Raw genomic sequence first — 56,238 nt, 5'->3', positions numbered from 1 at the left:
TGTCGACTGGCCTGAGCACCACCAACAGCAACGTGACGTCTCTGTCCACGTCGACCTCGACGGCAGTGGGCTCGCTGTCGACCGGCTTGAGCACGACCAATAGCAATGTGACGTCGCTGTCCACGTCGACTTCGACGGCCGTAGGTTCGCTGTCAACGGGCGTGAGCACGGCACAAAGCGGCGTGGACTCGTTGTCGACTGGCCTGAGCACGACGAACAGCAACGTGACTTCGCTGTCCACGTCGACTTCGACGGCAGTAGGTTCGCTGTCGACGGGTGTCAGCACGGCGCAAAGCGGTGTGGATTCTCTGTCGACGGGTCTGAGCACCACCAACAGCAACCTGACGTCGCTGTCCACGTCGACCTCGACCGCAGTAGGTTCGCTGTCAACGGGCGTAAGCACGGCACAAAGCGGCGTGGACTCCCTGTCCGCCGGCCTGAGCACCACTAACAGCAACCTGACTTCGCTCTCGACTTCCACGTCGACGGCAGTAGGTTCCCTGTCAACGGGTATCAGCACGGCACAAAGCGGCGTTGACTCTCTGTCGACCGGCCTGAGCACCACCAACAGCAACATGACATCGCTGTCCACGTCGACGTCGACCGCAGTGGGTTCGCTGTCGACCGGCCTGAGCACCACCAACAGCAACGTGGCCTCGCTGTCGACGGGCTTGGCCAACTCGGTGCAGTATGACGACGCTAGTCATGGGTCCGTGACCTTGGGCGGTGCGGGCGCCACGGCACCGGTGGCGTTGAAGAACGTCGCCGATGGCGTCAATGCCACCGATGCGGTGAACTTCGGTCAACTGAGCTCATTGTCGACTTCCACGGCGGCAGGCATCAGTTCGCTGTCAACAGGCGTCAGCACGGCACAGAGCGGCGTGGATTCGCTGTCGACTGGCCTGAGCACCACCAACAGCAACGTGACGGCGCTGTCCACGTCCACGTCGACAGCCGTTGGCTCGCTGTCGACCGGCCTGAGCACCACCAACAGCAACGTGGCCTCGCTGTCCACGTCGACCTCTACCGCAGTGGGTTCACTGTCAACGGGCCTGAGCACGACCAACAGCAACGTGGCCTCGCTCTCTACGTCGACCTCCACCGCAGTGGGCTCGCTGTCGACGGGGGTAAGCACGGCGCAGAGCGGCGTCGAGTCCTTGTCCACGGGATTGAGCACCACGAACACCAGCGTGGCGTCGCTGTCCACGGGACTGAACACGACGAACAACAATCTGACGGTGCTGTCGACCGGGCTGAGCACCCTGGTGACTCAGGGTGTCAAGACCAAGTACTTCCACACAAACTCCGACCAGGCCGATTCCCAGGCAACGGGCAAGGGATCTGTCGCGGTGGGCGGCAATGCCGTCGCGTCGGGAGAAGGAGCCATCGCGATCGGTGAAAACGCCCGTGCCACGGGCGCCAACTCGGTTGCGCTGGGGGCCAACTCGGAGGCTACGCGAGACAACAGCGTGTCGGTGGGGTCGGCAGGGCGGGAGCGCCAGGTTACCAATGTCGCGGCGGGTACGTATGGCACGGATGCCGTGAATCTGAATCAGTTGAACGCAGGGATTCAACAGGCCAACAACTATACGGACCAGCGTTTCAACCAGATCGAGAAGTCTGTCAACACTACCGCCCGTCAGGCCTTCGCGGGTATTGCAGGAGCCACGGCCCTTGCAATGCTGCCGGAGCCGGATCAGAACAAGACGTTGGCCCTGGGGCTTGCCATTGCGAACTTCAAGGGGCAGTCCGCGGTTGCGATCGGTACGACCGCGCGGGTGACCGAGAACATCAAGTTCAAGGCGGGTGTGGGCGTCAGCTCGAACGGAACCACGGTGGGCGTAGGTACGGCAATTCAGTGGTAAGCATGGCGGGTGCCGCGGTCGGGGTGATTCCGCCCGGATCGCGGCTTGTTGCAACGGTAGATTTGCATCGGAACGTTCTCATGGCACGACCCGGTGCCGAAAAATAGTATGGCGCAGGCAAGATGGATTCACCGGGGGAAAGCCATGACGCTGCAGCAACTGCATGTCTTTCTGAATGTGGTGGCGCAAGGCAGCATTCACGGTGCGGCTCGCGCGCTGGGGGTCACCCAGCCCGCGATCACCGCCAGCGTGCGCGAGTTGGAAAAATCACTGGGCGTGCCACTGCTATTGCGATCGGTAAAGGGCGTGAAGCTGACGACCTATGGGGCGGTGTTCTACCGTCGCGCGAAATCGATCGCCGCGGACATGAAGCGTGCCGAGGACGAGCTTCTGGAGATGCGGGGCGACCAGGCGGGAAGTATCGCGGTTGCCACCTCCGAGTTTGCCGCGAGTTCCATGTTGCCCAAGGTCTTCAGCAGATTTCGGCGAGCTGGTCACGGCACCTTGTTGTCCTTCCACCAAAGTAGTTTCTCGTCTGCTTTGGGCCAACTGTTTGAGAATGCCATCGACGTCGCCGTCGTCCATGCGCCGCAGCGCATGGAGTTTCCGGATTTCGTGACCGCCAGGCCGCTGTTCTCGATGCCATTGATCGCAGTGGCTAGGGCGTCCCATCCCAAGATCCAGGCGCGCAGTGTCGAGGCGGTGATTGACGAGGAATGGCTGCTGCCTTGTGAGACCGGTGACGATGCCGACCGGACGTTCACGCACTATTTCGATTCCGCCGAATTGCATGCGCCTGCCAGGGTCTCCCGTTGCCAGTCGCTCTCGGCGACGATTCTTTTGCTAAAGGCGGCGGACCTGATTGCTCCGGTTCTGTATCCGACTTTCAAACTGGATATGGAAACGCGCGGCATCGTGACAATGCCAATCGAGAAAGAGGCCAGTGTCATGTCGATGTATCTACTGACACGGCGTGACCGTCATCTGTCGGATGACGGCGAGGCGTTGCTTGCCATGTTCGAACAGGTTGCGAGGGAAGTGCCATTCGTCGGGCATGACGTCTGACGTTGTTGCCAGCAATCTTAGCGATTGTTTGCAGTCGCGCGAAACACGGAAGATAGACTCGAATTGTGCAGTTTCCTCGCACGTGCAAGGTTTGTCTCCCCGTTTCGCCAGGCTACATCTCAGCGGGTGTGCCTGGCGTTTTTTTTCCCGCGAATGCCACGCTTCACCGACTGTTTCCGGAGTGCGCGCCGTATTTGCATTTGTTCGATTTCAGACCGGCCGATGCGCCGACAATGAGATCGTCCATAGGTAACGGGCGCGACCGATACCCAGGCACGGAATCCCCCAGCGGAAACGAAGAAGGCAGGCGAAGATGGTCATGACGGCACACGCAAGACAGGACATGAATGCTCTGAAGTTGACAACCGCCGGTGTGTTGAATGCCATCCGCGCGAAGGATATCTATGCCGTCTACCAGCCGCAGTTCGAAGCGGCGACGGGCAGGCTATCCGGTCTGGAGGTTCTGGCTCGATGGAACGTCGGCGCGAAGCGGCATATCCCGCCCAGTCAGTTCATCCCGTACATAGAGAGCAGCACGTTCGAGTGCGAACTGATCTTCTCGCTGGTGGAGGAGGTTGGGGTGCTGCTTCGACGTCACCCTGCGTACAGCGGGACAGTGTCCATCAATGCCAGTCTGCACGCGTTGGCGGGTCACGACTTCTTTCCGTCATTGGAGCGCGTGCTGCACGCCAATAATGTGCCGATGCGGCGTGTGCTGGTGGAGATTACGGAGAACACCACCGTCAACGACGCCGAAGCGTTGCGGATTCAGGCGCATATCTGTCGCCTGCGGGAGGCCGGGCTGACGTTTTCATTGGATGACTTCGGCACCGGCTTTGCTGGCATGCAGGCGCTGGATCTCTTCGAGTGTCGTCAGGTGAAGATTGCCAAGCCATTCCTGCATCGTGCCCGCACCTCTCAGCGTTCCCGCCGCATCCTCGCCAGCATGGTCGACGTTATTCATGCCGCGGGTGCGTCGGTTGTGATGGAAGGACTCGAATCCGATGAGGATCTCGATTTATCGCGGGCCGTCGGCGCGGATCAGCTTCAGGGGTATCTCCTGGGGGCGCCGCAATCGGCGGACTCGGTTGCCGGTACATATTTTGGCGATGCCCGATGCCAGCACGTCGCAGGCAGATTGCCACTGATGTGAAACATCGCACCATCTGGCGTTCCGGCGTGGCGCTGTGGATGCTCGTAGCATCGACCGCACAGGCTCACGGTCCGGTCTATCCCGATGCCATCGCGCCGCCGCCCTGGAAAGCGCCGTTCATGCAGGTTTTTGTCCGCGCGGACCAGGACAGCGATGGCCGGCTCTCGATGTCTGAAGTCGGCGCGCGCGCGCCGCGGCTTAGCGCGGTGTTCGAGAGTATCGACCTCGATGGAAATGGATACCTCGACTATCCGGAGTACCTGGCGTATTTGCGTGATAGATACCGTGGCATTTCACCCGTGCATTCCATGCACCGGGAAGTAGTCCGGTAAGACCCGAAGTCGCTTGAACAATGCATAAGAAGGGGCCGACTCCCGGCCGTTCAGTGTCACATACACAACAGGCGACCCGCGTTTTTACATTTGTTCGATTTTGCGATCCGCGACATGCTGACAATGCCTGACGCTTGGCGGGATTGCAGTCCCAGCTAGGCCATCTGCCTTGGTGGCATTGCTACGCAGAACATAGGTCGCAGTCGTGAACAGTCCGTCGGAATATCGCAAGCGAGTCGTCTCGATCGAAGACGACGACAGTTATGCGGCGTTGATCGCTGCTGCATTTGTGGGTTGGGGGCATGAATGCGTGAACTATCGCGATGGCCGCACCTTTCTTGAAAGATTGCCCGACGAGGTATTCGACCTGCTGCTGGTGGATTGGGAGCTTCCAGACATGACCGGCGATGTGGTGATTGCGCGGATACGCACGCTGCTGGGTAAAACACCCCGCGTAATGGTCATTTCCAGCCGCATCGAACAGGACGTCATCGCGGCCGCGTTGGAAGCCGGTGCCGATGACTACATCAGCAAGCCGATTCGCATTCCAGAACTGTTGGCGCGCGCCGGTGCACTAATGCGCCGCAAGCAGGAAAGAATGCTGTGCGCGGGTGGCGTGATCGAATGCGGCCGATATCGGCTCAATCCGATGGAACGTGTGGCGTCCCTTGACGATATACCGGTGAGCCTGTCTCCTCGTGAGTTCGATCTGGCATTGCTGCTGTTTCGCAATGCCGGTTGCCTGCTATCCCGCGAAATTGTCATGCAAGCCGTATGGGGAAAGGCGGGCGACGCGGGATCTCGAACGCTGGATATGCACATGTCTCGGGTGCGAACGAAACTGGCGCTGCGTGCCGAGAACGGCGTGAGACTCAGGTCGATCTACGCACATGGTGTGCGCCTGGAACCCCTTCATACCGGTGCGGGACATGGCAACTGAAACCGTACGGCGACGGATATGGGCGGCCGCCTGCGTGGTGGCCGGCGTGCTGGCCTGTGGCCTGGCTCATGCCGGCCCGGCAGGGGCGCAGGGCGATGCAATGGCTTACACGGTGGAAGCTGGCGATACGCTTCTGTCGATCGCCACCCGCTATATGGACAGACCGGAATCCTGGCATGTTCTCCAACGGATCAACCGCGTGCCGGACCCCTATCGCCTTGTGCCGGGTTCGAAGATCCTGATCCCGTTCAGCCGGATTCCCGAGACCGCGGGTGCCGCCGTGGTGGTTCACACAATCGGCGACGTGCGCGCAGCCGGCAAGCCCGTCGAAGTTGGCACGCGCCTGGTGGACGCGGACCGGATCGAGACCGGTGCGGGCGCGTCGGTCACCGTTGAGCTGGCCGATCGGACCCGGATCACCTTGCCGCCGCAAACGGTGGTGCAGGTGCAGCGGGTGCGCAGTTTCGCACGGGCACCGCTGATCGACGCGGTTTTCAGTGTGGAGAAAGGCGCGGCGGCTGCCCGGGTGGCGCCCACCGGATCAGGCGTGGGCCGTTTCGAGATTCGTACACCGTTGATGGTCACTGGCGTGCGGGGTACCCGCTATCGCGTCAGTGCCGACGCCACAAGCGCGCGGAGCGAAGTTCTGGAAGGCCACGTCGCAGTGGGCGCGGGTGTGCTATCCACCGCGGCTGCGACAGTCGATGCCGGATACGGCGTCGGCGCCGGACTGCGCGGCGTCTTGTCGAAACCCGTTCGCCTGCTCGGTGCGCCGGCGCTCGAAGCGGTGCCGGCATTGGTGCTGGGCAATAGCATCCGTTTGTCGTGGTCGCCTGTTGCCGGCGCAGTCCGCTATCTGTTGACGGTTTCCCGGGACGCCGATCTGACTGAAATTCTCTGGATGGGGAGCACCGCCGCGCTGCAGGAATCCATCGGGGAGTTGCCAGAAGGCCACGTCTATCTTTCCGTATCCGCCATCGCCGGCACGGGACTGGTGGGCCTTGCAAGCACGGCACCGCTACAGGTCAGAATCAATCCCCCGGCACCCTTGTTACTGGAACCGGCCGCTGAACATACGCAGTATGGTGATGCCGCCCATTTTGAATGGGCGACGGTTCCAAAGATATCGAGGTATGAGATCGAAGTGGCGCAGGATGCCGGCTTCGAGCTGGGTCGCGTTCGCTGGACTACCACCGAAGTTGAAACGAGCCGCCCGCTTGTGCCCGGGCGCTGGTGGTGGCGTGTGCGTTCCGTGGACGCGGCGGAGCTAGCGGGCCCGTGGTCAGATGCGGTCGCGTTCCAGATGGAACCCGCGGGTCCTATTCCGCGAGCCGACGACGACGGGAGCGTATTGCGGATCAGCTGGCCAAAAGGCGCAGCGGCGAGCGCGGCCGCATACCGCGTCCAGCTTGCGCGCGACGAGGCATTCTCCTCGATGGTTCTCGACGCGCAGGTGGCGACCAATCAAATGCAGATGCCGCGTCCCCAGGCGGGCGTCTACTATGTCCGGGTCGCGCTATTGCCCGCGCAAGGCGTATTGCATGCCGCCGCATTTTCGGCGCCTCAGCGTTTGCTGCTCGACGAACTGTTGCGGGACGGCTCGGGACAGGCGATCGGAGGTGGGGAGGGCGGAGGCCCAAAGAAGGTCCGGGTCGATCGCGCGGAGTAGGGTATGTCGTTGCGATGGAGAGTGCCGCTTCCCAAGGCCAGGGTCGCGCCTGCGACGGGGTCCGGCTTTCGCCGGAGAACGCGTATCGAATGGGCCGTGCTAACGCTGTTGGTACTCACCGTGGTGGTACTGGCCGTGAAGTTCGAATGGCTGCAGCGCGCGGACCTGGCCTTCTACGATGAGTCGATTGGGGCAAGTGGGCGCCCCGCCAGTGACGCCATTGTGATCGTCGCCATCGACGACAAGAGCATCGAGGCCCTTGGCCGCTGGCCGTGGCGCCGCTCGGTACTTGCGGCGGCTGTCGACCGCATCGCGGCGGCTGGACCGCGCGCGATTGGCCTCGATGTCATCATGTCCGAGCCAGATAACCGATACCCCGAGGATGATGCCGCATTCGCCGGCAGTCTGGCACGCGCCAGGGCAACGGTGGTGCTGCCGGCATTTGTCGACCTCGCTGGAGATGAGGTGAGGGTGCGCTCTCCATTGGCCGCGCTGCAAGCGGACATCGGGCACATTAACGTAACGGTCGATACCGATGGTGTGGCGCGCGAGGTGTTCCTGGAGGAGGGATCACTGGATGCCGGCAGGAGCCTCCGACACTTCTCCCTGCAAATCGCCAAGGCGTTCCGTCCGGACGCGGCAGCAAGCGTGCGCGTCGAGCCAGCGATAGTGGCCGAACGTGGTGGATGGCAACGCCGTGGCCGCCTCCGCATTCCGTATGTCGGTCCCCCCGGCAGCTTCATGCAGGTTTCCGTGATCGACGTGCTGGATGGCAAGGTCGGCCCTGATCTCTTCCACGGAAAAGCGATTTTGATCGGCGCCACCGCGACGGGATTGGGCGACTATCTGTCCACGCCGGTTTCGCGCGATGGTCATGCAATGAGAGGCGTGGAGATCCTGGCCAATACGGTGCAGGCGGTGCTTGAGAACAATGCGATCGTCAGGGTGGGCGATACCGAGTTCTGGTTCGCTACCTTGCTGCCCGTATTGCTGTTTGCATGGATCTCGCTGATCCTGCCGCCTCGCGCGGCACTCGCCGGTGGCCTGGCGGTTGTCGGCACGCTCGTGGCAGTGAGTTATCTGTTGCTCGCCTATGCGCATATCTGGATCATGCCGTGCGCGGCGATACTCGGATGCGTGGTGTTTTTCCCGCTCTGGCTGTGGCTGCGTCAGGAAGCGGCGCTCCGCTTTCTGGCGGACGAACTGCGCAGCCTGGAGCAGGAGTCCGGCCTGATGACGCCCGCTGATCGGGGCACGCAAAGCAGCCTGGACGACCGCATGCGTGCGGTCCACCGCATGAGTTCTCACGTCCGCGATGTGCGGCGATTCCTGGCCGACGGGCTTGAGAGCTTGCCGGAGGCAACACTGATTTGCCGGCAGGATGGCGCGATCCTGATGGCAAATCGTTGCGGCGTGGCATTGGCGCCGGTACTGTTTGGCGAGAACCACGGTGTTGGTTCGACTGCGACGGTGCTTCACGCCGCGCACGCGGAGCGTCCGACGATTCAGGCGGTACTGCACCACGTTTTCGGCGGGGCGGATTCTGGCATTGCTTACTGGCATGCGCTATGCGGCGCATCAGAACGGGACACGCAATTGACTCGAACCGCCGGGATGGAACTGGTGACACGCGACGACCGTTCCTTCCTGCTGCATGGCGCGCCCTTGCACGCGGAGCAGGGCGAGATTGCGGGCTTGATCGTCAGCCTTGTCGACATCACTGAGATTCGGATCGCCGAGCGGCAACGAGAACAGACCATGCATTTTCTCTCGCATGACATGCGCTCGCCGCAAGCATCGATCCTCGCGTTGATCGAGCTACAGGAGAACGCCAAGGACGCGCTGCAAACGGAGGATCTCCTGCGTCGCATCGGCACCTATGCCAATCGCACGCTGGCGCTGGCCGACGATTTCATTCAGCTTGCGCGGGCCGAGTCGCAACGTTTGGCGCTTGTGAGCGTCGACCTTGTGGAGGTGCTATTCGATGCGAGCGATGAGCTGTGGCCGCTGGCTAACGCGCGGAATATTGAAATCAGGGTGGAGTCGGACATGGAAACCGCGTCAGTTCGTGGGGAGCCGGCCCTGCTTGCACGCGCGATTGGAAATTTGATCAACAACGCGATCAAGTACAGCAATGGCGGATCGTCCGTGCGCGTGCGATTGTCCGCGACTTCCACGCGCTATCGAATCGACGTGATCGATCAGGGACCGGGGATCGCCGAAGAGGATCAGGCCCGGCTATTCCAGCCCTTCAGCCGAATCAAGACGTCGATGCGCAATATCCCGGACGGCAGCGGGCTTGGTCTGGCATTTGTACGGACGGTTGCGGAGCGTCACGGCGGTCAGGCGCAAGTCTTGAGTTTCCCCGGAAACGGGGCAACGTTCTCGATCGACATTCCACGGAGTGGCTCGACGATGTGATGCACGACGCTGATCCGTCATGCCATGCGCCGCTACCGTTCTTCCAGGAGGAGGCGGGCGGCCATTTTTCGCTGGGACAAGTTCTCTTGAATATCGTCAGCCCGGTCGAGCTTGATGCAGAGCAGCGTCAGAAGCACGACGGCGACGATGCTGGCTATGAAAATCAACAAGAGAACGTTCCGATTCATGGAGTGAGCGAGTAAGGCGGGAAGCAATCACTGTAGGGGAGCGTTCCGGCCGTATTGTCAACAATTGAAGACAGGCTGCGCCGCTGCCTCACCTCGGCCGCTTTTCGTTCGTTTGCAATGTCGAATGCCGCTGGTGATAGTTTTGATCCTGGGCGGCGACGATGAGGATCGCTTCGCTTTCCAGGACGTTTTTGGCGGCTCGATCCGCAAGCGAAAAGCTGCGTGATGTGCTGGAAGACCAGCCATGTTGTCGCGGCTCGCATCGAGTGCGCACTGGACCGCCGGACTGTGCAGCCACACGTGTTGCGCGAACTGACCTGCAGATGTGACGCAAATGGGCAAGAACAGAAAACCCCGAAAGGCTTACCGGCCCCGAGGCATTGAGCCGGCCGCCGGTCTGCGCCTGCAGCCGTGGCGATTGAACATGCTGTTCAATCCTGTCGAACGTATCCTGGACAGGCTGGAGGCCGGCGATGCCTTCGACGTGAACGAAGACGGCGAACTGGAAACGCAGTACCACGAAGTAGGCCACGCATTTTCCGTGGATATGACGATCCACACGTTGATCGAGGTCTACGAAATCGCCGCAATGCGCGCCCCCGCGAAGTGCCCAGGCATTGCGCCGTTGCGGCATCTCAGGAGTCGGCTGGCGGATGACGAAGGGCTCACAAGCGCCGATATCGAAGCCAGTCGAAGCTGTCTTGCCGCGCTGCGGCGATACGCGGCGAGCCTGCCCAGCACGGAACTGATAGATGTCATGCGCACGCTGGCGCTGAAGGCTCAGATGGACGACGCCGAAAAGACTGGTGCAGCGTCATGACGACCTCACACAGACCTAGCGCTTGCAGGGACATCATTTTTGCGTTGTTGCGCGCACACGGGCCACTCACCCAGCAAGACATCGTGCAAGCGGTGCCACTCGAAAAGGAAGAGGCGAGGCGCGCGATCACTGCGATGCGCAGGACCGCGGTCATCACGCGGATCGCGCCGCTGAACGATGGCCCAGGTGTGCCAGGGCGCTATGCATTGACCGGGAAACCGCTCTCTCGTAACACGCCAACCAATTCCCTCGTCGCGCACGGCGAGGTCAGTTTTGATGGATTGCTTGCCGCGTGGAGGATTGCAGTGCCAAAGACTTCGAAGGCGTATCCGTCCCGCGTGATTCGAATGGATAGTTGGGGCGTCGATCTCGACCTTGTACCTTCCAAACGAGCGGCGTCGCAAACACGCGCCGCCAATGCATAGCGCACCGTGCTGGGTACTGGTCGGCGTCGCGGCATTCGGCTTTGCGCTGGTGTGCGGGTTTCGGGCCGACGCAAGCGGGGATTCGCAGGAATCCCGCTGGATAAGACTGGCCGGCACGTTGCACTTGCCTGGTTTGGCGCTCGTGATTGTGGGGTTGGGCCTGGCTCAGCCACCGGCGCTACGCGAAACCCCTCAGGCGCAATCGGCGCGGATCGTTCGCCCTCAGGCCATACGGGTCAGCGATATGGCGGTGCACAGAGTCGCCCCTTCGCTGAAACCGAATCAAGCCAGAAAGGGAGCCGTGAAACGGCCGCCACGCTAAGTTTTACGACTGATTTGGGCCGCGACCGCGAGGCCTTCTACTGACATTGGAGCTTCACTATGCAGGTTTGCACAACACTGATCGACGCTAGTGGTCATATCTTCGAAAGACGGACCACACACGATGCCCAGTCGGTGATCGGGGCCGCGAAATCCAGTCAACAGGTTATCGCCACCAAAGGCAAGGCATGGGCGGATCAGTCCATGAAAACGCTTGGGCGCGGACTGGCCAAAGCCATGTTGGCCGGCAAGAAGCAGGGGTTCGATCAGGCCATCCTCGACTTGCTGGTAGCCGTCTGGCTGATCGACTCGATCTTTGGAGAGTTGGACGCCGACGAGTTTCAGCATAGCAACCATGCTTTTACGGTGGATTCGCACGGCAACCTCATTTACGACCGCCGCCTTATGGAGATGGCGTAGGCGCGCAGAGCCAGGCGATCCACACTGATTCGCAAAGCATGTTTCGCAAGACGACGGAATCGCGCGGCGTAACTGCTTTCAAGCGCGGGTGCGAGAGGGAACTTTGAACACTTCGGATGAACGCATGCCTGTCTCGTTGCACGAGCTCAGGGAATTTGCCAAGAAACTGACGGATGGATCGCTATTCAAGGAAGCGACACTACTGGTGATCGAAGAACTGGAGAAGCGAGTCCAGTGCAGGAAAACGCTCCGGCGCTACCACTGCGAAGCTTCGGATTGAGCACCGTGCGTGTTCTCGGCAGTCCTTCATCAAGGACAGGGCGCTTGTCTAAGCGCCATCGACCAACGGCGCCATTCGCGCAAGGAAGAGGCTGGGACACCGACCCCAAGGCGCCCCAGCATTCCACACAACACTTGCGTTGCCGCGTGGACGACTAGCACTCACGACATCGATTGAGCGGCAACGCTTGTACGTTAGCGTAGGGCGAACGGCAAAATGCAAAAGAGTGCAAAGGGCCGATTCGTCACGCCTCCAGCGCAGGCTCGGATTGCTTCACGACAGACCGGCGCCAAAAGCGCCGTTCAGTGGATGCTCGCCTGGCCATCCGCCATCGAGCCTTAGCCAGGATCGGGACACGGGTTTTCTGTGCCCCCGGAACGACGTCATTGATGGCATCCGAACGACGACCGGGAAGTCAGTCATCCAATGATGATGACTTCCGCGACTGCCAGGGTCTCACGATGAACTTGTGCGGCGCGCTCAAGAACCCCCAAACCAGTTATATCCCTGGTCTACCCAATAGCCGCCGGGGTAGGTATTGGTGACGAACAGCTCCATGATGTGTTTGGGATTCTTGTAGCCGAGCTTGGTCGGCATGCGAAGCTTCATCGGATAACCATACTTGGGCGGCAGGCGTTCGCCGTCGTACGTGAATGTCAGCAAGGTCTGCGGATGGAGTGCCGTGGCCATGTCGATACTCTCGTAGTAATCGTCGGCACACCGGAAGCCAATGTACTTTGCCGAGGTATCGGCGCCGATCCGCTGCAGGAACGTGGCAAACGGCGTGCCGCCCCATCGCCCGATCGCGCTCCATCCTTCCACGCAAATATGTCGCGTGATCTGTTCGGCGTGGGGTAGCGCGTACAGCTCGTCCAGCGTCCAGCTTTTCTTTTCCCTGACGAGTCCGCCAACCTGAAGCCGGAAATCGTCGCCGTTCACCACCGTCACTTCGTCGATGCCGTAGAACGCGTTGAACGGAAATGGGCGCGTGATTTCCGCTTTGGTGTAAGTTGGCGCGAGCCGGTTCGGGTCGAACAGCCACGCCTGAACTTTGTCGTTCATGCGTGACACGCGCGACAGGAAGGTTTCCACCGAGGCATCGTCGCTCAGGCTGCAGCCGGTGAGCATGGCAAGGCCGCCGAGCGTCAGGATGCGCTTGCCGAACAGTCGCCGTGACGGCGCGTCGAGCTGCCGGCGTACATCGATGATCAGCGAATCGCGGTCGATGGCCGTTCGTCCGGAAGGTTTGGTTTTCACGATTCAGACTCCAGATGTGTCAGCGTCCGCGAATCATCGTCAGCAGACTACGCGGCACCAGCGCCACCATCACCAGATGCACGACGATGAAAGCCGCCAGCAAGGACATCGCGCAGAAATGCACCACGCGCGCAAAGTCGTACCCGCCCATCATCTGGCGCAGCAACGGAAACTGCACGGGTTTCCAGATGGCGATACCGGACAGCACCAGCACGAGCAGCACGAGCACCACCCCCAGATAGGCCAGTTTCTGCACGGCGTTGTACTGGCTCAGGTCGGCGTGAGACAGGCGTCCACGAAGCGCGGCAACCAGATCGTGCAGCACGGCGCGCGGTCCGAGCGGAAAGAACTTGCGGGCGAGTCGGCCCGTGACGATGTTCATCGCCAGATAGAACAGCCCGTTGAAGAACAGCAGCCACATGGCCGCGAAATGCCATTGCAGCGCGCCGCCGAGCCAACCGCCCAGCGTGATATCCGCGGGAAAACGAAATCCGGCAAAGACCGGCGACGCGTTGTAGATGCGCCAGCCCGACAGCATCATCACTACGGCGGCCAGCGCATTGAGCCAGTGCGAGATGCGTACCCAGCCGGGCTGGATCGCGCGCGGGGAGACGCGGGCGTGGCCAGCGTTGTGCGAGATTCCCATGTTGGTCTCCTGGCAAAGCCGGGCGCAGCGCCGATGTGGCTGGCTGGCGCCCGTCGTGCTTGTCCAATCGAGTGTTACTTGCTCATGGCGTCGCCATCCTTGCCCATCTTGTCGTGGGACTTCGGCTTGGCCATCTTGTCCTTGTGCATGCCATCCTTCGACATGCTGTCCTTCGACATTGCATCCTTGGCCATACCGTCCTTGGACATCGCATCCTTGGACATCGCGTCTTTGGACATCGAATCCTTGGCCATCGAGCCACCGGTCTGGGCGAACGTGGTGGTTCCCAACATCATGAACGCGGCGGAAACCACGGCGATTGCGATCTTGTTCATCTCGACTCCTCGTTACTTTGCATTGGACCGGCAGCTTTCCGGTCGACGGAACATCACGCCACGCCTGATTCGGCGGGGCATCAGATTCACACTCGATGTGTGCGTCTGACAGCAAATTCGCCGTGCGGGCGTGCCCGGTTACAGCGACCGAAGAATTTTTCTTTTCCGCATCGTGCCGATCCCGTGGGCCTGCGTTCGTCGACAAAGCGCCTTGCAACACACACAAGTGCCGCCAGCGCGTAGAATTCGCGCACATCAACGTGGCCACATGTAACCAACGCGATCGATGGAGCGAAATATCGAACAGGATGCGCTGCAGAGGCGGGAGTCTCGCCTGCTCGATCTTTTTACCGGCGGGCTGGCGGGCGACCAAGTATCGTATGGGCGATTTCTGACCGAGCTGGCGGCAATGCTGCGTGGCTATTTTCGGAACCGGCTGCCGCAGCAAGCGGGCGATGTCGAAGATCTGACCCAGGAAGTCCTGCTCGCCGTGCACAACGCGCGCCACACCTACCTGCCCGGGCAACCGCTGACGGCATGGGTGCACGCGATTGCACGGTACAAGCTGGCCGATCACTTTCGCGCCCATGCGCGGCGCGATGCGCTGAGCGATCCGCTCGATGCGGCGCAAGACGTGATCGCGGCGCCAGACCTGGAGCCCGCGCAGGCAAAGCGCGACCTGAACCTGCTGCTTGAGCAGTTGCCGGACCGCCAGCGCCTGCCCATCGTTCACGTGAAGCTGGAAGGGCTGTCGGTCAGCGAGACCGCGCGGATCACCGGCATGTCGGAATCGGCGGTCAAGGTAGGTGTCCATCGCGGGCTGAAGGCGCTCGCGGCAAAGATTCGAGGAACGCGATGAAAACAGACGACCTGATATCCATGCTTGCCACCGGCGTCACGCCGGTCGACCGGCACGCGGTTGGCCGCCGTTTTGGCATCGCGGTCATCGTGGGCGCTGTCTTGGCAACGTTGCTGATGGCGGCCACGCTGCATGTGCGCGCCGATCTGGCCGACGTTGCCGTCACACCGCTGTTCTGGGCCAAGGTGGCGCTGCCGTTTTCGCTGATGCTGGGTGCCTTGTGGATGGCCGCGCGGCTGGCGCGTCCCGGCATGGCGCCGTCGGCCGCCTGGCTGGGCGTTAGCGTACCGTTTGCAGCCGTATGGCTGGGTGCGATTCAAGTCATCACGCAGACGCCCGCCGCCGAGCGCGCGGCGGCCGTACTAGGCCAGACCTGGCGGGTCTGCCCGTTCAATATCGTGATGCTGTCCGTGCCGGTCTTCATTGCCGTGTTCTGGGCATTGCGCGGACTGGCGCCTACGCGACTGCGACTGACTGGCGCGGTGGGTGGGTTGTTGTCCGGCGCGGTGGCAACGCTTGCCTACTGCCTGCACTGCCCCGAGATGGGCGTCGCGTTCTGGGGTGTGTGGTACGTGCTTGGCATGCTGGTGCCAACCGCGCTCGGCGCACTGCTCGGGCCGCGCCTGCTCCAGTGGTAATCGTCGCCACGCCATTGCCACAGTATTGCCTCAACGCGATTCGTACCAGCGCTGCGACCGGTTCACCACGCCGACAACGAACAGCATCACGGGCACTTCGATCAGCACGCCCACGACGGTGGCGAGCGCCGCGCCTGATCGGAAACCAAACAGGCTGATCGCGGTAGCCACGGCCAGTTCGAAAAAGTTGCTCGCGCCGATCAGTGCGGATGGGCCTGCCACGCAGTGCGCAACACCGAGCTTGCGGTTCAGCAGATAGGCCAGCGCGGAGTTCAGCAGGACCTGAACCAGAATCGGCACGGCCAGCAGCAGGATGATCAGCGGCTGCTCGACGATGGTATTGCCCTGGAATCCAAACAGCAGCACGAGCGTCGCCAGCAATGCGGCGATCGAGTAGGGGCCAAGGGCGCCGACGACTCGCCGATAAGTGGCTTCGCCGCGTGCCAGCAATGCCTTGCGCATGACCTGCGCAATCAGCACCGGAATCACGATGTAAAGCGTGACCGATGCGATCAGCGTGTTCCACGGAACGGAGATCGACGACAGACCCAGCAGCAAGCCGACGATGGGTGCGAAGGCCACGACCATGATTGCATCGTTGAGTGCCACCTGCGAGAGCGTGAAATACGGATCGCCTTTGCACAACTGGGACCAGACGAACACCATCGCCGTGCATGGCGCCGCCGCCAGCAGGATCAGGCCCGCCATGTAGCTGTCGAGCTGGTCCGCCGGCAGCCAGCCCGCAAACAGATGGCGCACGAAGATCCAGCCCAGCAGCATCATGGAAAACGGCTTGACGAGCCAGTTCACGAAGAGCGTCACGCCGATGCCGCGCCAGTGTCCGGCAATCTGGCCCATCGCGCCGAAGTCGATCTTGATCAGCATCGGAATGATCATGACCCAGATCAGCAGCCCGACCGGCAGGTTGACCTGCGCCACTTCGATGGCGCCGATCGATTCAAAGATCGCGGGCAGCCATTGGCCAAGGACGATGCCGGCGACGATGCAAAGCGCCACCCAGATCGTCAGGTAGCGCTCAAAGAAGCCGATGGCGCCCGGTTGCGCGGCGCCGGCAGTGCCTTGTGCCGTGCTCATTCCCCGGACTCGACAGGCTGGGCGCCGATCGCGCGGATTTGCTGCTGGATGACGTTGTGGTCCAGCACATGCAACGGCAGGTTCACGAACTGGCTGACGCGACTCAGGATCTGCCGGAAGACTTGGTCGAACACCTTGCGCTTGTCTTCGTCGGAGCCTTGAATCGCGGCGGGGTCCATGAAGCCCCAGTGCGCGGTGATCGGTGTGCCCGGCCAGATCGGGCAGACCTCGCCCGCGGCCTGGTCGCACACGGTGATGACGAAGTCCATCTTTGGCGCATCGGGCAGGGCGAACTCGTCCCAGCTCTTGCTGCGCAAACGCGAAGTGTCATAGCCAATCGACGCGCATCGCTCGATGGCAAACGGGTTCACGGTACCGTTGGGATGGCTGCCGGCGCTGTACGCATGAAAGCGTCCTTTGCCGAGTACGTCGAACAGTGCTTCCGCCATGACGCTGCGCGCGGAGTTGCCGGTGCACAGCACCAGGACGTTGAAGGTTTTGTCGGACATGGTGATCGTTGGGGCGAGCAATGGCCTCCTCATCCGAGGCACCGGCGTGGGAGGCGGGTTGGCGAGGCGTCAGCAGCAGCCGGATTCCGGCGTGCAGCAGGCGGCTTTCGCGGGGGATTTCGGTGCGGGACTCAGAAGAACCGGTGTGCAACAGGCTGCGGCTTCCGCGTCGCGGTTGCGCGATTCGCCATAGGTCGGCGCGCTGCCGAGCGTGCGGAACGATTCCCACGCGATGCCTTGCGGATCCACCGACCAGTGCTTGTCCGAGTTCGCGTAGCAGCAGTTCGTTGCGGACTGAGACTGTATCGGCAGGTCGGCGCTGGCCAGCCGCGTTTGCATTTCCGCGAGTTCCGCATCCGTTTCCACCTGAATGCCCAGATGGTCGACACCGGGCTTTTCCGTGCGATGGGAGATGGCGAAGTTCACGCGCGGGTCGTCGAGCGCCCACTTCGCGTAGTCGTCCTTGACGACCGTCGGCTCCGCGTCAAAGAGCGCGGTGTAGTAGCGAATGCTGGCCGACAGGTCGGCCACGCTGACGTGGACGTGGAAGCGCTTCATGTTCAGGACTCCGTGGCGGGGGAACAGGAGGACACCGGCGCACACGGCGTGCCGCCGCAGCAGTTCTCGGTGAGATAACCCAACAAGGCGTGCATCGTTTCGAATTGCGCCATGTAGATGATGGAGCGGCCCTCCTGGCGGCTTGCCAGTAGACCGGCCCGGTGCAATTCCTTGAGATGGAACGACAGCGACGAGGCCGGCATCTCCATCAGTTCGGCAATCCGGCCTGCCGGCAGGCCATCGGGGCCGGCCTGCACCAGCAGGCGGAACACGGCCAGCCGGATGCCGTGGGCAAGCGCGGCAAGCGCTTCGAGTGCGTTATCGGTTTCCATGTTTCGAATATAGTCGAAATATAGAAGGGTTGCAATCGTCAGTTCGTGACACACGGCAACCGGCACGGCAGAAGAAAAAAGCCCCGCATCGCTGCGGGGCTTCCTGTTGCGGGCGGTGGTTTTGATCCGCCGCCGTCGTTGCGCAGACTTGATCAGTCCAGCACCCGGTTCCTCGACTCCACATTGACCGCGCCGATGGCGAACGCGCCGACCAGCAGCATCGTCGAAATCATCGCGAGTGCGAGCGTGAAATGCGTGGCCATGACCGGCGCGATGATGGCGGGTGCGAACAGGCCGCCGAATCGTGCCACGGCGCCCGCGGTGCCCATACCAGTTGCGCGCAGGTCGGTTGGATAGACCTCGGGGGTGAATGCGTAGAGCGCGCCCCAGGTACCAAGCAGCGAGAAGCTCATCAGCAGCGTCGAGCCGATGACGACGGTGGGCGCCGTGCCAAGGCTATAGAGCATGCAGCCAACGGCGCTGAGCAGCAGGAATCCGATCAGCGTGGGCTTGCGGCCCCAGCGCTCCACGCCATAGGCCGACAAGGCGAATCCGGGAAGCTGCACCACCGCCAGCACTACCAGGAACACCTGTCCGCGCATGAATGCGAAGCCTTCCGCGCTGAGCTTGATCGGCAGATAGACGAACACGCCGTAGTAGGCAATCGAGATCAGTGCCCAGGCGGCCAGCAGTGCGATGCTGCGACGGCGAAAGCTCGTGGAGAACAGCGCGAAGACGGACTTGGGTTCGACGGCTTCGGACTTGAGCTCGGGAATTTCCACGTTCCGGCCGTTCACTTTGGCCACGCGCTGCAGAACCTTGCGCGCTTCGTCCGACTTGCCGCTTCGATTCAGGAACATCGGCGACTCGGGAATATAGAAGCGCAGCACGACGCCGATCAGCGCGGGAATTCCCGTGACGAGGAAGATCACGCGCCAGGCTTGATCGCCGTAGGACAGTGCGGCAAGCGCCAGCAGTGCCAGGCAGATGGTGCCGATGGCCCAGAACGATTCCAGCAGCACGAGCCAGCGGCCGCGTCGATCGCTGGGCAGGAATTCGGCCATCATCGTGTAGTCGACGGGCAGCGTGCCGCCGACGCCAATGCCGGTCAGGAAACGCAGGGCAAGCAGCCAGGTCAGTTCGGGGGCGAACGCGGATGCCACGCCGCAAACCGCATCGATCACCACGGCCATCATCAGCACGGGACGACGACCGATGCGGTCGGCCAGCCGCCCGAAGAAGAATGCGCCGATCAACATGCCCACGAAGAAGAACGTGCCGGTTTGCAGTGCCTGGGGCACCGTGATGCCAAAGGTCTTGGCGATCGATGGCGCGCTGAAGCCGATCGACAGCACCTGCATGGCGTCAGCCAGCCACACCAGGCCGAAGATGACGAAGAGACGATACTGGAACTTGCCGACGCCCGCCGCCTGGATGCCGCTTTCCAGAGACGCCGCGGCCGAGCTGGCGCGGGAGGTTCGATCGAGACGGTCGCCGCGAATGTCCTCGCGGTACACATCAGGCGTCGCGGCCGCCACGGGGGGCATGGCAGCCGCAGAGTCTTGATACGGGGATTGCATTGTCGCTCCTTATGGCGTGTCCGCCGTGGTTTGTCTACCCGAGATCTGGCCGTGCCGGGCGGCCCTGCTTTGTCGCAAGGTCCGCGCCAGCCGTACTGCGATCGATTTGAATCGATTCTGTGTATTGATCGACTTTCCAATGTCCCATCGCCGCGTGATTCTGGTGCGCTGGCGTGCGATGGGGCGCGTTGCGGCACTCATGCAGGGATCACTGCATCAATGCGTGGACTGCGTTCGAATCCTGGAAACCGCTTCTTCAACACCCTGCCAGCGAGGCTGGTCCGGTGCGAACCGCTCGCGCAGGTAATGCACGAGTTCCGTGACCTGGGCATCGTCAAAGCTGCTGGCGAAGCCGGGCATGTAGCCAATGCCCGCGTGGGGCGGTGCGGATACGCCATGCAGCACGGCCTGGATCACGTTGTCCGGGCGTGCGCTGTGCAGATTGCTGTTCAGGGCCAGCGATGGCTTGACGCCAAACTGCGGCACGCCCGCGTTGCCCTGGTGACAGACGGCGCAGGCGCTTTGATAGAGACGGTCCGTGGTGCCCGACAGTCGCAGCGCCGCCGCATTGCTGCGGGCTTCGACTTCCGCAACCTGTGGGACGACGGTCTGCGCCGGCGCACTGTACGACGCCACGTAATGAGCGATCGCGCGCACATCGCTTTCCGGCAGCTCGCGCAAACTCTCCACGACCGGCGCCATAGGCCCGGCGGCGGCACCGTGGCGCGCGGCGTAGCCAGTGCGCAGGTACTGGAACAGATCGTCCTCGGTCCACGGCACCGGCGATTTCGATAGCGCCGTCAGCGCGGGGGCCTCCCAACCTTCGGCTTCGCCACCGGTCAGATAAGCCTTGCCGCCTTTCTCCGCGCCGAGTGCGTTGCGCGGCGAATGGCAGGCGCTGCAATGGCCCAGTCCTTCGGCCAGATAGGCGCCACGATTCCACTGCGCCGATTGGCTGGCGTCGGGCTGGAATTGCTCGTTGCGATGGAACAGCGCATTCCATCCTGCCAGCGCGGGACGGATGTTGAACGGGAACGCGAGCCTTGTTTCGGGCGGACGCGACACCACCGGATCGGCGGCCATCAGGTAGGCGTAGAGCGCCTGCATGTCGGCATCGCTGACCTTGGCGAATGCGGTGTACGGAAAGGCCGGATAGAGACGGCGTCCGTCGCGGTGGATACCCTCGCGCATGGCGCGTTCGAACGCCGCGTATGACCAGTTGCCGATGCCAGTTTCGGCATCGGGCGTGATATTGGTGCTGTAGACCGTGCCGAAAGGCGTCTCCAGCCCCAGGCCGCCGGCATTGCGTGTGCCGCCGGGAGCCGTGTGACAGACCGCGCAATCTCCGGCGGCCGCAACCAGGCGTCCCCGCTCGATGGTCGCGGCCGAGTAGAAGCCCGGCACCGGCGGCGCGACGGGTGCAATCGGCGCGCGCCACGGCATCACGGTGGCGCACAGTCCGGCCAATGCCGTCAGCGGTGCGAGCGCGGCCAGCAGCCAGCGTCGTTTGGTGGGTTTGCCGGGTGCCTGCGATTGATCTGCCAGCGCCTGACGGATCTGTCCGGCGCTGAACGGTGGCTCGCGCAGCCGAATGCCGGTGGCGTCATGGATCGCGTTGGCCACCGCCGCAGAGGCTGGCAATGTTGCGGAGGCGCTGCCCGCCAGCGCGCCGACGACGTCGACGCGGGTTTGCGGTGCAATGGCAACCGACGATGTATGCGAGGCCAGCGGGTATGCGTCGTCGGCCTGCTGCGTGCCATCACCCCATGCATCGAAAGCGCCACCGCCAACGGTAAGCTGGCGCGTTGCGGCGGTGACGTCATCCTGAATCGATGAAGGGCGCTGCGGTGCGGCGCTGGCGCGTGTCTCGCGCTCGTGTCCAACCGTGACGCGCGTGACACTGATATCGCCAGTGCGGCCATCGACTTCCACGTCGGCCACCCACGCGGACCACGTGCGGGCCGGATGGCCATCGTCGATGTCGATCACGCTGGCATAGGCGAAACCGCGCCCGCGCCGCACACCATCCGCCGCCTTGGCGTAGCTCTGCAGCGGCCCCTGCCAGTCCGACTGGGCCGCCACGCGCTCGATCAACTGACTACCGGTGGTGTCATCGAGCCATTGGAGGCGTAGCGCCACGGGATCGGTGTTCGACTGTACCGCCAGCTCATCGAGATGCGATTCGTGCGCGAAGACCTGGCCACGCGCTGCAATCTCCGCAGGCACGTCCAGCGGCAGCGTCGCCAACACATCGAGATGATCGACCGCATAGGGCGGCGCCAGGCCGGGGTCGACGTTGACGACATCCGCGACTGGCGATGGCGTGCCGGTCTGCTTCAGGGCAATCGGCTGGCTCGCCTGCGCGGGTGCGGAAGCGGCAATCCGATACGCCGAAGCGGGCGCCAGCGCGCCGCTGACATCGAGCGTCAACCGGGGCGCGAACGCGCCGGCATCGGCGGCGTGGAAGTCGGTGCGTACCGGCCGTGCCGTTGCGTGCGCGATCAGGGCGGCATCGGCGGCGGCCTGGCTGGCGCAGAAGCCGTCGTGCCGCGCCGGTGGATCGGGATCGCAGACGATGAATACGCTGGCTTCGGGAATGCGCAGCAGCGCGGCCAGCGCCGTGCGCAGTGCGGCCGGCTGCGAGCAGGCCACCCAGACGCGCAGTTCGCCATCGCTCCAGTCGGCCGTGGCGGTGCCATATGCGTCGGCGCGCGGACTCATCAATGGCCAGTGATAGGTGGCGTCGATGCGACTATCGCTGCGATCCAGTGCACCGCTGGCATCGCCGTGCGACGCAATGCGCGCTTCACCGCCATTGGCGGGCGCGGCCGGCGTGGTGATCGCCTGCCATGCCGGCCGCAGGGCGGAGGCCGCTGCCATCGCTTGCTCGCGCGACGCGGCAACCACAGCCAGAAAGTTGCCGCATGCGACGATGTCCGCGACGCCGTCGCAGCGGCGCGCCGCTTCGTCATCAAAGTCGGTGAGTTGTCCTGGCCCATCCGCCGGGCGCACGACATACCCGTACAGCGTTGCCGCCGGCAACGCCAGATGGACCGATTCGCGCGTGCGGGCGTTCATCGAACCGTCTCGAATTCCCGCCGCGCGACGGCCTCGCGCTGCAATGCGGCGGCACGCCGCACGGCGCGCATGATTTCCACATGCGTGCCGCAGCGGCAAAGGTTGAAGCGCAGCGCCTCGCGGATCTCGGCTTCGCTCGGGTCCGGGTTTGCCGCAAGCAGCGCCTTGGTGCTCATGATCATGCCGTTGAGGCAATAACCGCACTGCGCCGCCTGTTCCTCGATAAAGCCCTGCTGCACGGGGTCCGGCTCCGCGCGGGTGCCAAGGCCCTCAAGCGTCGTCACCGCACGCCCCACGGCCGCGCCGGCCGGCACGATGCACGAGCGGGCCGCCACGCCATCGATCAGTACCGTGCAGGCGCCGCACTGGCCCAGCCCGCACCCGTACTTGGGACCATTGCAGGCCAGGTCATTGCGCAGCACATAGAGCAATGGCGTTTGCGGGTCCACACAGACTTCGTGCGAATCCCGGTTCACGCGCAACATCAGGGGGCGGGGCGCGGACATCGGGTTCCTGGGGGCGTTTGGTGTTTCGGATCAGGCTGCCGCGGGCACCGGCCGGGCAGCCGGTTCGCGCAGGGCCACGGAGAACACGTCATAACCGAAGCACCAGTCAGGGTTCTCGTTGGTGCGCAGCCACGTGTTGTCGTGCGATACCTTTTGCACCTTGCTGGCGCGCTCGGCACGGTTGGCCTCATACAGCGCGAACGTATAGGCGTGGTCCTGCAGGCCGGCCTCGACAAAGCAGCGCGTCAGCATCGCGGCATCCTCGATGGCCATTGCGGCACCTTGCGCCATGTGCGGCTTCATCGGATGGCAGGCGTCGCCCAGCAGCACCAGGCGGCCACGGCTCCACAGCGGCAGCGGATCGCGTTCCAGCAGCGGCCACTTGGTGACTTCGACCGTGCCCTCGATCAGCGACTGTACGCCCTGATGCCAGCCGTCGAATGCGGCGCGCATTTCTTCGATGCTGCTTGGCACCCAGCTCTTGCTCATGTCCCACTCGGGCTCGGGCACGCCGGTTACGTAATAGATTTCGTCGAGCTTGCTCGTGTCGAAGTAGACCATCATGTGGCGATCGTCCGACCACCACTTGGTGCAGCGGTCGTGGGTGAACCCCTTGACGCGCGAGATCGGGAAAACGGCCCGGTGGGCCACATAGCCGGTGTACTTCGGCGGCTCCGCGCCGAGCAGGTGCTCGCGGATGCGCGAGTTCACGCCATCGGCCCCGATCACGATATCGGCTTCTTCCACCGTGCCGTCGGTAAAGGTCAGCTTCACCACATCGCCAAGGTCTTCGACGCTTTCCAGCTTCTTGTTGAAGGCGAGGCGGCTCGGCTCCACGGCGTCGGTCATCAGCGCATGGAAATCGCCGCGATGCACGGTCAGGTAGCTGGCGCCGTAATGCGACAGCGCGTAATCGCCAAGCGGAATCTGCGCGATGACTTCACCGGTGTTCCAGTCGCGGCTGTACCAGTAGTCCGGATGGCAGCCCATGCTGTTCATCGCGTCCTCGATCCCGATACGACGCAGGATCTTCATCACGTTCGGACCAACGTGGATACCGGCGCCCAGGCGCGAGAAGGCGGGCGCCTGCTCATACAGCTTCACGTTGAACCCTGCGCGCTGGAGCAGGGCGGCGGCTGCCGTCCCACCCAGGCCCGCACCGATCACTGCAATTCGAGTATTCCCTTGCACGACGTCTCTCCTGAGTTGGTCTGTCACGTTGAAATCGAGTGTACACACCATAAATTTTCAAGTAAAGGCGACTTTACAGAAGCTAATGGAAACCCTGATGATTCATCGTCAACTTTAATTAAATGCCCATAGATGGCGAAATAATGCGCTAAATACGGGATTCATTCATTCAGAACGCACTGAATGAGTGCGCTGCGCAGCAACAAATCCGGTGTTGTAAAAATAAGGTGTGTACACTAGAATTTTTCGGAAAGGCGCCGGACCGTGCGCCATGCGTCCCGTGCGGCATGGGCGGGTGGGTAGACAAAGACACAGACGATGGAGTGACAAGTGCAGAAAGTTTTCCGGATCGGACAGATCGTCCCCAGTTCCAACACCACGATGGAGACCGAGATTCCCGCCATGCTGGCCGCGCGCCAGCTCGTGCGTCCCGAGCGCTTCACGTTCCACTCAAGCCGCATGCGCATGAAGACAGTGAAGAAGGAGGAGCTTGCGGCGATGGACGCGGAATCCGACCGCTGCGCGCTGGAGCTGAGCGATGCCCGCGTCGATGTTCTCGGCTATGCCTGCCTGGTGGCGATCATGTCGATGGGGCGCGGTTATCACCGCACTTCCGAAACGCGGCTGAGGTCGCGCACCGAGGAAAACGGCGGCACCGCGCCGGTAGTGACCAGCGCGGGCGCACTGGTCAACGCGCTCAAGGTGATCGGCGCGAAGCGCATCGCCCTGGTGGCGCCCTATATGAAGCCGCTCACCGAACTGGTGGTGGACTACATCCAGCATGAGGGTTTCGAAGTTGTCGAATGGCGCGCACTTGAGATCCCGGACAACCTGGAGGTCGGCCGCCATGACCCGTCGCGCCTGCCCGGCATCGTGGCAACGATGAACACGAAGGATGTGGACGCCGTGGTGCTGTCGGCCTGCGTGCAGATGCCGTCGTTGCCGGTGGTGGAGAAGGTCGAGGCGATGACCGGCAAGCCCGTGATTACGGCGGCCATTGCCACCACCTATGCGCTGCTCAAGGAGCTGGATCTCGAAGCGGTGGTGCCCGGTGGCGGCGCGCTGCTGTCCGGCGCCTACTGAAGGACGGCGCCATGAGCACGTTTCTCTACGGCGGCAATGTGCACGCCAACGGCATTCGTCAGCACTACCTGCGCTACGGCGGCACGGCTGACGGCCGCGATGCGCGCGACGCGGTGATCATCGTGCCGGGCATCACGAGTCCGGCCATTACCTGGGGCTTCGTCGGCGAGCGCTTTGGCACGCGCTTCGATACCTATGTGCTCGACGTGCGCGGCCGGGGCCTTTCCTCGGCGGGCGATGCGCTCGACTACAGTCTCGATGCGCAGGCCGCCGACGTTATCGCGTTCGCCCAGGCACTGGGTCTGGCCCGATATCAGATCGTCGGACACTCGATGGGTGGCCGCATCGGCATTCGCGCCGCTCGTTCCAAGCCCGCCGGTTTGACGCGGCTGGTGATGGTCGACCCGCCGGTCTCGGGCCCGGGCCGCCGCGCCTATCCAGCGCAACTGCCCTGGTATGTCGATTCGATCCGTCTTGCCACGGAGGGTGCCGACGCCGAAGCGATGCGCCGCTTCTGCCCGACGTGGACCGACGATCAACTGCGGCTGCGCGCCGAGTGGCTGCACACGTGCGACGAGCGCGCGGTGCTGGCCAGCTTCGACGGTTTTCACACCGACGACATCCATGTGGACCTGCCGCATATCGGCGTGCCAACCCTGCTGATCACGGCCGCGCGTGGCGATGTCGTACTGCCCGCCGACGTGGATGAGTTGAAATCGCTGCGCCCCGGGCTGCTTGAAGTCCGCGTGCCCGATGCCGGCCACATGATCCCGTGGGATAACGAAGCCGGCTTCTATGCGGCTTTCGCCGATTTTCTCGGCGCACCGCTCGCAGGTTGAGCGCTACTGCAAGGAGCCAAGCATGGCTGTCAGTGACTATGACCTGACCTGCGCGTGGAAGCAGGTCCTAACGCTGTCGAAACTGGAACCGGGGCAAACCGTCACCGTGCTGACGGGTGCCGATACGCACCCGCAGACGCTGCGTACCGCGCTGGTGGCCGCCGCGTCGATGGGCGCTATCGTCAACCGCCTGGACTTGCCGCCCGTCAACGGCGAAAAGGCGTTGAGCCGCGACGCGCTGGCGTATCTCGGCACGACGCCGCTCACCGGCAACCCGGCCGCCATCGCCGCGCTGAAGGCCAGCGATCTGGTGCTGGACCTGATGACCCTGCTGTTCTCGCCCGAACAGCACGACATCCTCGCTACGGGCACCAAGATCCTGCTCGCCGTCGAACCGCCCGAAGTGCTGGCCCGCCTGGTGCCGACCGAAGCGGACCGCGCGCGCGTGAAGGCCGCCACGGCGCGGCTCGGCCGGGCAAAGACCATGCACATCACGTCGGAAGCGGGAACCGATCTGCATTGCGAACTGGGCGAGTTTCCGGCGATCAGCGAATACGGCTTTGTCGACGAGCCGGGCCGCTGGGATCATTGGCCAAGCGGCTTCGTGCTGACGTGGCCGAACGAGGGCGGCACCAACGGCCACCTCGTACTCGACCGTGGCGACATCCTTCTGCCGATGAAGTCCTATGTGCAGGAGCCGATTCACGTGACCGTCAGGAACGGATACGTGACCAGCATCGAAGGTGGACTCGATGCCGAGCTGCTGGCCGATTACATGGCGTCGTTCAACGATCCCGAGTCGTACGCGATGTCGCATATCGGCTGGGGCCTGCAGCCGCGCGCACGGTGGTCCACGCTGGCGATGTATGACCGCGAGGCAACCATCGGCATGGACGCGCGCGCCTACGAAGGCAATTTCCTGTGCTCGTTCGGTCCGAACAACGAGGCGGGCGGCAGCCGCACCACGGCCTGCCATATCGATATTCCGCTGCGCCGCTGTACGGTCAGCCTGGACGGCGAGGCAGTCGTGGCCGCAGGCAAGGTGCTGGACGGCGCGGCCCAATCCAGCCAGGAGCCTGCTCATGCATGAAGAAGTACAAACCTATCGTCGCCAGGGCTTTGGCACGGCGATGGACCTCAAGGCACCGTACGGCCTGCTGATCATCGACTTCGTCAATGGCTTCGCCGATCCGGCCGTGTTCGGTGGCGGCAATATTCCCGAAGCGATTGCCAACACGCAGCCGCTGCTGGCCACCGCGCGGCGCATGGGCTGGCCGGTTGCCCACAGCCGGATCGTGTTCGCCGACGATGACGCCGACCACAACATCTTCACGCTCAAGGTGCCGGGCATGCTGACGCTGAAGGAAGATGGCGCGTCGAGCCAGATCGTGCCGCAACTGGCGCCGGCGCCCGGTGAGCTGGTGGTGCGCAAGACGGTACCGTCCGCGTTCTTCGGCACGTCGCTGGCGGCGTGGCTTGCGCAGCGCGGCGTGCAGACGCTGCTGGTAGCCGGCTGCGTGACCAGCGGCTGTGTGCGCGCGAGCGTGGTCGATGCGATGTCGTACGGCTTCCGGCCACTCGTGCTGTCCGATTGCGTGGGAGACCGCGCCATCGGCCCGCACGAAGCGAACCTGTTCGATATGGAGCAGAAGTACGCGATGGTCATGCCGCGCGATGCCGCGTTGGCGGCTATCGGCGCGGTAACGGCGCAAGCCGCCTAAGCCAGGCGGCGTGGGCGCCCGCGCGGCCGGCGCGGCGCCTGCACCGCGTCCACCGGCAGGATGTCGGCCTGATGGCAAACCGCGTTGAGCACGGTACGCTGGATCACGTCGCGCCAGTGCGTCACGGCTGCCGCGCTCATGATCGGCTCGCCAAGGAAGGCGCTCAGCGTATGGTGGTTGGAGTTGTAGAAGTAGCCCAGCGACGCGATGATCAGATACACGTCGCGCGCGGTCAGTCCGGGCTGGAAAGTGCCGGCCGCGATGCCCCGTGCCAGGATGCCATCCAGCACGGACAGCGCGTAGCCGGAGATTTCGTTGAGCCGTTCCGATTTCCTCGCATGCCGGGCGCGGCTCAGGTTCTCGCTGTTGAGGATGGCAACGAACTCGGGATGGTCAAGGTAGTATCGCCAGACGAAGTCGATGAGCTGCGTCAGCGCGCGGACGGGGTCGTCCGGATCGAGTTCGAGCTTTTGTTCGGCCTCGTTCAGTTGCAGGTAGATGGTCTCCAGCACTTCGATGAACAGCTTTTCCTTGCTGCCGAAGTAGTAGTAGATCATCCGGTCATACGTGTTGGCCAGCGACGAGATGCTCTCGATGCGGCCCCCGTCGTAGCCGCGCTGTGCAAAGACCTTGATGGCCGCCTTGAGAATCTTGGCGCGCGTGTCCTGGGCCTGGCGGGCGCGGGTGCCGGGTGCGGCGGGCGCGGTTTTCGTGTCGTTGGGCATGCGGGCCGAAAGTCTGGGAAGAATCCAACAGCGCGCCGGCGAATCAGTGCGCCGGCGCGGTTGCCAGTATAGCCGCGCGCTGTGAGACGGCGCGGCAAGGAAGGACGATCGATGCAACAAACACCGCGCGCATTGCGTGAAGCGTTGTTTCAGGAGCAGGGCGTGCTGCTTGTGACGCGCCCCGCGGCCGCCGCGCCGCGCCCGTCGCCGGGCCAGCCGGGCGCGGCGTCGGACTTTGTCTCCGATCTGCCCGATATCTTCGTGGCGATCCGCGCCTCGGGGGAGATCCTGGCCTTCAACGGCCATGTCGACCTTGGCACGGGCATCCGCACCTCGCTTGCGCAGATCGTTGCCGAAGAACTGGAGGTCGAACCGGAAGCGGTGACGATGGTGCTTGGCCACACCGAGGCCACGCCCAACCAGGGGCCGACCATTGCCAGTGCGTCGATCCAGATATCGGCGCTGCCATTGCGCCGCGCGGCCGCGCAGGCGCGTGCGTGGCTCGTCGCCAGGGCGAACGGCGGTCCGGTGAACCTGGCTTCGCTGCTGGATGGCGAGCACGTCGAGCTGAAGCTGGCCGACGATGTCAGGACCAAGCCGGCGGACCAGTATCGCGTGGTGGGACGCAGCGCGCCTCGCGTCGATATCCCGGCCAAGGCGACCGGAGAGCTGACGTTCGTCCACGACATGCGGGTGCCGGGCATGCTGCACGGCCGCGTGATACGTCCGCCGTATGCCGGCCGCGACAGCGGCGACTTCGTCGGCACGAGTCTGATCGATGTGGACGAGGCGTCCATTGCATCGGTGCCTGGCGTCGTGCGCGTGTTTGTGGAGGGCGATTTCATTGGCGTGGTTGCCGAACGCGAGGAGCAGGCGATTGAAGCCGCGCGCCGGCTCAAGGTGCGGTGGAAGCCGGTGCCCCCGCTGCCTGATCTCAATGCACCCGAGGCGGCGCTGCGCGCGGCGCCATCGCGGCGGCGCGAGCTGCTGCAAACCGGCGATGCGTCCGCAGCCATCATCGCGGGTGCGCAGAGTCTGGCGCGAACCTATGTCTGGCCTTACCAGATGCACGGTTCCATCGGCCCGTCATGCGCGTTGGCCGATTGGCGGGACGGCGGACTGACCATTTGGTCGGGCACGCAGAATCCGCACGTGCTCAGAATCGACATGGCGCGCCTGACCGGCCTGGACGAAGGCGCGATCGAAATCGTGCGCATGGAGGCGGCTGGCTGCTATGGCCGCAATTGCGCCGACGATGTCTGCGCCGATGCCGTGTTGCTATCGCGCGCCGTGGGGAAACCCGTGCGCGTGCAACTGACGCGCGAGCAGGAACATCTTTGGGAGCCGAAGGGCGCCGCCCAGCTGATGGACGTGCAGGGCAGTGCCGATGCCGATGGCCAGCTGACGGGCTATTCGTTCCTGACGCGGTATCCGTCGAATGACGCACCCGTGCTGGCGCTGCTGCTGACGGGACGGGTTTCGTCCGCGCCGCGCATGCTGGAGATGGGCGATCGCACATCGGTGCCCGCGTATGGCTACGCATCGATGGATATCGTATGCGACGACACGCCAGCCATTGCGCGGGCATCGTGGCTGCGTGGCGTGTCCGCGTTGCCGAATACGTTCGCGCACGAATCCTTTATCGATGAACTGGCACATCGGTGCGGCGCCGATCCGCTTGCGTTTCGCCTGCGGCATCTGCCCGACGAGCGCGCCCGCGAGTTGCTGACCGCGCTGGCGCAAGCTGCCGGGTGGCGCGAGGGCGCGCACGGATCGCGCGGTGAACGCGACGCCGACGGGTTGCTGCGTGGACGCGGCGTAGCCTATGCGCGCTATATCCACAGCAAGTTTCCGGGCTTCGGCGCGGCGTGGGCGGCGTGGATCGCCGATGTCGAAGTCGATCCCGCAACTGGCAATGTGCGCGTCACGAGACTGCATGTGGGGCAGGACACCGGCATGATGGTGAACCCCGACGGCGTGCGTCACCAGATTCACGGCAATGTGGTGCAGAGCCTGAGCCGCGTGTTGCGCGAGCAGGTGCGATTCGACGGACAGGGTGTGGCGAGCCGCGAATGGGGCAGCTATCCGATCATCGGCTTCCCGGATCTGCCAGCGATCGATGTGTTGCTGATGCCCAGGCAAGAGGAGAGTCCGCTGGGCGCCGGCGAATCAGCTTCGTTGCCGGGCGCTCCGGCGATTGCAAACGCGTTGTTCGATGCCACGGGTGTTCGCTTCACGCAGGCGCCGTTCACGCCGGAAGTGGTCAGGCAGGCTTGCGCGGCCAGCTTGTCGCCAGCGTAACGCGGCACCCACTCCCGCGGGGGCGGGAGTGGGATTGCCGGGATCAGAACTTGTGCCGCACGCCCATCACCGCGCCGAGCTGATTCGTGCCCGCCGCGCCAATCGTCGTCGATGGGCCATTGAGTCCGATCCGCGAGCCATCGTCATTGCGGATATACGCGACCTGCGCATACACATCGGTGCGCTTCGAGAACGCATAGTCGAGCAGCAGCGACGCGCTCCATGCATCGCCATTGGCGCGCCGGTCGTTGAGCCAGTAGGCGGCGCCGCTCAGTGAGAGTGCTGGCGTCAACTGATAGCCGGCACCGATCCAGAACAGGTCGGCACGGCGCGATGGCACCGTGGTGGTGGTGCCGATATTTCCATTGAGCCAGCGATAGCCCGCGTACACCTTCGCATTCGAGAACTTGTAGGTGCCGGCCACTGCCAGGCGCTGATCCTTTTGCGACGAATTCTGGCCCGCGATGCCGGCGGTGCCCTGCTGCATGTCGTAGATCACCGTCGCCCCGACGTTGCCGGCGTTGTACTCCACGCCCCCGCTGATCGCGCGATCGCTCTGTGGATTTCCCGGTACTTCGCTGGCAATGGCGCCGCCCGACAGCGACGTGCCCCGCGCGAACGAATACAACCCCGTGACCGTGAAGCCACCAAACTTGCCGACATACTTGGCCGTGTTGTCGTATCGACCGGCCGTCATCGTATCCATCATGAAGATGGAATAGCGCGGCGACACCGCCATCGCGTCATAGTTGATCAGGATGTCGTACAGGATGTTGTTCTGGCGGCCCAGCGTGACGCGGCCGTATTGCGATGACAGTCCGGTGAATGCCTGGCGTCCGAACAGACGTCCGCTTTGGGCGGCGGTGCCGGCGTCGATGTCGAAGCCATTTTCGAGCACGAACAGCGCCTGCAGGCCGCCGCCGAGATCTTCGGTGCCACGGATGCCCCAGCGTGAGCCGGACAGGTTGCCGGAGGTCATGCGGGTCAGGCTATGGTTGCCCGCATCGGCGTGCGTCAGGAATTCGATACCGGCATCGGCCACGCCGTAGAGCGTGACCGACGATTGCGCTTGCACCGCGTGCGCGGCAAGCATGGCTGCGGCGGCGATGCCGAGATGTCGAAGGGAATAGCGAGATTGGCTCATTTGTTCTTGGATGTGTGTCATGTCGATTTCGTCGCCTTCCCTCGCTGCGGATCGAAAACAGCGCGCACGCTGCCATCGCCCCACGCGCGAATTCAGGACGCAGGGACGAACGCGCTCTCACGGGGGCTGGCTTGCGCCCGCGCAGCTTGGAATGCAGCGAAAGGGAAGGGGGATCTGCCTGCTGGAACCTGGGCGGTGCCCCGGAAGGTCAGTCGACGAGCAGGTTGATCTTCGTCGCGAATTTCTGCCAGCGATCGATGTCGGTCGTCACGAGCTTCTGGAATTCGGCCGGTGTGCTGGTGGTCGTGGCAAAACCCAGTTGCGCCAGCGATGCCTTGATCTCGGGTCTGGCAACCGCTCTGGCGATTTCCGCATTGAGTTTTTGCACGATCTCGGGCGGTGTATGGGCGGGCGCCAGGATGCCGAACCACTGGTCGACGTCGTAGCCCGGCAGGCCAAGCTCGCCGACCGTGGGCACGTCCGGCAGGAACGGCGAACGCGCCTTCGACGTAACGGCCAGCGCGCGCAGCTTGTTGCTCTTGAGGTAGGGCACCGTATTCGTCAGCGTGTTGACGCTGACATCGGCCTGGCCGCCAAGTACGTCGGCCATCGCCGGGGCACAGCCCTTGTACGGCACGTGCAGCATCTCGATCTTCGCCGAGATCTTCAGCAGCTCGCCGGCAAGATGCTGCGGCGTGCCATTGCCGCACGACGCATAGCTCGGCGGCGATCCGCTTTTGCCGGCGGCCAGCAGGTCATTGAACGTGCGCAGTTTCGACTGGTACGGCACGGCGATCACCGAGGGCACAGAAGCGAAGGTAATGACGGCGCTGAAGTCGGCCTTCGGGTCGAACTGGAGTTTCTTGAAGACGCTCGGGTTGATGGCGAAGCTGCTGTTGACGATCAGCAGTGTGTAGCCGTCGGCGGGACTCTTGGCGACGTACTCCGCGCCGATATTGCCGCTGGCGCCGGGCCGGTTGTCGACTACCACGGGCTGGCCGAGCGACTTGCTGATGTCGGCGCCAATCAGGCGCGCAAGGGCGTCGGTCCCCCCGCCTGCCGGGAAGGTGACGACCATGCGGATGGGCTTCTGCGGGAATGTGCTCGCGATGTTGGCCTGGGCACGCCCAGGCAGGGTGCCTAGCGTGCCGGCCACGAACAGCAGCGATGCCAGACCGCTGACGACGGATAGGGGTCTCATGTATATGCCTCGTCGGTTAGGTTGAAGGAAAGGGGGAAGCCGGTCAATCCGGATCAATGCGTATCGCCTGGCCACATTCGCCACGGGCCTGCGCCAGCGCGGCCTGCAGGTCGGCGGGCGACTCCGCATGAATGCGATAAAGCGCCTGGCCCGCTGCCACATGCGCGCCAATCGTGCACATCAGGTCGACGCCTGCACCTGCACGGCGCGGCGCGCCTGCCGCACGTGCCACGCCGGAGATCCGCAGACCGTCGATCGAAGCCACGCGCCCGGCGCTTTCCGCGCCGATTTCGCACGTATGCGTGCCCGACGTCACGGCCACGGGGCGGCGGCCCTGCGCTGTGGCGATGCTGTCGAATGCGGTCTTCGCCTTGCCTTCGTCCAGCAGCGCAGTCGCAATTCGCATGCCGAGTTCGGGCGATCCCACGCGCGGGTCGAACGCGATGATTTCGGCGGCAAAGCGCAGGGCCTTCGCGCGCAGGTCGGCGGGCGCGCCGGGATCGTTGTCGAGCACCTGCATGACATCGCGCACTTCGAGGGCGGGGCCGATGCCGCGGCCTATCGGCCTGCTGCCGTCAGTGGCGAACGCGCGTACGTGCAGGCCCAGTCCCTTGCCGACCTGCTCGAAGAGCGTGCCCAGTGCCTCGGCATCCTCTCGCGTGGCCATCTTGGTTTGCGGCCCGTAGGGCAGATCGACCATCACATGCGTGGCCCCTGCGGTGTATTTCTTCGACAGGATCGATGCCACCGACCAGCGGCGCGAGTCGAGCTTCAGCGGTCGGGTGATCGCATTCATCACGTCGTCCACGACCGAATGGTTGAGGCGGCCGTTCCAGGCAATGCATGCGCGTGCCTGGGTCACGCATTGCCGGACATCGTTCTGCGTCAGGTCCACGCGCGCGACGGTTTCCATTGCATCGGCGGTGCCGGCCGCCGAAGTGATGGCGCGCGAGGATGTCTTCGGCATGGCCAGGCCATACGCGGCCACGATTGGCACGACGATCAGCGTAATGCGGCTGCCGGGGACGCCGCCCATCGAATGCTTGTCGACGACTACCGGCTCATCCCACTCGATGCGCGGCGTAAAGGCGGTGCGCGCGCGCGCCAGTGCCACGACTTCGTCATCGGTGAGGTTGCCCGTGGCGGCGATCAGGAATTCCTTCAGTTCCGCTTCGCTGTAGCGCCCGGCAATCGCGTCGCGCAGCACGGCCACGTAGGCGGCTTCGTCGAGCGCATCGCCGCGCAGCTTCGCCTTCAGGTTGACGCGACTCGCCGGTGGTACGGCGGCGGGCGCATCCTGCCGCAGCGCATCGACGAAACGTGCCACGCCGACTTCAAGCGTGCTGTCGTTCGATACCGTGATGCACGGCACGCCGTCGGGCAGTAGCGCAGCCTGCCGCGCCACGCGGCGGGCAACTTCGTCTCCCGATTCGCGGCCGCGCGATGCAATGCGCTGGGCAAGCACTTCCTGCGGCGCGGTCACCAGGACCACCGCAAAGCGGGGCAGGCGCGCCGCGAGATCGGCCACCACGCCACGTGATCCATTCGCAATGACGTGCGTGCCGGTGGCGAGGATGTCCGTCAGTGACGTTGGCAGTCCGTAGCGCAGGTCGTGCGCGTCCCACGTGACCAGAAATTCGCCAGCTTGCTGACGTCGTGTGAACTCCATATCGGACACGCCTTCGTGATCCTCGCCCGGCGATCCGCTCGGACGTGTGATGACACGTCGTGCGAACTGGTAGCCGCTGGTGAGAATCGCGCGTGCACCGTCGATCAGTGAGTCCTTGCCCGCACCGCTGGGGCCTACCACAAGGAAGAATATGCCGGTCTTGTTCATAATTAACTTAGACATCGAAGTTGTAGGCTTATGCTAGCACCGGCCAGTGGTCTGTCAAGATAAGTTCGATGTCTAAGTTAATGCAAGGGGCGGGCCAGCTCCCGCAAATCCAGTGTGTACGCGGGATTCCTGGCGAACTCAGGGAAAACGCGCAGTCACCGCGTGCGCGCTTGCGGTGCCCCGTGCATCGACAGCGCGCACGGCGCACTGATGTAGTGAGCGCTACATCGGGTGATGTGCGATGCGGCAGCGGCGGTGCCGCGCCGGAGGCGCTATCATGTGCGCTGCCTACGCCTTTACTGTTACAAACATGGCCACGAAAAAGCCGGATAGCCCTGTCTCGCTCACTCCTACCGACGAAGTCGAGGAAGAACGCCTTGCCCATTTGGTAAAGGACGCGGCACGCGCCTATATCCGCGCGCTACAACTGCGGCTGGCCGACCACGCGGTGTCGTATGGGCACTGGACGATCCTGCGGATTCTGTGGCGGCACGACGGGTTGTCGCAGCGCGATCTGAGCGAGCGCGCAGGCGTGACGGAACCGACGACGTTCGCGGCCGTGAAAGCGCTTGAGGCGCTCGGCTATGTCGAGCGCACGCACCTGCCCGGCAACAAGAAGAAGGTGCACGTCTTTCTGAGCAAGACCGGGCGCGCGCTGCGCCGCAAGCTGGAGCCGCTGGCTACCGAGGTCAACGAACTCAGCGTGGAGGGCCTCAGCGAGGAAGATGTGATGACCACGCGCCGTGTGCTGATCACGATCGCGCAGCGGCTGGTGGCCGATGAGATGGCGTTGGCCGAGCGTGGCCGGCGCGTGCCGTCCACACAGGAAGTGGGGCGCCTGCTGACCGATCTCTAAGGCCACGCAGCCAACTCAGCCAACGCAGCCAACTCAGCCAATGCAAAAGACCCTCGGCGGGCTGACCGGCGAGGGGGAAGCCTTCTCGGGTGAAGGCGCGAAAATCCGCGGAAATATCAGGCTTCGTCGAGGCCGATATCGACGGCCGGTGCCGACTGGGTGATCTTGCTCGTCGAGATGTAGTCCACGCCCGTTTCCGCCACGGCACGGATCGTTTCCAGCCGGATACCGCCCGATGCCTCGACCTTGGTCCGCCCGTTGACGATCTGCACGGCTTCCTTCATGTCGGGCACCGACATGTTGTCCAGCATGATCACGTCCACGCCGGCGGCCAGTGCCTCATGCACCTGCTCCAGGCGGTCGCATTCGACTTCGAGCTTGGTCAGCACCGGCAGCTTGCGGCGCACGCGCTCGACGGCGGCGGAGATGCTGCCGCAAACCGCGATGTGGTTGTCCTTGATCATCACGCCGTTGTCCAGGCTCAGACGGTGGTTGAGACCGCCGCCGCACGTGACCGCATGCTTTTCCAGCGCACGCAGCCCCGGCGTGGTCTTGCGACTATCGATCAGTCGCGCCTTGGTGTGTGCGATGGCTTGTGCGTACGTTGCCGTGTGGTTGGCGATGCCGCTGAGCCGCTGCATGATGTTCAGCGCGGTGCGTTCCGCGGTCAGCACGCTGCGGGCATTGCCGCTGACATTGAGCAGCACCGCGCCTTTCTCTACCTTGTCGCCGTCGGCCACGCGCACGTCGAGCGAAAGCGTCGGATCGTAGCGCGCGAAGATACGCGCTGCCACATCGATACCCGCAATCAGCATCGGCTCGCGCGCGTTCATGCAAAACGTGCCCGTCTCTCCCGGCTCGATCATGGTCTGGACGGTCAGATCGCAAATGCCGATGTCCTCGGTCAGCCAGAGGTCGATCAGCTTGTCCGTGGCGAAAATGTCATACATAAGTGTGCTCCTGAACAGTGGTTGTCGCACTTCAATAATCTTAGACATCGAAGTACATGGCGTAATACTAGCGCCTGGCCCAGCCATGTCAAGAATAATTCGATCTCTAAGATAAATTGCGCAAGACAGGCCATGACCGTCCCGTGGGGGTCAGGTGCGGAGCAGGGCGGAAGGGAGGGGAGGCTGAGGCGCGCGGAGGGGTGCGCGCCGGAGGAAGGGGGTCAGGCGGGGCTGTCGGCGTCGGCGGCGGACTCCGGCGGCATGTCGTCGAGTTCGCTCATCTTGCGCAGCAGATAGATCAGGGCCACGCGCTCGGCGGGGTTCAGGCCGCCCATCGTGCGTTCGCTGATGTCCTGCGCGAATGGCACCACTTCATCGATCAACGTCTGGCCGGCCGGCGAAAGCAGCACCACCACCTTGCGGCGGTCGCGCGCGTCATGAGACACCACGATCAGCTCGCGGGACTTCAGCCGCTCGATGATGCCGCGAACGGTGGCCTGGTCGATCGCCGTGGCGCGGGCAATTTCACTGAGCGAGCACGATCCATGTTCCTGGATGGCGCAAAGCACCACGAACTGGCCGGCGGTCAGTTGGGAGTCGGGAATCGTTTGCTGGAAGATGGCGACGTGCCGCTGATAGGCGCGGCGCAGCAGATGCCCAACCTGTTCCGTGAATTCGTAATTGTCGTTCTGGCGCGGGTCGTGGCTCTGACGTGTGTTCACAAAAGGCTACCCAAGGCTGCGAATCCGCCGAAGTATACCCGCGCTCACACTTTCCACTGGTGCGGGCGCTGTAGAATGTCGCCCTGCCGATTACCTGGCTTGGTCTGGCGTTCGGCGAATTTCCTGGCCGAGGACGCCAGGGGGCGCCTGCCCGAACGTCCAGCTTCCCCGCGAAGCAAGCGCGATCCATGCCGACTACCGTGTTCCGACGCATGCTGGCCGACCGCCACGCCCGCACTCAACGCGGTGACGTTATCGACACATTCTTCTCGTTTACATAACATGATGAAAAAAATAGCAGCCGTTCTCCTGATCTCCGGCCTCACCCTGCTTGCCGCCTGCGGCAAGAGCGATCCGAAGCCGGCCGCAAGCCAGTCCGGCGCGGCCAGCAGCATCGTCGTGGGGCTTGACGACAACTTCCCGCCGATGGGCTTCCGCGACGCCAATAACCAGCTGGTCGGATTCGATATCGACATGGCCAAGGAAGCGGCGCAACGGCTGGGCATGACGGTGGAGTTCAAGCCGATCGACTGGAGCGCCAAGGAAGCCGAACTCAACGGCAAGCGCGTGGACGTGCTGTGGAACGGCCTGACGATCACCGAAGACCGCAAGAAGAACATCAGCTTTACCGACCCGTACATGACGAATCACCAGATCGTCATCGTGACCACGAATTCGCCGATCAAGGCGAAGGCCGACCTCGCGGGCCGCATCGTCGGCGCGCAAGACGGCAGCAGCGCGGTCGACGCCATCAAGAAGGAAGCGAGCCTGGCCGCGAGCATGAAGGAGCTGAAGACGTTCGGTGACAACGTGACGGCGCTCATGGACCTCTCCGCCGGCCGTCTCGATGCGGTGGTCGTCGACGAGGTCGTCGGCCGCTACCTGTCCAGCAAGCGCGCCGGCGAATACCGCGTGCTGACCGAGAACTTCGGCACTGAAGACTACGGCGTGGGCGTGCGCAAGGACGACGCCGAACTGCTGGGCAAGCTGAACAAGACGCTGGCTTCGATGAAGCAGGACGGAACCGCCGGGCGCATCGCCACCCAGTGGTTCGGCGCGGACATCACCAAGTAAAGACAGCATCGCGGGCGCGCGGCGCGCGAGACATCATCCGATGTGCCTCGCCCCTGCCGCGCCCGCGGCGTAACGTTTCAGCATGGACTACGTTCTTTCTCTCCTGCCTCCGATGGTGGATGGGGCCAAGGTCACCTTGACCCTGTTCGCCATCACGCTTGGGCTGTCCGTACCGCTCGGCCTGGCGCTGGCCCTGCTGCGCATTTCGGCGTGGAAGCCGGTCAGTACCCTGGTCAACGGCTATATCTGGCTGATGCGCGGCACGCCGCTGATGCTGCAGATGCTGTTCATTTACTTTGCGCTGCCGTTCGTGCCTTACATCGGCATCCGGCTGCCGGATTTTCCCGCCGCCGTCGTGGCGTTCGCACTGAACTACGCGGCCTACTTCGCCGAGATTTTCCGCGCGGGTATCCAGTCGGTGGAACGCGGCCAGTACGAAGCCAGCAAGACGCTTGGACTGAACTACTTCCAGACCATGCGTCGGATCGTGCTGCCGCAGATGATCGGCCGTGTACTGCCGCCGGTGAGCAACGAAACCATCACGCTGGTCAAGGACACCTCCCTGATCTACGTGCTTGCACTCAATGACATCCTGCGCACCGCGCGCAGCATCGTGCAGCGGGACTTTACGACGACCCCGTTCCTGGTGGCCGCCATCTTCTATCTGGTGATGACGCTGGTCCTGACGTGGATGTTCCAACGCCTTGAGAAACGCTATGCAAAATACGATCAATGAGAACGCCGGCATGAACGCGCTCCCGTTGATGGTGGCGGCCCGCGACATACACAAGTCCTTCGGCTCGCTCGAAGTCCTGAAAGGCGTATCGCTGTCGCTGCGCAAGGGCGATGTGACGGCGGTCATCGGCCCGTCCGGCTCGGGCAAGAGCACGCTACTGCGCTGCCTCAATCATCTTGAGGTCATCGATAACGGCACCATCGAGATCGAGGGCGAGGCGCTGGCCTCCACCACCGGAAGCGGCGTGCACTACGCGAAGGGCGCCGAGCTGCGCCGCATCTGCGGCAAGATGGGCATGGTGTTCCAGTCGTTCAATCTGTTCCCGCATCTGACGGTGCTGCAGAACCTGATCGAGGCACCGGTCACCGTCAAGGGCATGTCGAAGGACAGCATCGTGCCCGTGGCGGAAGACCTGCTGCGCAAGGTCGGACTGTTCGACAAGCGCGACAGCTATCCGTCGCGTCTTTCCGGCGGGCAGAAGCAACGTGTGGCGATCGCGCGCGCGTTGGCGATGTCTCCGGACATCATGCTGTTCGACGAGCCGACTTCCGCGCTCGATCCCGAACTGACCGGCGAAGTGTTGCGCACCATGCGTCAACTGGCCGACGAGCACATGACGATGCTGGTGGTCACGCACGAGATGGGTTTTGCGCGTGAAGTGGCCAATCACGTGGTCTTCATGGATGGCGGCAAGGTCGTCGAGGAAGGTGCGCCGCAACAGATGTTCAGCGCCCCCGTTCACGCGCGTACGAGGGAATTCCTGACGCGGGTGTTCTGAGCGGCCAGGCCCGCCATCGCACCGGCGTAGCGTCGCCGGATCGGCGCGATGGCAGGGCCGCTTCCACTTACTTCCGCAAATCGACGACCGTGGCCTTGCCGTCCACGGTGTCGAACGTGGCCGAGACCTGGTCACCCTCCTTCAGACCCTTGAGCATGGCGGGGTCCTTGACCGGAAATGCCATCGTCATCGCCGACATGCCCAGGTTGGCGATCGGCCCGTGCTTGAGCGTGACCTTGCTGGTGGCGGTGTCGATCTTCCGCACTTCCGCGGGTACCGGTTGCGGCGCCTTCGCCGGGCCGCTCGCGGCCTTCATATCCATGTGTTCCATGTTCGCGGCAAACGCGCCGGGTGCCATGCCGATAGCGATTGCCATCGCGATGGCTTTGACGGATGGGTTCATGCTTGCTCCTTGAGGGGCGGTTGTGTGAAGGGGGTGGATGCCGCGCGCTGGTGGCGACACTGGCGGCGGCGAAGCAGAAGGAAAACGGCGGGCACCACGAAGAGCGACAGCAGCGGTGCCGTCACCATGCCGCCCACCATCGGCGCCACTATGCGTTGCATGACCTCGGAGCCGGTGCCGTGCGACCACATGATCGGGACCAGACCGGCAAGGATGACCGCAACCGTCATGGCCTTGGGCCGCACGCGCTGGACCGCGCCTTCCTGGATGGCGGCCAGCAGCGCGGTAGTGTCCGTCTCGCCGCGTTGCAGGTGGTCCTGCCAGGCGTGCTTCAGATAGAGCAGCATGATCACGCCGAACTCGGCGGCCACGCCGGCCAGCGCAATGAAGCCCACCACGCCTGCGACGGACAGGTTGTATCCAAGCCCGTAAAGCAGCCAGAAGCCGCCGATCAACGCCAGCGGCAGCGTGCCCATGATCAGCAGCGCTTCATCGAGCCGGCCGAACACCAGATACAGCAGCACGAAGATGATCAGCAAGGTGAACGGCACCACCACTTTCAGCTTTGCGCTCGCGCGTTCCAGGTATTCGAACTGCCCGGACCAGCTCAGGGAATAGCCCGCCGGCATCGGCACCGCCTTGGCCACCGCGGCCTGCATGTCATGCACCGCCGAACGCAGGTCGCGGCCGCGAATATCCACGTAGATCCATCCCGATAGCCGCGCGTTCTCGCTGCGCAGCATCGGCGGGCCTTGTACCACCTGGACGCGCGCGACGTCGGACAGCACGATCTGCTGGCCTCGGTCCGTCACGATGGGCAAGCTGCGCAGTTGATCCACGGAATCGCGATAGTCGCGCGGATACCGCAGGTTGATCGGAAAGCGCGCCAGTCCGTCGACCACTTCACCGATGTTGTCGCCGCCGATCGCCGACGATACGACGCTCTGTATGTCGGCGACATTGAGGCCGTAGCGGCCGGCGGCCGCCCGGTTGATGTCGATGTCGACATAGCGCCCGCCTGTCAGACGTTCCGCCAGTGCCGACGTGACACCGGGAACCGTCTTCACAGCCGCCTCGATGCGTGCGGCAAGGCCGTCGATCTCCTTCAGGTCGGTGCCCGCGACCTTGATGCCAACCGGACTCTTGATGCCAGTCGCCAGCATGTCGATGCGATTGCGGATGGGCGGCACCCAGATGTTCGACAGCCCCGGCACTTTCACCACGCGGTCGAGTTCTTCCACGAGCTTGTCTGGCGTCATGCCGGGGCGCCATTGGTCGCGTGGCTTGAATCGGATCGTGGTTTCGAACATTTCGAGCGGTGCCGGGTCCGTGGCCGAGTCGGCACGGCCGGCCTTGCCGTGCACCGTTTCCACTTCCGGTATCGATTTGATCAGGCGGTCGGTCTGCTGCAGCAATTGCGCCGCCTTGCCGGCCGATAGTCCCGGAAGCGCGGACGGCATGTAGAGCAGGTCGCCTTCATCGAGCGGCGGCATGAATTCGCCGCCGATGCGCATGACCGGCCAGGCCGTGGCCAGCAGCACGATGACCGCCAGCGCGACGGTCGCTTTCGGCCATGCCAGCACCTTGGCGAGCAAGGGCTGGTACGCGCGAATCAGCCATCGGTTCAGCGGGTTGGCTTGTTCGGCAGGGATGCGCCCGCGTATCAGGTAGCCCATCAGCACTGGTACCAGCGTGATCGATAGTCCGGCAGCGGCTGCCATCGAATAGGTCTTGGTGAATGCCAGCGGCGCGAACAGGCGGCCCTCCTGCGCCTCCAGCGTGAACACCGGCACGAAGGACAGCGTGATGATCAGCAGCGAGAAGAATAGTGCCGGGCCGACTTCCGCCGCCGAAGCGCCAATCACGCGCCAGCGTTCGGCGCCATCCAGCGGCTCATCGGGATGCGCGGCATGCCAGTGCTCCAGATGCTTGTGCGCGTTCTCGATCATGACGACGGCGGCATCGACCATTGCGCCCACCGCGATTGCAATGCCGCCGAGCGACATGATGTTGGCGTTGACGCCCTGATACCGCATGACCAGGAACGCGCCCAGCACGCCAAGCGGCAGCGACACGATGGCGACCAGCGCCGATCGAATGTGGAAGAGGAAAGCCAGGCATACCAGCGCGACGACGATGAACTCTTCGACGAGCTTGTGGGACAGATTTTCCACCGCACGATGTATCAGCGCGGAGCGGTCGTAGGTGGTCACGATCTCGACGCCGGCCGGCAGACTCTTCTTCAGCGCCTCCAGCTTCGCCTTGACGGCATCGATGGTTTCCAGCGCGTTCTTGCCCGAACGCATGACGATCACGCCGCCGGCCACTTCCCCCTCTCCGTCGAGATCCGAGATGCCGCGCCGCATCTCCGGCCCGAGCTGGATCGTGGCGACGTCGCCAAGCCGCACGGGAATCCCCGCGCTGCTGGCGTCGATCGGGATCTGCCGGAAATCGTCGAGCGTCTTCAGGTAGCCAGACGCCCTGACCATGTATTCGGCTTCTCCCAGTTCCAGCAACGAGCCGCCGGCCTCCTGATTGGCGCCACGGATCGCGGCAATCACTTTCGATTGCGGGATGTTGTAGGCGCGCAGCCGATCCGGCATGAGCACGACCTGATATTGCCGGACCATGCCGCCGAGCGAGGCAACCTCGGCGACGTTCGGCAGGGACTTCAGCTCGAATCGCAGGAACCAGTCCTGCAGCGTGCGCAACTGGGAAAGGTCGTGCTGGCCGGTGCGATCGACCAGCGCGTACTCGTAGATCCAGCCGACTCCGGTGGCATCGGGACCAAGCGCCGGCCTGGCCGCGGCCGGCAGGCGTGACTGCACCTGGTTCAGATATTCCAGCACGCGCGAGCGCGCCCAGTATGGGTCGGTCCCGTCCTCGAACAGGACATAGACAAACGAATCTCCAAAGAATGAAAACCCGCGTACCGTCTTGGCACCCGGCACGGAAAGCATCGTGGTGGTCAGCGGGTACGTGACCTGGTTTTCCACGATCTGGGGCGCCTGGCCCGGAAACGGCGTGCGGATGATGACCTGGGTATCCGACAGATCCGGCAGGGCGTCCAGCGGCGTGGTGCGCACCGCCCACAGCCCCCAGGCAGCGAGCATGGCGGTGGCCAGCAGCACCAGAAAGCGCTGCCGTATCGACGCAAGGATGATGCGCGCAATCATCGCTGACCTCCCGTTGCATCCACGGGCTGCACGGCGGTCAGCATGGCGGCGCCGTCCCGATCCAGGTGAAAGCGGAAGCGAACGCGATCGCCGGGCTTCACGCCCTTGAGCATGGCAGGGTCGTGCGCGGGAAAGTCCATCGTCATGGCGCCCCACTGGGCCGATGGCACCGGCCCATGCGAGATCGTGAGTCCGTCCGCGTTGACTGACTCCACGCGACCGACGGCTTCGTGTTCCTGCACGGCGGCGGCGGGCGCCGAGGCTGCCTCGGGTGCGGACAACCGGTCCGCCGTGCCGCGCAGGCTGGCTTCCGAGTCGATCAGGAACTGCCCGGACGCCACTACACGTTGTCCCGCGCGCAGCCCGGAGATGACCTCGGTCATGCCATCGGATTCGCGGCCGATTTGAATCTCCGTGGCGACGTAGCCTTGCTGACCGGCATCGACCATGACCGTGTTGCGCTGACCGCTGCGGATCACCGCCTCGGCCGGAATCTGCAATACGTTCTGCTGGCCGCCGCTCTGGAATCGCACGCTGGCGAACATGCCGGGCACGAGCCGACGCTGCTTGTTTGGCAACACGATGCGGACCTTGATGGTGCGCGTGGCGGCATTGACATCGGGCAGGATGGCATCGACCTTGCCGGTCAACGGTTCGGACGCGGCGGTGGCGGACACGGTGACCGCTTGTCCGAGGGCGATGTGACGCGCCTGGGCTTCGGGCACTTCGGCGATCACCCAGACCTGCCCCAGATCGGCGAGCCGGAACATCGTCATGCCCGGCGTGACGGTCATGCCCTCGCGCACGGCGAGTTCGGTCACCACGCCGTCCAGCGGGCTGGCAATGCTCTGCGCCGTCTGTAATTTGCCGCCACGGGCAACGGCATCGGCCTGCGCCGATGTCATCCCGGATTGCAGCATGCGCGCTCTTGCTGCATCGGCCAGATTGCCCTGGACACCGGCTGGCAAGCGCGCGACCGCGAGATATTCCTCTTGCGCCGCCACCCAGTCAGGCGCGTACAGCGTGACCAGGGTCTGGCCCTGCCGCACCGGATCGAGTGTGGCGCGCACGCTCACGTGCTGTACGAATGCCGTTGTGCGAGCCTGGATCACGCGCACGCTGCGTTCGTCGATGGTGACATTGCCCGGTGCTTCCAGCACTGCGCCGAGCGGCGCCGCCTTGACTTCCACCGTGCGGATGCCAAGGTTCTGACGCACGCGACTGTCGATGTTGACGCCGGTGGCATCGCCGCTGGCATTCCCGTCGGCATAGACCGGTACGAGCTGCATATCCATGAAGGGCGATTTGCCGGGTTTGTCGAAGCGCTGGCCGGGCACCATCGGGTCGTGCCAGTAGAGGACCTTCCGGCCGCCTTGCGCATCGCCGGTGTTCGCCGGCACGTTGGTATCGGACATCGCGGGCATGCCCTGCGAGGCGCCCAGACGGTAGCCGCCGTAGCCGGCCGCGCCGACCAGCACCAGACACGCCGCGGTAATTTTCAGTGGCAGGTTCATTGCAAATCCTTGTTGGCCGATGCGGTCTGCGCGGTGGGCAATGGTGTGAGGAATGTCAGCTCGGCCCATAGCCGGGTTGTGCGTTGCTCCAGGGTCAGGCGCTCCAGCGCGGTGTCAATGGCGCGATGGTTGGCCTCGGCAACCGCTTGCAGCGAGCCGGTGTTCGCGCGATATGCGGTCAGGGCGGCGTCCGCCTGCGCCGTGGCAAGCGGCAGCGTGGCGTCGTCGTAGCGCTTGAGGCGTTCAAGGTTGCGATTGAGCTCCGCCAGCCGGGCGTTGACCAGCGCATTGGTATTGCGCCGGACGGTCTCCGCTTTGGCGCGCGCCGCTTCGGCCTGCGCCAGTCTTGCGGCGACTTCCCGGTCCTGCCGGTTGGCGCGGTCCCAGGGCAGCGGAAAGCTCACGTTGACCGAGGCCATGTTGGCGTAGGACGCGCCGCGCTGGCTGTACATCAGTTCGACGGAGATGTCGGGCTTGCGGGTTTCGTCGGCGACGCGCACCTCGGATTCCGCGACGGCCACGTCGCGCTGGGCGGCGGCTACCTCGGGCACGCCGTCAAAGCGCGTCTGGACGATCTGCGCCACGCGATCGGGCAGTGTCAGCGGCGGACGCGCGCCCAGCGGGCGTTTGGCATCGTCCCCGATCCAGCGAGCGAGATCGACGGTGGCGGTATCGAGCGCCGTGCGGTTTTCGCTCTCGCGGTCGCGCAGTTTCTGGACTTCGAGTTGTGCGGTCAGCACATCGGCGCGCGTCGCGCGGCCGCTGCGATAGGCGGCGTTGGCGGCTTCCAGCGCCAGGTCCAGCGGATGCAGGTGATGACCCAGCAGTTCGGCGGCCTTCTCCGCGTACCAGCGATCGATCCATGCGGAAACGGCGCTGCGTTGCACGTTGGTCACGCCGACCATGCGTTGCGCGTCGGCGGCGGCGGCTTCGGCCTCGAAGCGCGCCGTGCGTGCGCGGCGCTTGTCGGATCGTGTGAACTCCTGCATGACGCTGATCGAGCGCATCGTCATCGAATCACGACTCAGCGACCCCTTGTCGGGGCCATCGGCAGGAACGTTGTTCAAGCCGACTTTCAGGATGGGATCTGGCAACTGGCCAGCGGCAACCGCCTGCTGCACGGCGGCCTCGATTGCGCCGCGCGAGTCTTCGGCATCGCGCGCATGGGCCGTGGCCAGCGCCGCGGTTTCTTCAAGGGAAAGGTTGGCTGGCGGTGGCGCGGCGAGCGACACCGACATGCCGAGCGCGGACGCGCAAAGCGCCAGCCTCAGGCGAAGCGGGAATGACATAAAGCCTCCGGAAACAACGACCACCGCTTCCGGGAAATCGGAAGCGAACAGGATGTGGCGTGGTTTCGGAGGCTAGGTGCGGAAACAGCAGTGAAGAATGGCGTGCGGTGGAGGTGGCGCACGCGGCTGGGCCAACGCGCGCTCGGTGACCATCGGCGCGGCATCCAGCAGGGGTGGCTCGACGATGACGCTGATCAGCACCGGGACGTACGCGGGAATCTGCGGAGTCGGGTGATCGGCGTGCTTGGTGTCGGCCTGGCAGTGATTCATGCACAGCGCGTTCTGACCGTCGTTCTTTGTCGCGTCGTGTTCGGCCATGTCGGCGCAGGACACCATTTCTTCCTGCGCGGCCTGTCCTGCCGGATCGCTCGCGCCCAGGGTACAGGCGTAAGCGGCCGTTGCCAGTTGCACTGACAGGAAGACCACCAGGAGGAGTCCGGCAAACCAGGAGTGCCGGCACGCGAATCGACGCACGATAGACGAGAGGTTCAAAACAGCGCCCAGCATAGCGGCTTTTGTGATGAATGCAATATGCCGGACGAACGATGGACCTTTCCACTGTGGGAAGGTCAAGCACCCCCCTCGCCGGGGTGGTGTCGTACGCACGGGTCGTCACTGGAGCGTCACATTGCGCGCTTACATTTTCATTTGAACATGAAATGTGAGCGAATGAGCTTAGATGAGCCTGACCCCGCGGCAACGAGAAATCTTCGGCTGGCTGAATGACGCCGGTTACCTGAGCACCGAGCAACTGGCCAGCCGCTTCGGCGTCAGCAGTCAGACGATACGGCGCGACATCAACGAGCTGAGCGTGCAGGGGCTGGCGCGGCGGATGCATGGCGGCCTGAGCCTGCCGGCCAGCCAGCACAACCTGAGCTATCTGCAACGCAGTACCGCGCATGTCGAACGCAAGCGCCGCATTGCCGACGCCGCAATCGGCATGCTGGAGGCCGATGCCACGGTATTCCTCGGCTATGGCACCACCGTGGCGGAATTCGCGCGCGCGCTGCCGGCGGATCTGCCACTGCGCGTGGTGACCAACAACCTGGGCGCGGTGCACGCGCTGGCCGACAAGCCGAGGATCGAAACATGGGTGGCGGGCGGACGCCTGCGCCCGGGCGATCTCGATGTGATGGGAAGTGCCACGCTGGATTTCGTGCGCCGGTTTCGCGCGCATCTGGCCGTGTGCAGTGCGGCCGGCATCGACGAGGACGGCACGTTCTACGAGTTTCAGCCCGAGGAGGCCGAAGTGAGCCAGGTCCTGCTGTCGCACAGTCATTCGCGCGTGTTGCTGGCCGACAGCAGCAAATGCCTGCGTAACGCGCCGTGCCGTGTGGCCGGCCTGGATCAGATCGACCACCTGTTCACCGATACCGAGGCGGCCGATGCGCTGCCGGCATTGCCCGCGCTGTGCGAGCGCGCGGGTGTTGCGCTGCATCTGTGCTGACCCCTGGAGACTTTCCTTGTCCTATCTGCGACTCGAACGGCTGCAGCAGCGCTTTGGCGACCACGCGGTGTTGCGCGGCATCGACCTCGACATCGAGCGCGGCGAATTCATCGCACTGCTCGGCGCTTCGGGCTGCGGCAAGACCACGCTGCTGCGCCTGATTGCCGGGCTGGACCTGCCCAGCGCCGGCAGCATCCACCTTGACGGGCGCGACGTGACCGCGCTGGAGCCGGCGCAGCGCATGCTGAGCATGGTGTTCCAGTCCTACGCGCTGTTTCCGCATCTGAGCGTGGCGGAGAACATTGTGTTTGGTCTGCGCGCGCGCAAGGTGCCGCGCGATGAGCAATCGCGCCGGCTACAGCATGCCGCCGGATTGCTGGGACTGGATGCGTTGCTGGCACGCAAGCCGGCCGCGTTGTCGGGCGGCCAGCGGCAGCGCGTGGCGCTGGCGCGGGCCATCGTGTCGCAGCATCCGCTGTGCCTGATGGATGAACCGTTGTCGAATCTCGATGCGCAACTGCGCGCCGAGATGCGCGCGGAACTGCGCAAGCTGCAGCAGCAGCTTGGCCTGACGGTGGTCTACGTCACGCATGACCAGGTCGAGGCGATGAGCATGGCCGACCGCATCGTGCTGATGCACCAGGGCCGGATCGCGCAGACCGGCACGCCGACCGAACTGTACGAACAACCCGCGACACCGGTGGTGGCGCGCTTTATCGGCCAGCCGCCGATGAACCTGATCCGGATGCCCGGTGTCGATGGCTGGCTTGGCGTGCGTCCCGAGCATATCGAACTCGGTGCCGGCCAGGCCGCGGTGGTCGTCCGCTCCGAATACCACGGCGCGGACACGCTGATCGAAGTGCGGCTCCATGAGCAGCCGCTGCTGGTGCGTCGCCCCGGCCGCGTGGCCCTGACGCCGGGCGCCAGCCTGATGCTGCAATGGCCGCCCGCCCGCGAGCATCGCTTTGCCATCGACGAAGTTCCAGATTTCCTCACCACCTAGTCCCGATCTTTTCAAGGAGCGTTCATGTCGTTCAAGACCCGATGCCTGGCCGTCGCGCTGGGTACCCTTAGCTGCTTCGCGTGGCTGGCCGCTGCTGCCGCGACGACGCAGGTCACCATGTACTACCCCGTTTCCGTGGGCGGCCCGCTGACACAGGTAGTGGACAAGCTGGTTGGCGAATTCGAGCAGGCCAACCCGGACGTCAAGGTCAATGCGATCTACGCGGGCAACTATGACGACGCCCGCACCAAGGCACTGGCGGCATTGAAGGCCGGCATGCCGGTGCAGACGTCGGTGCTGTTTTCGATCGACCTGCATGAACTGAAGGACCTGGGCGTGATCCGCCCGTTCGATGACTTTGCCACCTCGGCCGAGGACAAGGCGTGGCTGCAGAGCTTCTATCCGGGCCTGATGGATAACGGCCGCGCCGATGGCAAGACCTGGGGCATTCCGTTTCAGCGTTCGACCATCGTAATGTTCTACAACAAGGACGCGTTCCGCCAGGCCGGACTCAATCCGGACAAGCCGCCGCGTTCGTGGACCGAGATGCGCGAGGCCGCGGCAAAGCTGGTCAAGCGCGACGGCGGCAATACCAGCCGCTGGGGCGTGATGATCCCGTCCACCGGCTATGCCTACTGGATGTTCGGCGCGCTGACGAAGCAGAACGGCCAGACGCTGATGAACCCGGCGGGCACGCACACCACGTTCGACCAGCCCAAGGCCGTGCAGGCGCTGGAATACTGGACGTCGCTGTCGAAGGACGGCCTGAGCCCGAAGGGTCTGATCGAATGGGGCACGCTGCGCCAGAACTTCGTCGAGGGCAAGACGGCGATGATGTGGCATTCCACCGGCAACCTGACGGCGGTGCTGAAGGAAGCGAAGTTCGACGTTGGCGTGGCACCGCTGCCCGGCAATACCGAGCCGGGATCGCCCACCGGCGGCGGCAACTTCTACCTGTTCAAGAGCGGCAGCGATGCCGAGCAGCGCGCCGCGTTCCGTCTGGTCAAGTTCCTGACGGCGCCGGAGCGCTCGGCGCAGTGGAGCGTGGCCACCGGCTATATGGGCGTGAGTCCGGCCAGCTACGAGACGCCGACGCTGAAGGACTACGCCGCCAAGGTGCCGCAATCGCTGGTCGCGCGTGACCAGCTTTCGGTGGCAACCGCCGAGCTGTCCACGCACCAGGCCGGTCGCGTGCGCAAGCTGCTGGAGGATGCGCTGCAGTCGGCCATCGCCGGCCAGCAGGAGCCGAAGGCCGCGCTCACCGGCGCGCAGGCCCAGGCCGAGCGCGTGCTGAAGCCCTATCAGCGTTGATGACGACGGGGCCACACTCGCGGTTCCAGTGGCTCCGCTGCATTCCTCCGGCCGCCGCCGTTCGTCTTCGGCAGCGGCCGGGCACAGACACCATGAACGCCAGAACTTTCAATTCCGGCCAGACTGCGCAGGCCTGGCTGATGCTGCTGCCGGCGCTGGTACTGCTGGCCGCATTCACCTACTGGCCCATCGCGGGCAGCCTGTGGCATAGCCTTCATGTGCAGGCGCCCGGCATTCCGCCAGCGTTTGCGGGCATCGACAACTTCACGGCGTTGATGGACGACCCCGTGTTCCGCCAGGCCGTGCGCAACAATCTCTGGTACGCACTGGTGACGGTGCCCGTCTCGGTGGCGCTGGCGCTGGCGATGGCGTTGTGGGTCAACCAGCGTTACGCCGGCCGGGGGCTGCTGCGGCTGGCCTTCTTCACGCCGACCGTGCTGCCGATGGTGGCTGCGGCAAACGTCTGGCTGTTCTTCTACGCGCCCGATATCGGGTTGTTGAACCGTCTGCTGGCGGGGGTGGGTATTGCCGGCCGCAACTGGCTGGGCGACGTCGACACGGTGCTGCCGGCACTGATGGCGGTCACGATCTGGAAAGAGGCAGGCTTCTTCATGATCTTCTACCTGGCCGCGCTCCAGTCCATTTCGCCCGAGCAGCTCGATGCCGCGCGGCTTGAGGCGCCGTCACCGTGGTACCGGCTGCGCCATGTCGTGCTGCCGCTGCTGGCGCCGACCACGCTGTTCGTGGTGGTCAATGCGCTGATCAATGCGTTCAAGCTGGTCGACCACCTGTTCGTGCTGACGCGCGGCGGGCCGAACAATGCCAGTTCGCTGCTGCTGTACTACCTCTACGAAATCGCGTTCAAGTTCCAGGACACCAACTACGCCGCCGCGCTGACCATCGTGCTGCTGGTGTTGCTGGCGCTGTGCTCGGCGGTTCAGTTCTGGTTGTCACGCAATCGCATTCACTACCGATGACACGCTTTCGCACCGCCTTGCTGCCCGTTGCCGGCGTTACGGCCGGCCTGCTGTGGATTTCGCCGCTGCTGCTGCTGTGCTGGGGGGCGTTTCATCCCGGCGGTGACGCCATGCGACTGAGTCTGCAGACGTCGTGGGGTCTGGATAATTTTCCGCAGGCCTGGAGCGTGGCGCCGTTTGCCCGATACCTGGTCAACACGATGTGCATCGTCACGCTGCTGCTGGCGCTGCAGCTCACCGTGTGCACGCTGGCCGGATACGCGCTGGCGCGGATGCGGTTCGCGGGACGCGGCGTGGTCTTCGGGCTGGTGCTGCTGCAACTGATGGTGATGCCGGAGGTGCTGATCACCGAGAACTATCTGTCCATCGCGCGTCTGGGGCAGGTCGATACCTATCTGGGGGTGGCACTGCCTTACATCGCCAGTGCGTTCGGCATCTTTCTGCTGCGCCAGACGTTCATGACGGTGCCACAGGAGCTTGAGGATGCCGCGCGGATCGAGGGAGTGGGGCGGCTTGGCATTCTGCTGAAAGTCTATGTGCCGCTCGCCCGGCCGACGTACCTGGCGTACGCGCTGGTGTCGATCAGCTATCACTGGAACAACTTCCTGTGGCCGCTCGTGGCTACGCAGACCGAAGCGAGCCGCCCCGTCACGGTTGGCATGGCGCTGTTCGCCGCGCCGGAGACCGGCGTCGACTGGGGCGTGCTGTCGGCCGGCACGCTGTTGTGCGTGGGGCCGCTGGTGCTGGCCTTCCTGCTGTTTCAACGGCAGTTCATGCAGTCGTTCATGCAGGCTGGCGTGAAGTGATGTCCGGAGTGAGCGAAGGACTGCGATTCAGCCGTGCCAGAGATGCCGGGCGAACGCAAAACTGAGCTTGCCGTGAAGCCAGAATTCACGAGAGACGCCGAGCGCAATCAGCCAGGACGCCGCGACGATGACCATGTCGCAGCGCCCGCTCTTCCACCAGTTGAGCGAGTGGCGGCCCGCGATCCACGGCACGCCGAGCGGGTTCGGCCAGTCGGCCAGCAGGTGCATGACGCCGCCGCAGGCAAAGCCGAATGCGGGCGCCGCCAGCGCATGGCTTCCTAGCGCCTGGTATGACCAAAGCAGGGCGCCGATCCACGCGATACCCCAGTGCGTCCAGGAACGATGGGCAATCCATAGGCGCCGCGACCTCGACCACCAGGCCAGTTCCATCCAGTCCGGCGCGGTGCTGCCGAGCAGCGCCGCCACGAAGCCGGCGGCGCTTTCCCAGCCCCATCCGCCACCTCCGCTTTTGAAGATAACCGTGGCGGCGATGACGGCCGCCGCCCATCCGGTGGCGTGGTGTGCTTTCCGTGAGGCCATGCTGGGACTGCGTGTGATTGCGGGATTCAGAGGGGCCGCAATCTTGGCAGATAAGCCCGTGAAACGCCAGAGCCGGTGCTGCAGCGCTGACGTTTTGTTTCAATGATTGCGCCAGCGCTGGACCATCACCTGCTGGATCTTGCCCTTGAAGAAGTAGCGGCGGTCGGTCGCACCTTGCGGATCGGCGCCGATCACGATCGGACTCGTGTTGAGACCCACGCCGCCAGCGACCGATACCGACGGCACACCTTCGACGTTGTTGACCCACAGCCGCACCGCGCCGTTGCCATCGTAGGCGCCGACGATGAAGTACGAGTTGGTGCCGTTGAACGATGCAAGCGGTGCGGTGGCGTACTGGTACGCGCCATTGACGTAGACGCCAAAGCGCAATGTGGCGCCAGCCTGTTCCAGCGCAAAGCCGCCCGAATCGCTCTTGGCCAGGATCGCCGCGGTAGACCCCGAGGTCAGGTCGTCGAAATTGACCACCGCGCTGACCAGGTAGCCGCCATTGCTGTCGTTGTCGGCCTGCCAGGTCGTGACCGACTGCGCGCCGCTGAACACCATGCTGCCACCGACGCGGTCTTCGTCCGAGGTTACCGACAACACTTCGAGCGCCGGCGTGGAGGTACCTTGCGCGACGTTATAGCGGGTTGCGCCGGTGCGCTGATACGTCAACGGCCAGGCGCTCTGCTCGGCCGTGTTCATGTAGAGCAGCGCGGTCGGCTCGGCAATCAGCGACCGGGCGGAACTGGCCAGCGCGGTTGCGCCACGGTCATAGTCGCTGGTGATGAAGTCCACGTCTTCGCGCAACGCCGAAAGATACGCCTCACCCATGCTGGCCGGCGTGGTGTAGACACCCACACCCAGGCCCAGCAGCTTGGCCTGCATCAGCGCACCGTAGAGATTGGCCATCCGGTATTCGAGTTCCACGCCATGAAAGCCCAGGCTCTTGGTGGCGCGGATGTTATTGCGGATGTCGCTCTCGATCAGCGTATGAAAGCGCACGTAGTCACGGATACCCGCAAACTCGGATTGCGCCAGCAGCGCCTTGGCACGCACCAGATGCTGCTGGCGGCCGTCCATGAACGCGCGCAGCATCACCGGGCGTCCGGACTTTGCATAGCCCCAGTCGCGTACCGCGCGGAGTACACCGAGCATCAGCGTGTCGCTGGCCGCCGCGGTCGTGTACTTTTCCTTGATCTCCAGGAACAGCAGCCGGTCGCTTTGCTGCAGGCTGGTATTGGCCAGTGCGTCGACCAGCGTGCCCACGGCGCTTTCGCTGTCGGCGTGTTCCACGTAGACCTGTCCGTCGGCATGCAGCGTCAGGTCGAATTCGATCAGGTCGTAACCGCGCGACAGCGCCATGCCTACCTGCGTGCTGGTGGCGGCGGTCGTGCTGCCATAGCAGTTATGGCAGGACAGCGCGACGGTATTGCCCAGCGGCGATACAGGCAAGGCACGGCTGACGCCGTTCCAGTAGGTGCCGGCCTGCGCAGCCACGGGCGCCGCGCACAGCATCAGCCACAGCCATGCGCGAATGAAACGTCGATACAACTGGATGGTTGGAAGCATTCAGGATCTCGTCGTGTTGGATGAATGGAAACACGAGCCTGAAATCGCGCTGAAAACCGCCGACCAGGCCCGGTATCACGGGCCTGGCGAATCTTCGAAGGTGCACGGGCCATGTGACGTCCGCGATTGTCGGCGGTGGTCCGTGGCAGCGGTGTGACGGCGATATGAAACTACGTTGCGCTCATTCGCGCATCTTCATAAGTGGATTAGAGGGCGCTTATTGGTTGCGCGCCAGCATCATTGCCCCGTGGCGCCCACGCTTCCCACATCGACCGGCGCAAACCGGTTGAACACGTAGTCCCGATCCTTGACCACGGCGTGGCATGCAAAGCAGGCCTGCGCGTTGCCGGCGGGTTTGCCGCTGTCGAACTCCGCATAGCCCCAGCCACCGGTGGAGGCGTACTTCACGGAATCCTTGACCATGAATTGCACGCCGTTCTTGGGATGCCCGGCAACGTGCGATTGCGGCTTGCCGAACGCCTTGCCGCTTTCGGCCAGCGGCGAATAACTCCATGCCAGCCGGGCCAGGATGGTGCCGTCGGGCAGGGGATACTTGCCGGATTGCAGCGCGCGGATGGCCTCGTCGTTGCCGAGGATGGCGCGGATATCGTCGTTCCGGCCTTCCTCGCGCGCTACCGTGACCAGTTTCCAGTCGCGGAACCCCGGCGGAATCGCGACGCCGTTCGGGGCGACCCCTTCGGGTGTGGCAGGCGTGGCGGGCGCGCCGTATGCGACAGGCGCGCCAGCACCGGCCAGCATGGCGGCGGCTAACCACAGCTTCGGCATAAGTCGATTCATGACATTCCTCCCGTCGCGTCTGGCGCGTGTTGTGATGAAGCAAGCATGGCGACGCGGCGCGGATCGCCGTTTTGTGCCGCGTGCAGCCGTTTAGTGTTCGCCGGGTCACGGGCCTTGCTTTGGCGCCACCGGAGCCTATGCTGAATCACACCCATGCCCTGGGGTGCCACCACGACGAATTGGCTTCATGGCATCGACTACGCCCACCCCCACACCCGACACGCTCGCCGCGCCGGCCCCGCACTGGCTGCGCTGGCTGCCCGGACTGGCGATGCTGAAGACCTACCAGGCCGCCTGGTTGCCCCGGGATCTGGCGGCCGGCCTGGTGCTGACGACGATGCTCGTGCCGGTCGGCATTGCCTATGCCGAGGCGTCGGGCGTGCCCGGCATCTACGGCCTGTATGCGACGATCGTCCCGCTGCTGGCCTATGCACTGTTCGGCCCGAGCCGGATTCTGGTGCTGGGGCCGGACTCCGCGCTGGCCGCCCCGATCCTGGCGATCGTGCTGAGCGTGTCTGGCGGAGACCCCGCGCGCGCCATCGCCACGGCCAGCCTGATGGCGATCGTGTCGGGACTGTTCTGTATCGTGCTGGGCCTGCTGCGGCTGGGTTTCATTACCGAGCTGCTGTCCAAGCCGATCCGCTACGGCTACATGAACGGCATTGCGCTCACCGTGCTGGTGAGCCAGTTGCCCAAGCTGTTCGCGATCTCGATAGACGATGCGGGGCCGATGCGCGAGCTATGGCAACTTGCCCAGCGGATCATTGAGGGCAAGACCAACTGGTACAGCTTTGCCGTGGGCGCGGCCAGCCTGGTGGTGATCCTGGGCCTCAAGCGCTTCGAGCGTGTGCCGGGCATCCTGATCGCCGTCATCCTGGCCACGCTGGCCGTCGGCGTGTTCCAGCTCGATGCGCGGGGCGTGAAGGTGCTGGGCGAGATTCCGCAGGGCCTG

54 protein-coding genes (2 of these 54 running past the window's edge) are annotated in these 56,238 nt (G+C 64.0%); 28 read left to right on the top strand and 26 right to left on the bottom strand.

Annotated elements, in window-relative coordinates; genetic code table 11:
- On the bottom strand, positions 1–577 hold part of the coding region annotated (locus AC3FLX_RS10415) for a hypothetical protein (RefSeq protein ID WP_488696207.1) (this coding region is incomplete at its 3' end). The annotated region extends 1,062 nt beyond the left edge of the window; 577 of 1,639 annotated nt are visible.
- On the opposite strand from AC3FLX_RS10415, the gene AC3FLX_RS10410 reads away from it, so the two are divergent.
- From AC3FLX_RS10410 to AC3FLX_RS10360, 11 genes are all read left to right on the top strand, one after another.
- Entirely contained in the window at positions 576–1,865 is a 1,290-nt protein-coding gene (locus tag AC3FLX_RS10410; protein WP_488696206.1) for a YadA family autotransporter adhesin, read from the top strand. The genes AC3FLX_RS10415 and AC3FLX_RS10410 overlap by 2 nt on opposite strands.
- 144 nt (positions 1,866–2,009) lie before the next feature.
- Positions 2,010–2,930, top strand: coding sequence for a LysR family transcriptional regulator (locus AC3FLX_RS10405; protein ID WP_488696204.1), 921 nt, complete (start codon positions 2,010–2,012; stop codon positions 2,928–2,930).
- Between the two features lie 343 nt (positions 2,931–3,273).
- The gene (locus tag AC3FLX_RS10400; protein WP_488696202.1) at positions 3,274–4,083 is read left to right on the top strand and encodes an EAL domain-containing protein; all 810 of its coding nucleotides are present in this window, start codon (positions 3,274–3,276) and stop codon (positions 4,081–4,083) included.
- Positions 4,047–4,415: an EF-hand domain-containing protein gene (locus AC3FLX_RS10395; RefSeq protein ID WP_488696200.1), complete on the top strand. Its 369-nt coding sequence runs from the start codon at positions 4,047–4,049 to the stop codon at positions 4,413–4,415. The genes AC3FLX_RS10400 and AC3FLX_RS10395 overlap by 37 nt, the downstream gene beginning before the upstream one ends.
- A gap of 205 nt (positions 4,416–4,620) precedes the next feature.
- A complete protein-coding gene (locus AC3FLX_RS10390; RefSeq protein WP_488696198.1) occupies positions 4,621–5,355 on the top strand; it encodes a response regulator transcription factor in 735 nt (244 codons plus the stop codon).
- On the top strand, positions 5,345–7,024 hold the full coding sequence (locus AC3FLX_RS10385; RefSeq protein WP_488696197.1) for a FecR domain-containing protein: 1,680 nt from the start codon (positions 5,345–5,347) through the stop codon (positions 7,022–7,024). The genes AC3FLX_RS10390 and AC3FLX_RS10385 overlap by 11 nt, the downstream gene beginning before the upstream one ends.
- Positions 7,025–7,120: 96 nt before the next feature.
- Positions 7,121–9,445 carry a CHASE2 domain-containing protein gene (locus AC3FLX_RS10380; protein WP_488696196.1) on the top strand — a complete coding sequence of 775 codons (2,325 nt, stop codon included), beginning with the start codon at positions 7,121–7,123 and terminating at the stop codon, positions 9,443–9,445.
- On the top strand, positions 9,445–9,648 hold the full coding sequence (locus AC3FLX_RS10375; protein ID WP_488696195.1) for a hypothetical protein: 204 nt from the start codon (positions 9,445–9,447) through the stop codon (positions 9,646–9,648). Before AC3FLX_RS10380 ends, AC3FLX_RS10375 begins: the two co-directional genes overlap by 1 nt.
- Positions 9,649–10,057: 409 nt before the next feature.
- Entirely contained in the window at positions 10,058–10,453 is a 396-nt protein-coding gene (locus AC3FLX_RS10370; protein WP_488696193.1) for a hypothetical protein, read from the top strand.
- Positions 10,450–10,878: a hypothetical protein gene (locus AC3FLX_RS10365; protein WP_488696191.1), complete on the top strand. Its 429-nt coding sequence runs from the start codon at positions 10,450–10,452 to the stop codon at positions 10,876–10,878. Before AC3FLX_RS10370 ends, AC3FLX_RS10365 begins: the two co-directional genes overlap by 4 nt.
- A 381-nt stretch (positions 10,879–11,259) precedes the next feature.
- The gene (locus AC3FLX_RS10360; protein WP_488696189.1) at positions 11,260–11,619 is read left to right on the top strand and encodes a hypothetical protein; all 360 of its coding nucleotides are present in this window, start codon (positions 11,260–11,262) and stop codon (positions 11,617–11,619) included.
- 760 nt (positions 11,620–12,379) lie between these two features.
- On the opposite strand, the gene AC3FLX_RS10355 is transcribed toward AC3FLX_RS10360, so the two are convergent.
- The 3 genes from AC3FLX_RS10355 to AC3FLX_RS10345 all read right to left on the bottom strand — a co-directional run bounded on the left by AC3FLX_RS10355 (position 12,380) and on the right by AC3FLX_RS10345 (position 14,137).
- Positions 12,380–13,156 (bottom strand): molybdopterin-dependent oxidoreductase, encoded by a 777-nt coding sequence (locus AC3FLX_RS10355; RefSeq protein ID WP_488696187.1) that lies wholly within the window; start codon positions 13,154–13,156, stop codon positions 12,380–12,382.
- Between the two features lie 19 nt (positions 13,157–13,175).
- The gene (locus AC3FLX_RS10350) at positions 13,176–13,802 is read right to left on the bottom strand and encodes a cytochrome b/b6 domain-containing protein (RefSeq protein ID WP_488696185.1); all 627 of its coding nucleotides are present in this window, start codon (positions 13,800–13,802) and stop codon (positions 13,176–13,178) included.
- Between the two features lie 74 nt (positions 13,803–13,876).
- Entirely contained in the window at positions 13,877–14,137 is a 261-nt protein-coding gene (locus AC3FLX_RS10345) for a pentapeptide MXKDX repeat protein (RefSeq protein ID WP_488696183.1), read from the bottom strand.
- Positions 14,138–14,423: 286 nt separating this feature from the next.
- Between AC3FLX_RS10345 and AC3FLX_RS10340 the strand changes: the two genes are divergently transcribed.
- Both AC3FLX_RS10340 and AC3FLX_RS10335 read left to right on the top strand, forming a co-directional pair.
- Positions 14,424–14,996, top strand: coding sequence for a sigma-70 family RNA polymerase sigma factor (locus AC3FLX_RS10340; protein ID WP_488696182.1), 573 nt, complete (start codon positions 14,424–14,426; stop codon positions 14,994–14,996).
- Positions 14,993–15,634 carry a DUF1109 domain-containing protein gene (locus AC3FLX_RS10335; RefSeq protein ID WP_488696180.1) on the top strand — a complete coding sequence of 214 codons (642 nt, stop codon included), beginning with the start codon at positions 14,993–14,995 and terminating at the stop codon, positions 15,632–15,634. Before AC3FLX_RS10340 ends, AC3FLX_RS10335 begins: the two co-directional genes overlap by 4 nt.
- Positions 15,635–15,664: 30 nt before the next feature.
- Here the strand turns inward: AC3FLX_RS10335 and arsB are convergent, their stop codons facing one another.
- The 8 genes from arsB to AC3FLX_RS10295 all read right to left on the bottom strand — a co-directional run bounded on the left by arsB (position 15,665) and on the right by AC3FLX_RS10295 (position 24,483).
- Complete coding sequence (gene arsB / locus AC3FLX_RS10330) at positions 15,665–16,729, bottom strand: ACR3 family arsenite efflux transporter (RefSeq protein WP_488696179.1); 1,065 nt, start codon at positions 16,727–16,729, stop codon at positions 15,665–15,667.
- Complete coding sequence (locus AC3FLX_RS10325; protein WP_488696178.1) at positions 16,726–17,238, bottom strand: arsenate reductase ArsC; 513 nt, start codon at positions 17,236–17,238, stop codon at positions 16,726–16,728. Before AC3FLX_RS10325 ends, arsB begins: the two co-directional genes overlap by 4 nt.
- Before the next feature lie 69 nt (positions 17,239–17,307).
- The gene (locus AC3FLX_RS10320; protein ID WP_488696176.1) at positions 17,308–17,796 is read right to left on the bottom strand and encodes an ArsI/CadI family heavy metal resistance metalloenzyme; all 489 of its coding nucleotides are present in this window, start codon (positions 17,794–17,796) and stop codon (positions 17,308–17,310) included.
- A gap of 2 nt (positions 17,797–17,798) precedes the next feature.
- Positions 17,799–18,128, bottom strand: a complete 330-nt coding sequence (locus AC3FLX_RS10315) for an ArsR/SmtB family transcription factor (RefSeq protein WP_488696175.1) — start codon at positions 18,126–18,128, stop codon at positions 17,799–17,801.
- A gap of 152 nt (positions 18,129–18,280) precedes the next feature.
- Complete coding sequence (locus AC3FLX_RS10310) at positions 18,281–19,576, bottom strand: MFS transporter (protein ID WP_488696230.1); 1,296 nt, start codon at positions 19,574–19,576, stop codon at positions 18,281–18,283.
- A 348-nt stretch (positions 19,577–19,924) separates the two neighbouring features.
- Positions 19,925–22,786: a c-type cytochrome gene (locus AC3FLX_RS10305; protein WP_488696173.1), complete on the bottom strand. Its 2,862-nt coding sequence runs from the start codon at positions 22,784–22,786 to the stop codon at positions 19,925–19,927.
- Positions 22,783–23,292, bottom strand: a complete 510-nt coding sequence (locus AC3FLX_RS10300; protein WP_488696172.1) for a (2Fe-2S)-binding protein — start codon at positions 23,290–23,292, stop codon at positions 22,783–22,785. The genes AC3FLX_RS10305 and AC3FLX_RS10300 overlap by 4 nt, the downstream gene beginning before the upstream one ends.
- Before the next feature lie 30 nt (positions 23,293–23,322).
- Positions 23,323–24,483, bottom strand: coding sequence for an FAD-dependent monooxygenase (locus AC3FLX_RS10295; RefSeq protein WP_488696170.1), 1,161 nt, complete (start codon positions 24,481–24,483; stop codon positions 23,323–23,325).
- A 330-nt stretch (positions 24,484–24,813) separates the two neighbouring features.
- On the opposite strand from AC3FLX_RS10295, the gene AC3FLX_RS10290 reads away from it, so the two are divergent.
- From AC3FLX_RS10290 to AC3FLX_RS10275, 4 genes are read left to right on the top strand one after another with little or no spacing between them, the layout of a single operon-like run.
- Positions 24,814–25,566: a maleate cis-trans isomerase family protein gene (locus AC3FLX_RS10290; RefSeq protein ID WP_488696168.1), complete on the top strand. Its 753-nt coding sequence runs from the start codon at positions 24,814–24,816 to the stop codon at positions 25,564–25,566.
- 11 nt (positions 25,567–25,577) lie between these two features.
- On the top strand, positions 25,578–26,405 hold the full coding sequence (locus AC3FLX_RS10285; RefSeq protein ID WP_488696166.1) for an alpha/beta fold hydrolase: 828 nt from the start codon (positions 25,578–25,580) through the stop codon (positions 26,403–26,405).
- 22 nt (positions 26,406–26,427) lie between these two features.
- Positions 26,428–27,495: a 2,5-dihydroxypyridine 5,6-dioxygenase NicX family protein gene (locus AC3FLX_RS10280; protein WP_488696165.1), complete on the top strand. Its 1,068-nt coding sequence runs from the start codon at positions 26,428–26,430 to the stop codon at positions 27,493–27,495.
- On the top strand, positions 27,488–28,126 hold the full coding sequence (locus tag AC3FLX_RS10275; protein WP_488696163.1) for an N-carbamoylsarcosine amidohydrolase: 639 nt from the start codon (positions 27,488–27,490) through the stop codon (positions 28,124–28,126). The genes AC3FLX_RS10280 and AC3FLX_RS10275 overlap by 8 nt, the downstream gene beginning before the upstream one ends.
- On the opposite strand, the gene AC3FLX_RS10270 is transcribed toward AC3FLX_RS10275, so the two are convergent.
- Complete coding sequence (locus AC3FLX_RS10270) at positions 28,123–28,851, bottom strand: TetR family transcriptional regulator (RefSeq protein ID WP_488696162.1); 729 nt, start codon at positions 28,849–28,851, stop codon at positions 28,123–28,125. The two genes, AC3FLX_RS10275 and AC3FLX_RS10270, sit on opposite strands and share 4 nt — an antisense overlap.
- A gap of 111 nt (positions 28,852–28,962) precedes the next feature.
- Between AC3FLX_RS10270 and AC3FLX_RS10265 the strand changes: the two genes are divergently transcribed.
- Positions 28,963–31,152, top strand: a complete 2,190-nt coding sequence (locus tag AC3FLX_RS10265; protein ID WP_488696160.1) for a xanthine dehydrogenase family protein molybdopterin-binding subunit — start codon at positions 28,963–28,965, stop codon at positions 31,150–31,152.
- 43 nt (positions 31,153–31,195) lie between these two features.
- On the opposite strand, the gene AC3FLX_RS10260 is transcribed toward AC3FLX_RS10265, so the two are convergent.
- From AC3FLX_RS10260 to phnN, 3 genes are all read right to left on the bottom strand, one after another.
- Positions 31,196–32,317, bottom strand: coding sequence for a porin (locus tag AC3FLX_RS10260; protein ID WP_488696158.1), 1,122 nt, complete (start codon positions 32,315–32,317; stop codon positions 31,196–31,198).
- A 187-nt stretch (positions 32,318–32,504) separates the two neighbouring features.
- Entirely contained in the window at positions 32,505–33,497 is a 993-nt protein-coding gene (locus AC3FLX_RS10255; RefSeq protein ID WP_488696157.1) for a tripartite tricarboxylate transporter substrate binding protein, read from the bottom strand.
- A gap of 43 nt (positions 33,498–33,540) precedes the next feature.
- A complete protein-coding gene (gene phnN / locus AC3FLX_RS10250; RefSeq protein ID WP_488696228.1) occupies positions 33,541–35,334 on the bottom strand; it encodes a phosphonate metabolism protein/1,5-bisphosphokinase (PRPP-forming) PhnN in 1,794 nt (597 codons plus the stop codon).
- 310 nt (positions 35,335–35,644) lie between these two features.
- Here phnN and AC3FLX_RS10245 point away from each other — a divergent pair, with 310 nt between their 5' ends.
- Positions 35,645–36,190 carry a MarR family winged helix-turn-helix transcriptional regulator gene (locus tag AC3FLX_RS10245; RefSeq protein WP_488696156.1) on the top strand — a complete coding sequence of 182 codons (546 nt, stop codon included), beginning with the start codon at positions 35,645–35,647 and terminating at the stop codon, positions 36,188–36,190.
- Between the two features lie 116 nt (positions 36,191–36,306).
- Here AC3FLX_RS10245 and nadC read toward each other — a convergent pair whose 3' ends face one another.
- Positions 36,307–37,140: a carboxylating nicotinate-nucleotide diphosphorylase gene (gene nadC / locus AC3FLX_RS10240; protein WP_488696155.1), complete on the bottom strand. Its 834-nt coding sequence runs from the start codon at positions 37,138–37,140 to the stop codon at positions 36,307–36,309.
- A 221-nt stretch (positions 37,141–37,361) separates the two neighbouring features.
- On the bottom strand, positions 37,362–37,862 hold the full coding sequence (locus AC3FLX_RS10235) for a MarR family winged helix-turn-helix transcriptional regulator (RefSeq protein WP_488696154.1): 501 nt from the start codon (positions 37,860–37,862) through the stop codon (positions 37,362–37,364).
- Between the two features lie 285 nt (positions 37,863–38,147).
- Here AC3FLX_RS10235 and AC3FLX_RS10230 point away from each other — a divergent pair, with 285 nt between their 5' ends.
- The 3 genes from AC3FLX_RS10230 to AC3FLX_RS10220 all read left to right on the top strand — a co-directional run bounded on the left by AC3FLX_RS10230 (position 38,148) and on the right by AC3FLX_RS10220 (position 40,450).
- Positions 38,148–38,936: an amino acid ABC transporter substrate-binding protein gene (locus AC3FLX_RS10230; protein ID WP_488696227.1), complete on the top strand. Its 789-nt coding sequence runs from the start codon at positions 38,148–38,150 to the stop codon at positions 38,934–38,936.
- Positions 38,937–39,018: 82 nt separating this feature from the next.
- The gene (locus AC3FLX_RS10225; protein WP_488696153.1) at positions 39,019–39,672 is read left to right on the top strand and encodes an amino acid ABC transporter permease; all 654 of its coding nucleotides are present in this window, start codon (positions 39,019–39,021) and stop codon (positions 39,670–39,672) included.
- 28 nt (positions 39,673–39,700) lie between these two features.
- Positions 39,701–40,450 (top strand): amino acid ABC transporter ATP-binding protein, encoded by a 750-nt coding sequence (locus AC3FLX_RS10220; protein ID WP_488696225.1) that lies wholly within the window; start codon positions 39,701–39,703, stop codon positions 40,448–40,450.
- A 67-nt stretch (positions 40,451–40,517) separates the two neighbouring features.
- Here AC3FLX_RS10220 and AC3FLX_RS10215 read toward each other — a convergent pair whose 3' ends face one another.
- The 5 genes from AC3FLX_RS10215 to AC3FLX_RS10195 all read right to left on the bottom strand — a co-directional run bounded on the left by AC3FLX_RS10215 (position 40,518) and on the right by AC3FLX_RS10195 (position 47,405).
- Positions 40,518–40,853 (bottom strand): copper-binding protein, encoded by a 336-nt coding sequence (locus tag AC3FLX_RS10215; RefSeq protein WP_488696152.1) that lies wholly within the window; start codon positions 40,851–40,853, stop codon positions 40,518–40,520.
- Entirely contained in the window at positions 40,850–44,029 is a 3,180-nt protein-coding gene (locus AC3FLX_RS10210) for an efflux RND transporter permease subunit (protein ID WP_488696151.1), read from the bottom strand. The genes AC3FLX_RS10215 and AC3FLX_RS10210 overlap by 4 nt, the downstream gene beginning before the upstream one ends.
- Positions 44,026–45,543: an efflux RND transporter periplasmic adaptor subunit gene (locus AC3FLX_RS10205; RefSeq protein ID WP_488696150.1), complete on the bottom strand. Its 1,518-nt coding sequence runs from the start codon at positions 45,541–45,543 to the stop codon at positions 44,026–44,028. Before AC3FLX_RS10205 ends, AC3FLX_RS10210 begins: the two co-directional genes overlap by 4 nt.
- On the bottom strand, positions 45,540–46,832 hold the full coding sequence (locus AC3FLX_RS10200; RefSeq protein WP_488696149.1) for a TolC family protein: 1,293 nt from the start codon (positions 46,830–46,832) through the stop codon (positions 45,540–45,542). The genes AC3FLX_RS10205 and AC3FLX_RS10200 overlap by 4 nt, the downstream gene beginning before the upstream one ends.
- 72 nt (positions 46,833–46,904) lie before the next feature.
- Positions 46,905–47,405, bottom strand: coding sequence for a copper resistance protein (locus AC3FLX_RS10195; RefSeq protein ID WP_488696148.1), 501 nt, complete (start codon positions 47,403–47,405; stop codon positions 46,905–46,907).
- 106 nt (positions 47,406–47,511) lie between these two features.
- Between AC3FLX_RS10195 and AC3FLX_RS10190 the strand changes: the two genes are divergently transcribed.
- The 5 genes from AC3FLX_RS10190 to AC3FLX_RS10170 all read left to right on the top strand — a co-directional run bounded on the left by AC3FLX_RS10190 (position 47,512) and on the right by AC3FLX_RS10170 (position 52,376).
- Positions 47,512–48,279, top strand: coding sequence for a DeoR/GlpR family DNA-binding transcription regulator (locus AC3FLX_RS10190; RefSeq protein ID WP_488696147.1), 768 nt, complete (start codon positions 47,512–47,514; stop codon positions 48,277–48,279).
- A gap of 16 nt (positions 48,280–48,295) precedes the next feature.
- Positions 48,296–49,282 carry an ABC transporter ATP-binding protein gene (locus AC3FLX_RS10185; RefSeq protein ID WP_488696145.1) on the top strand — a complete coding sequence of 329 codons (987 nt, stop codon included), beginning with the start codon at positions 48,296–48,298 and terminating at the stop codon, positions 49,280–49,282.
- 24 nt (positions 49,283–49,306) lie between these two features.
- On the top strand, positions 49,307–50,593 hold the full coding sequence (locus tag AC3FLX_RS10180; RefSeq protein ID WP_488696143.1) for an ABC transporter substrate-binding protein: 1,287 nt from the start codon (positions 49,307–49,309) through the stop codon (positions 50,591–50,593).
- A gap of 92 nt (positions 50,594–50,685) precedes the next feature.
- Complete coding sequence (locus AC3FLX_RS10175) at positions 50,686–51,570, top strand: carbohydrate ABC transporter permease (protein WP_488696141.1); 885 nt, start codon at positions 50,686–50,688, stop codon at positions 51,568–51,570.
- Positions 51,567–52,376 carry a carbohydrate ABC transporter permease gene (locus tag AC3FLX_RS10170; RefSeq protein ID WP_488696140.1) on the top strand — a complete coding sequence of 270 codons (810 nt, stop codon included), beginning with the start codon at positions 51,567–51,569 and terminating at the stop codon, positions 52,374–52,376. Before AC3FLX_RS10175 ends, AC3FLX_RS10170 begins: the two co-directional genes overlap by 4 nt.
- A gap of 27 nt (positions 52,377–52,403) precedes the next feature.
- Here the strand turns inward: AC3FLX_RS10170 and AC3FLX_RS10165 are convergent, their stop codons facing one another.
- The 3 genes from AC3FLX_RS10165 to AC3FLX_RS10155 form a co-directional block, all read right to left on the bottom strand.
- Positions 52,404–52,916 (bottom strand): metal-dependent hydrolase, encoded by a 513-nt coding sequence (locus AC3FLX_RS10165; protein ID WP_488696138.1) that lies wholly within the window; start codon positions 52,914–52,916, stop codon positions 52,404–52,406.
- A gap of 99 nt (positions 52,917–53,015) precedes the next feature.
- A complete protein-coding gene (locus AC3FLX_RS10160; protein WP_488696137.1) occupies positions 53,016–54,488 on the bottom strand; it encodes a LamG-like jellyroll fold domain-containing protein in 1,473 nt (490 codons plus the stop codon).
- Positions 54,489–54,725: 237 nt separating this feature from the next.
- Positions 54,726–55,286, bottom strand: a complete 561-nt coding sequence (locus AC3FLX_RS10155) for a cytochrome P460 family protein (RefSeq protein WP_488696135.1) — start codon at positions 55,284–55,286, stop codon at positions 54,726–54,728.
- 187 nt (positions 55,287–55,473) lie between these two features.
- Here AC3FLX_RS10155 and AC3FLX_RS10150 point away from each other — a divergent pair, with 187 nt between their 5' ends.
- Positions 55,474–56,238 carry the beginning of a SulP family inorganic anion transporter gene (locus tag AC3FLX_RS10150; RefSeq protein ID WP_488696133.1) on the top strand. It continues 984 nt past the right edge of the window, so the window shows 765 of its 1,749 coding nt (coding positions 1–765); it begins with the start codon at positions 55,474–55,476; the stop codon falls past the right edge of the window.

The organism is Cupriavidus sp. 291-E7 (genome assembly GCF_057798835.1).
Note: the sequence above shows the minus strand (reverse complement) of the source record. Positions and strands in the feature narration are given on the sequence as shown.

Excerpts from the sequence above, each read along its gene's own strand:
- AC3FLX_RS10410 (WP_488696206.1), top strand. The coding sequence starts at position 576 with ATGACATCGCTGTCCACGTCGACGTCGACCGCAGTGGGTTCGCTGTCG.
- AC3FLX_RS10405 (WP_488696204.1), top strand. The coding sequence starts at position 2,010 with ATGACGCTGCAGCAACTGCATGTCTTTCTGAATGTGGTGGCGCAAGGC.
- AC3FLX_RS10400 (WP_488696202.1), top strand. The coding sequence starts at position 3,274 with ATGAATGCTCTGAAGTTGACAACCGCCGGTGTGTTGAATGCCATCCGC.
- AC3FLX_RS10395 (WP_488696200.1), top strand. The coding sequence starts at position 4,047 with ATGCCAGCACGTCGCAGGCAGATTGCCACTGATGTGAAACATCGCACC.
- AC3FLX_RS10385 (WP_488696197.1), top strand. The coding sequence starts at position 5,345 with ATGGCAACTGAAACCGTACGGCGACGGATATGGGCGGCCGCCTGCGTG.
- AC3FLX_RS10375 (WP_488696195.1), top strand. The coding sequence starts at position 9,445 with ATGCACGACGCTGATCCGTCATGCCATGCGCCGCTACCGTTCTTCCAG.
- AC3FLX_RS10370 (WP_488696193.1), top strand. The coding sequence starts at position 10,058 with ATGCTGTTCAATCCTGTCGAACGTATCCTGGACAGGCTGGAGGCCGGC.
- AC3FLX_RS10365 (WP_488696191.1), top strand. The coding sequence starts at position 10,450 with ATGACGACCTCACACAGACCTAGCGCTTGCAGGGACATCATTTTTGCG.
- AC3FLX_RS10360 (WP_488696189.1), top strand. The coding sequence starts at position 11,260 with ATGCAGGTTTGCACAACACTGATCGACGCTAGTGGTCATATCTTCGAA.
- AC3FLX_RS10350 (WP_488696185.1), bottom strand. The coding sequence starts at position 13,802 with ATGGGAATCTCGCACAACGCTGGCCACGCCCGCGTCTCCCCGCGCGCG.
- AC3FLX_RS10345 (WP_488696183.1), bottom strand. The coding sequence starts at position 14,137 with ATGAACAAGATCGCAATCGCCGTGGTTTCCGCCGCGTTCATGATGTTG.
- AC3FLX_RS10340 (WP_488696182.1), top strand. The coding sequence starts at position 14,424 with ATGGAGCGAAATATCGAACAGGATGCGCTGCAGAGGCGGGAGTCTCGC.
- AC3FLX_RS10335 (WP_488696180.1), top strand. The coding sequence starts at position 14,993 with ATGAAAACAGACGACCTGATATCCATGCTTGCCACCGGCGTCACGCCG.
- arsB (WP_488696179.1), bottom strand. The coding sequence starts at position 16,729 with ATGAGCACGGCACAAGGCACTGCCGGCGCCGCGCAACCGGGCGCCATC.
- AC3FLX_RS10325 (WP_488696178.1), bottom strand. The coding sequence starts at position 17,238 with ATGTCCGACAAAACCTTCAACGTCCTGGTGCTGTGCACCGGCAACTCC.
- AC3FLX_RS10320 (WP_488696176.1), bottom strand. The coding sequence starts at position 17,796 with ATGAAGCGCTTCCACGTCCACGTCAGCGTGGCCGACCTGTCGGCCAGC.
- AC3FLX_RS10315 (WP_488696175.1), bottom strand. The coding sequence starts at position 18,128 with ATGGAAACCGATAACGCACTCGAAGCGCTTGCCGCGCTTGCCCACGGC.
- AC3FLX_RS10305 (WP_488696173.1), bottom strand. The coding sequence starts at position 22,786 with ATGAACGCCCGCACGCGCGAATCGGTCCATCTGGCGTTGCCGGCGGCA.
- AC3FLX_RS10300 (WP_488696172.1), bottom strand. The coding sequence starts at position 23,292 with ATGTCCGCGCCCCGCCCCCTGATGTTGCGCGTGAACCGGGATTCGCAC.
- AC3FLX_RS10285 (WP_488696166.1), top strand. The coding sequence starts at position 25,578 with ATGAGCACGTTTCTCTACGGCGGCAATGTGCACGCCAACGGCATTCGT.
- AC3FLX_RS10280 (WP_488696165.1), top strand. The coding sequence starts at position 26,428 with ATGGCTGTCAGTGACTATGACCTGACCTGCGCGTGGAAGCAGGTCCTA.
- AC3FLX_RS10275 (WP_488696163.1), top strand. The coding sequence starts at position 27,488 with ATGCATGAAGAAGTACAAACCTATCGTCGCCAGGGCTTTGGCACGGCG.
- AC3FLX_RS10270 (WP_488696162.1), bottom strand. The coding sequence starts at position 28,851 with ATGCCCAACGACACGAAAACCGCGCCCGCCGCACCCGGCACCCGCGCC.
- AC3FLX_RS10265 (WP_488696160.1), top strand. The coding sequence starts at position 28,963 with ATGCAACAAACACCGCGCGCATTGCGTGAAGCGTTGTTTCAGGAGCAG.
- AC3FLX_RS10260 (WP_488696158.1), bottom strand. The coding sequence starts at position 32,317 with ATGACACACATCCAAGAACAAATGAGCCAATCTCGCTATTCCCTTCGA.
- AC3FLX_RS10255 (WP_488696157.1), bottom strand. The coding sequence starts at position 33,497 with ATGAGACCCCTATCCGTCGTCAGCGGTCTGGCATCGCTGCTGTTCGTG.
- phnN (WP_488696228.1), bottom strand. The coding sequence starts at position 35,334 with ATGAACAAGACCGGCATATTCTTCCTTGTGGTAGGCCCCAGCGGTGCG.
- AC3FLX_RS10245 (WP_488696156.1), top strand. The coding sequence starts at position 35,645 with ATGGCCACGAAAAAGCCGGATAGCCCTGTCTCGCTCACTCCTACCGAC.
- nadC (WP_488696155.1), bottom strand. The coding sequence starts at position 37,140 with ATGTATGACATTTTCGCCACGGACAAGCTGATCGACCTCTGGCTGACC.
- AC3FLX_RS10230 (WP_488696227.1), top strand. The coding sequence starts at position 38,148 with ATGAAAAAAATAGCAGCCGTTCTCCTGATCTCCGGCCTCACCCTGCTT.
- AC3FLX_RS10225 (WP_488696153.1), top strand. The coding sequence starts at position 39,019 with ATGGACTACGTTCTTTCTCTCCTGCCTCCGATGGTGGATGGGGCCAAG.
- AC3FLX_RS10220 (WP_488696225.1), top strand. The coding sequence starts at position 39,701 with ATGGTGGCGGCCCGCGACATACACAAGTCCTTCGGCTCGCTCGAAGTC.
- AC3FLX_RS10215 (WP_488696152.1), bottom strand. The coding sequence starts at position 40,853 with ATGAACCCATCCGTCAAAGCCATCGCGATGGCAATCGCTATCGGCATG.
- AC3FLX_RS10210 (WP_488696151.1), bottom strand. The coding sequence starts at position 44,029 with ATGATTGCGCGCATCATCCTTGCGTCGATACGGCAGCGCTTTCTGGTG.
- AC3FLX_RS10205 (WP_488696150.1), bottom strand. The coding sequence starts at position 45,543 with ATGAACCTGCCACTGAAAATTACCGCGGCGTGTCTGGTGCTGGTCGGC.
- AC3FLX_RS10200 (WP_488696149.1), bottom strand. The coding sequence starts at position 46,832 with ATGTCATTCCCGCTTCGCCTGAGGCTGGCGCTTTGCGCGTCCGCGCTC.
- AC3FLX_RS10190 (WP_488696147.1), top strand. The coding sequence starts at position 47,512 with ATGAGCCTGACCCCGCGGCAACGAGAAATCTTCGGCTGGCTGAATGAC.
- AC3FLX_RS10180 (WP_488696143.1), top strand. The coding sequence starts at position 49,307 with ATGTCGTTCAAGACCCGATGCCTGGCCGTCGCGCTGGGTACCCTTAGC.
- AC3FLX_RS10175 (WP_488696141.1), top strand. The coding sequence starts at position 50,686 with ATGAACGCCAGAACTTTCAATTCCGGCCAGACTGCGCAGGCCTGGCTG.
- AC3FLX_RS10170 (WP_488696140.1), top strand. The coding sequence starts at position 51,567 with ATGACACGCTTTCGCACCGCCTTGCTGCCCGTTGCCGGCGTTACGGCC.
- AC3FLX_RS10165 (WP_488696138.1), bottom strand. The coding sequence starts at position 52,916 with ATGGCCTCACGGAAAGCACACCACGCCACCGGATGGGCGGCGGCCGTC.
- AC3FLX_RS10160 (WP_488696137.1), bottom strand. The coding sequence starts at position 54,488 with ATGCTTCCAACCATCCAGTTGTATCGACGTTTCATTCGCGCATGGCTG.
- AC3FLX_RS10155 (WP_488696135.1), bottom strand. The coding sequence starts at position 55,286 with ATGAATCGACTTATGCCGAAGCTGTGGTTAGCCGCCGCCATGCTGGCC.